The 57,671-nt window shown below is 43.6% G+C and carries 58 protein-coding genes, 1 tRNA gene and 1 other RNA gene (1 of these 60 running past the window's edge); 48 read left to right on the top strand and 12 right to left on the bottom strand.

The genetic code is table 11. The annotated features are described in order from the left end of the window. The 8 genes from H7J92_RS10380 to yhaM form a co-directional block, all read left to right on the top strand. Positions 1 to 58, top strand: partial view of a helix-turn-helix transcriptional regulator gene (locus H7J92_RS10380; RefSeq protein ID WP_143759401.1) — the final stretch only. It extends 146 nt beyond the left edge of the window; only the last 58 of its 204 coding nucleotides appear in the window; the start codon falls outside the window, past its left edge; it ends in the stop codon at positions 56 to 58. A gap of 2 nt (positions 59 to 60) precedes the next feature. Beyond that, positions 61 to 372, top strand: coding sequence for a hypothetical protein (locus H7J92_RS10375; RefSeq protein ID WP_078817883.1), 312 nt, complete (start codon positions 61 to 63; stop codon positions 370 to 372). An 18-nt stretch (positions 373 to 390) separates the two neighbouring features. Next, complete coding sequence (locus tag H7J92_RS10370; RefSeq protein WP_221836876.1) at positions 391 to 693, top strand: DUF2178 domain-containing protein; 303 nt, start codon at positions 391 to 393, stop codon at positions 691 to 693. Positions 694 to 755: 62 nt separating this feature from the next. Next, positions 756 to 1,655 carry an ABC transporter ATP-binding protein gene (locus tag H7J92_RS10365; RefSeq protein ID WP_078817884.1) on the top strand — a complete coding sequence of 300 codons (900 nt, stop codon included), beginning with the start codon at positions 756 to 758 and terminating at the stop codon, positions 1,653 to 1,655. Continuing rightward, positions 1,648 to 2,907: an ABC transporter permease gene (locus H7J92_RS10360; RefSeq protein ID WP_078817885.1), complete on the top strand. Its 1,260-nt coding sequence runs from the start codon at positions 1,648 to 1,650 to the stop codon at positions 2,905 to 2,907. The genes H7J92_RS10365 and H7J92_RS10360 overlap by 8 nt, the downstream gene beginning before the upstream one ends. Positions 2,908 to 3,198: 291 nt before the next feature. Then, the gene (locus tag H7J92_RS10355) at positions 3,199 to 4,410 is read left to right on the top strand and encodes a metallophosphoesterase family protein (protein WP_078817886.1); all 1,212 of its coding nucleotides are present in this window, start codon (positions 3,199 to 3,201) and stop codon (positions 4,408 to 4,410) included. 4 nt (positions 4,411 to 4,414) lie between these two features. After that, entirely contained in the window at positions 4,415 to 7,276 is a 2,862-nt protein-coding gene (locus H7J92_RS10350) for an ATP-binding protein (RefSeq protein WP_221836874.1), read from the top strand. Then, a complete protein-coding gene (gene yhaM, locus H7J92_RS10345) occupies positions 7,273 to 8,211 on the top strand; it encodes a 3'-5' exoribonuclease YhaM (RefSeq protein WP_009498293.1) in 939 nt (312 codons plus the stop codon). Before H7J92_RS10350 ends, yhaM begins: the two co-directional genes overlap by 4 nt. A 60-nt stretch (positions 8,212 to 8,271) precedes the next feature. Here yhaM and H7J92_RS10340 read toward each other — a convergent pair whose 3' ends face one another. Next, on the bottom strand, positions 8,272 to 9,231 hold the full coding sequence (locus H7J92_RS10340; RefSeq protein ID WP_009498292.1) for a peptidylprolyl isomerase: 960 nt from the start codon (positions 9,229 to 9,231) through the stop codon (positions 8,272 to 8,274). A gap of 145 nt (positions 9,232 to 9,376) precedes the next feature. On the opposite strand from H7J92_RS10340, the gene H7J92_RS10335 reads away from it, so the two are divergent. Further along, complete coding sequence (locus H7J92_RS10335) at positions 9,377 to 9,478, top strand: YjcZ family sporulation protein (protein WP_139366000.1); 102 nt, start codon at positions 9,377 to 9,379, stop codon at positions 9,476 to 9,478. A 43-nt stretch (positions 9,479 to 9,521) separates the two neighbouring features. Here H7J92_RS10335 and H7J92_RS10330 read toward each other — a convergent pair whose 3' ends face one another. From H7J92_RS10330 to H7J92_RS10315, 4 genes are all read right to left on the bottom strand, one after another. Beyond that, positions 9,522 to 9,707 carry a hypothetical protein gene (locus tag H7J92_RS10330; protein WP_040759532.1) on the bottom strand — a complete coding sequence of 62 codons (186 nt, stop codon included), beginning with the start codon at positions 9,705 to 9,707 and terminating at the stop codon, positions 9,522 to 9,524. Between the two features lie 84 nt (positions 9,708 to 9,791). Next, entirely contained in the window at positions 9,792 to 10,355 is a 564-nt protein-coding gene (locus H7J92_RS10325) for an HTH-type transcriptional regulator Hpr (protein WP_009498290.1), read from the bottom strand. A gap of 206 nt (positions 10,356 to 10,561) precedes the next feature. Further along, the gene (locus H7J92_RS10320; protein WP_009498289.1) at positions 10,562 to 10,918 is read right to left on the bottom strand and encodes a YtxH domain-containing protein; all 357 of its coding nucleotides are present in this window, start codon (positions 10,916 to 10,918) and stop codon (positions 10,562 to 10,564) included. Between the two features lie 127 nt (positions 10,919 to 11,045). Next, complete coding sequence (locus H7J92_RS10315; protein ID WP_040759529.1) at positions 11,046 to 11,471, bottom strand: HIT family protein; 426 nt, start codon at positions 11,469 to 11,471, stop codon at positions 11,046 to 11,048. A 120-nt stretch (positions 11,472 to 11,591) separates the two neighbouring features. Between H7J92_RS10315 and H7J92_RS10310 the strand changes: the two genes are divergently transcribed. The 6 genes from H7J92_RS10310 to H7J92_RS10285 all read left to right on the top strand — a co-directional run bounded on the left by H7J92_RS10310 (position 11,592) and on the right by H7J92_RS10285 (position 20,953). Then, positions 11,592 to 12,338, top strand: coding sequence for an ABC transporter ATP-binding protein (locus tag H7J92_RS10310; RefSeq protein WP_078817889.1), 747 nt, complete (start codon positions 11,592 to 11,594; stop codon positions 12,336 to 12,338). Next, positions 12,322 to 13,533, top strand: coding sequence for an ABC transporter permease (locus tag H7J92_RS10305; protein ID WP_221836871.1), 1,212 nt, complete (start codon positions 12,322 to 12,324; stop codon positions 13,531 to 13,533). The genes H7J92_RS10310 and H7J92_RS10305 overlap by 17 nt, the downstream gene beginning before the upstream one ends. A 664-nt stretch (positions 13,534 to 14,197) precedes the next feature. Continuing rightward, the gene (locus H7J92_RS10300; RefSeq protein WP_009498285.1) at positions 14,198 to 14,455 is read left to right on the top strand and encodes an IDEAL domain-containing protein; all 258 of its coding nucleotides are present in this window, start codon (positions 14,198 to 14,200) and stop codon (positions 14,453 to 14,455) included. Positions 14,456 to 14,817: 362 nt separating this feature from the next. Further along, positions 14,818 to 16,800, top strand: a complete 1,983-nt coding sequence (uvrB, locus tag H7J92_RS10295; protein ID WP_009498284.1) for an excinuclease ABC subunit UvrB — start codon at positions 14,818 to 14,820, stop codon at positions 16,798 to 16,800. Positions 16,801 to 16,807: 7 nt separating this feature from the next. Beyond that, a complete protein-coding gene (gene uvrA, locus H7J92_RS10290; protein ID WP_221836868.1) occupies positions 16,808 to 19,672 on the top strand; it encodes an excinuclease ABC subunit UvrA in 2,865 nt (954 codons plus the stop codon). Between the two features lie 84 nt (positions 19,673 to 19,756). Continuing rightward, positions 19,757 to 20,953 (top strand): DUF4097 family beta strand repeat-containing protein, encoded by a 1,197-nt coding sequence (locus H7J92_RS10285; protein ID WP_078817892.1) that lies wholly within the window; start codon positions 19,757 to 19,759, stop codon positions 20,951 to 20,953. An 831-nt stretch (positions 20,954 to 21,784) separates the two neighbouring features. Here H7J92_RS10285 and H7J92_RS10280 read toward each other — a convergent pair. Further along, the gene (locus H7J92_RS10280; protein WP_342746528.1) at positions 21,785 to 22,336 is read right to left on the bottom strand and encodes an N-acetylmuramoyl-L-alanine amidase family protein; all 552 of its coding nucleotides are present in this window, start codon (positions 22,334 to 22,336) and stop codon (positions 21,785 to 21,787) included. Between the two features lie 157 nt (positions 22,337 to 22,493). Between H7J92_RS10280 and hprK the strand changes: the two genes are divergently transcribed. The 12 genes from hprK (at position 22,494) to H7J92_RS10220 (ending at position 32,873) form a co-directional block, all read left to right on the top strand. Beyond that, positions 22,494 to 23,444, top strand: coding sequence for an HPr(Ser) kinase/phosphatase (gene hprK, locus H7J92_RS10275; protein WP_078817894.1), 951 nt, complete (start codon positions 22,494 to 22,496; stop codon positions 23,442 to 23,444). Further along, positions 23,445 to 24,278: a prolipoprotein diacylglyceryl transferase gene (gene lgt / locus H7J92_RS10270; protein ID WP_078817895.1), complete on the top strand. Its 834-nt coding sequence runs from the start codon at positions 23,445 to 23,447 to the stop codon at positions 24,276 to 24,278. Beyond that, positions 24,250 to 25,224, top strand: a complete 975-nt coding sequence (locus H7J92_RS10265) for a nucleoside recognition domain-containing protein (protein WP_078817896.1) — start codon at positions 24,250 to 24,252, stop codon at positions 25,222 to 25,224. The genes lgt and H7J92_RS10265 overlap by 29 nt, the downstream gene beginning before the upstream one ends. Beyond that, positions 25,214 to 25,870 (top strand): pyrophosphatase PpaX, encoded by a 657-nt coding sequence (ppaX, locus tag H7J92_RS10260; RefSeq protein ID WP_078817897.1) that lies wholly within the window; start codon positions 25,214 to 25,216, stop codon positions 25,868 to 25,870. Before H7J92_RS10265 ends, ppaX begins: the two co-directional genes overlap by 11 nt. Further along, positions 25,867 to 26,388, top strand: coding sequence for an acyltransferase (locus H7J92_RS10255; protein ID WP_078817898.1), 522 nt, complete (start codon positions 25,867 to 25,869; stop codon positions 26,386 to 26,388). Before ppaX ends, H7J92_RS10255 begins: the two co-directional genes overlap by 4 nt. A 90-nt stretch (positions 26,389 to 26,478) precedes the next feature. Beyond that, a complete protein-coding gene (locus tag H7J92_RS10250; RefSeq protein ID WP_078817899.1) occupies positions 26,479 to 28,002 on the top strand; it encodes a tetratricopeptide repeat protein in 1,524 nt (507 codons plus the stop codon). 92 nt (positions 28,003 to 28,094) lie between these two features. After that, a complete protein-coding gene (gene trxB / locus H7J92_RS10245) occupies positions 28,095 to 29,045 on the top strand; it encodes a thioredoxin-disulfide reductase (protein ID WP_078817900.1) in 951 nt (316 codons plus the stop codon). 197 nt (positions 29,046 to 29,242) lie between these two features. Next, the gene (locus tag H7J92_RS10240; protein ID WP_221836865.1) at positions 29,243 to 29,719 is read left to right on the top strand and encodes an 8-oxo-dGTP diphosphatase; all 477 of its coding nucleotides are present in this window, start codon (positions 29,243 to 29,245) and stop codon (positions 29,717 to 29,719) included. A gap of 6 nt (positions 29,720 to 29,725) precedes the next feature. Further along, positions 29,726 to 30,613 (top strand): RNase adapter RapZ, encoded by an 888-nt coding sequence (gene rapZ / locus H7J92_RS10235; protein WP_009498272.1) that lies wholly within the window; start codon positions 29,726 to 29,728, stop codon positions 30,611 to 30,613. 7 nt (positions 30,614 to 30,620) lie between these two features. Further along, positions 30,621 to 31,586, top strand: coding sequence for a gluconeogenesis factor YvcK family protein (locus tag H7J92_RS10230; protein ID WP_040759750.1), 966 nt, complete (start codon positions 30,621 to 30,623; stop codon positions 31,584 to 31,586). A 42-nt stretch (positions 31,587 to 31,628) separates the two neighbouring features. After that, positions 31,629 to 32,561, top strand: coding sequence for a DNA-binding protein WhiA (gene whiA / locus H7J92_RS10225; RefSeq protein WP_009498270.1), 933 nt, complete (start codon positions 31,629 to 31,631; stop codon positions 32,559 to 32,561). Between the two features lie 51 nt (positions 32,562 to 32,612). After that, positions 32,613 to 32,873: an HPr family phosphocarrier protein gene (locus tag H7J92_RS10220; protein ID WP_009498269.1), complete on the top strand. Its 261-nt coding sequence runs from the start codon at positions 32,613 to 32,615 to the stop codon at positions 32,871 to 32,873. Positions 32,874 to 32,918: 45 nt separating this feature from the next. On the opposite strand, the gene clpP is transcribed toward H7J92_RS10220, so the two are convergent. Continuing rightward, the gene (gene clpP, locus H7J92_RS10215) at positions 32,919 to 33,512 is read right to left on the bottom strand and encodes an ATP-dependent Clp endopeptidase proteolytic subunit ClpP (RefSeq protein WP_078817902.1); all 594 of its coding nucleotides are present in this window, start codon (positions 33,510 to 33,512) and stop codon (positions 32,919 to 32,921) included. A 231-nt stretch (positions 33,513 to 33,743) separates the two neighbouring features. On the opposite strand from clpP, the gene H7J92_RS10210 reads away from it, so the two are divergent. From H7J92_RS10210 to ehuA, 5 genes are all read left to right on the top strand, one after another. Then, positions 33,744 to 33,815: transfer RNA gene (locus H7J92_RS10210), tRNA-Arg, on the top strand. A 708-nt stretch (positions 33,816 to 34,523) separates the two neighbouring features. Beyond that, complete coding sequence (ehuB, locus tag H7J92_RS10205) at positions 34,524 to 35,405, top strand: ectoine/hydroxyectoine ABC transporter substrate-binding protein EhuB (RefSeq protein ID WP_221836862.1); 882 nt, start codon at positions 34,524 to 34,526, stop codon at positions 35,403 to 35,405. Positions 35,406 to 35,521: 116 nt separating this feature from the next. Further along, positions 35,522 to 36,181, top strand: a complete 660-nt coding sequence (ehuC, locus tag H7J92_RS10200; protein WP_221836860.1) for an ectoine/hydroxyectoine ABC transporter permease subunit EhuC — start codon at positions 35,522 to 35,524, stop codon at positions 36,179 to 36,181. Next, positions 36,181 to 36,864 (top strand): ectoine/hydroxyectoine ABC transporter permease subunit EhuD, encoded by a 684-nt coding sequence (gene ehuD, locus H7J92_RS10195; protein WP_078817906.1) that lies wholly within the window; start codon positions 36,181 to 36,183, stop codon positions 36,862 to 36,864. The genes ehuC and ehuD overlap by 1 nt, the downstream gene beginning before the upstream one ends. 46 nt (positions 36,865 to 36,910) lie before the next feature. Further along, positions 36,911 to 37,684 carry an ectoine/hydroxyectoine ABC transporter ATP-binding protein EhuA gene (ehuA, locus tag H7J92_RS10190; RefSeq protein WP_078817907.1) on the top strand — a complete coding sequence of 258 codons (774 nt, stop codon included), beginning with the start codon at positions 36,911 to 36,913 and terminating at the stop codon, positions 37,682 to 37,684. A 280-nt stretch (positions 37,685 to 37,964) separates the two neighbouring features. Here the strand turns inward: ehuA and H7J92_RS10185 are convergent, their stop codons facing one another. The 5 genes from H7J92_RS10185 to H7J92_RS10165 form a co-directional block, all read right to left on the bottom strand. After that, positions 37,965 to 39,257 carry an arsenic transporter gene (locus H7J92_RS10185; RefSeq protein ID WP_078817908.1) on the bottom strand — a complete coding sequence of 431 codons (1,293 nt, stop codon included), beginning with the start codon at positions 39,255 to 39,257 and terminating at the stop codon, positions 37,965 to 37,967. Beyond that, entirely contained in the window at positions 39,248 to 39,562 is a 315-nt protein-coding gene (locus H7J92_RS10180; RefSeq protein WP_078817910.1) for an ArsR/SmtB family transcription factor, read from the bottom strand. The genes H7J92_RS10185 and H7J92_RS10180 overlap by 10 nt, the downstream gene beginning before the upstream one ends. 153 nt (positions 39,563 to 39,715) lie before the next feature. After that, positions 39,716 to 40,693, bottom strand: coding sequence for a metal ABC transporter solute-binding protein, Zn/Mn family (locus H7J92_RS10175; RefSeq protein WP_221836857.1), 978 nt, complete (start codon positions 40,691 to 40,693; stop codon positions 39,716 to 39,718). A gap of 62 nt (positions 40,694 to 40,755) precedes the next feature. Further along, entirely contained in the window at positions 40,756 to 41,616 is an 861-nt protein-coding gene (locus tag H7J92_RS10170; protein ID WP_078817912.1) for a metal ABC transporter permease, read from the bottom strand. Next, positions 41,616 to 42,356: a metal ABC transporter ATP-binding protein gene (locus tag H7J92_RS10165; protein ID WP_078817914.1), complete on the bottom strand. Its 741-nt coding sequence runs from the start codon at positions 42,354 to 42,356 to the stop codon at positions 41,616 to 41,618. Before H7J92_RS10165 ends, H7J92_RS10170 begins: the two co-directional genes overlap by 1 nt. A gap of 425 nt (positions 42,357 to 42,781) precedes the next feature. Between H7J92_RS10165 and H7J92_RS10160 the strand changes: the two genes are divergently transcribed. From H7J92_RS10160 to H7J92_RS17685, 16 genes are all read left to right on the top strand, one after another. Then, the gene (locus tag H7J92_RS10160; protein ID WP_078817916.1) at positions 42,782 to 43,360 is read left to right on the top strand and encodes a LemA family protein; all 579 of its coding nucleotides are present in this window, start codon (positions 42,782 to 42,784) and stop codon (positions 43,358 to 43,360) included. Further along, on the top strand, positions 43,357 to 44,139 hold the full coding sequence (locus H7J92_RS10155) for a TPM domain-containing protein (protein ID WP_221836855.1): 783 nt from the start codon (positions 43,357 to 43,359) through the stop codon (positions 44,137 to 44,139). Before H7J92_RS10160 ends, H7J92_RS10155 begins: the two co-directional genes overlap by 4 nt. A gap of 301 nt (positions 44,140 to 44,440) precedes the next feature. Further along, positions 44,441 to 44,671, top strand: a complete 231-nt coding sequence (locus H7J92_RS10150) for a glutaredoxin family protein (protein WP_221836852.1) — start codon at positions 44,441 to 44,443, stop codon at positions 44,669 to 44,671. Between the two features lie 132 nt (positions 44,672 to 44,803). Continuing rightward, entirely contained in the window at positions 44,804 to 45,829 is a 1,026-nt protein-coding gene (locus tag H7J92_RS10145) for a sugar-binding transcriptional regulator (RefSeq protein WP_078817919.1), read from the top strand. A gap of 66 nt (positions 45,830 to 45,895) precedes the next feature. Beyond that, complete coding sequence (gene gap, locus H7J92_RS10140; RefSeq protein ID WP_221836850.1) at positions 45,896 to 46,903, top strand: type I glyceraldehyde-3-phosphate dehydrogenase; 1,008 nt, start codon at positions 45,896 to 45,898, stop codon at positions 46,901 to 46,903. A gap of 133 nt (positions 46,904 to 47,036) precedes the next feature. Further along, entirely contained in the window at positions 47,037 to 48,224 is a 1,188-nt protein-coding gene (locus H7J92_RS10135; protein WP_221836847.1) for a phosphoglycerate kinase, read from the top strand. An 11-nt stretch (positions 48,225 to 48,235) separates the two neighbouring features. Next, the gene (tpiA, locus tag H7J92_RS10130) at positions 48,236 to 49,000 is read left to right on the top strand and encodes a triose-phosphate isomerase (RefSeq protein ID WP_221836844.1); all 765 of its coding nucleotides are present in this window, start codon (positions 48,236 to 48,238) and stop codon (positions 48,998 to 49,000) included. After that, positions 48,990 to 50,516 (top strand): 2,3-bisphosphoglycerate-independent phosphoglycerate mutase, encoded by a 1,527-nt coding sequence (gpmI, locus tag H7J92_RS10125; RefSeq protein WP_221836842.1) that lies wholly within the window; start codon positions 48,990 to 48,992, stop codon positions 50,514 to 50,516. Before tpiA ends, gpmI begins: the two co-directional genes overlap by 11 nt. Before the next feature lie 12 nt (positions 50,517 to 50,528). Continuing rightward, a complete protein-coding gene (eno, locus tag H7J92_RS10120) occupies positions 50,529 to 51,824 on the top strand; it encodes a phosphopyruvate hydratase (protein ID WP_221836840.1) in 1,296 nt (431 codons plus the stop codon). A 120-nt stretch (positions 51,825 to 51,944) separates the two neighbouring features. Then, entirely contained in the window at positions 51,945 to 52,172 is a 228-nt protein-coding gene (gene secG / locus H7J92_RS10115) for a preprotein translocase subunit SecG (RefSeq protein ID WP_009498255.1), read from the top strand. Positions 52,173 to 52,233: 61 nt separating this feature from the next. Further along, the gene (locus tag H7J92_RS10110; RefSeq protein ID WP_221836838.1) at positions 52,234 to 52,980 is read left to right on the top strand and encodes an alpha/beta hydrolase; all 747 of its coding nucleotides are present in this window, start codon (positions 52,234 to 52,236) and stop codon (positions 52,978 to 52,980) included. 48 nt (positions 52,981 to 53,028) lie between these two features. Next, positions 53,029 to 55,374 (top strand): ribonuclease R, encoded by a 2,346-nt coding sequence (rnr, locus tag H7J92_RS10105; RefSeq protein ID WP_221836837.1) that lies wholly within the window; start codon positions 53,029 to 53,031, stop codon positions 55,372 to 55,374. A gap of 175 nt (positions 55,375 to 55,549) precedes the next feature. Next, complete coding sequence (smpB, locus tag H7J92_RS10100) at positions 55,550 to 56,017, top strand: SsrA-binding protein SmpB (protein ID WP_078817931.1); 468 nt, start codon at positions 55,550 to 55,552, stop codon at positions 56,015 to 56,017. A 93-nt stretch (positions 56,018 to 56,110) separates the two neighbouring features. Continuing rightward, positions 56,111 to 56,472, top strand: a transfer-messenger RNA (tmRNA) gene (gene ssrA, locus H7J92_RS10095). 162 nt (positions 56,473 to 56,634) lie between these two features. After that, positions 56,635 to 56,895: a hypothetical protein gene (locus H7J92_RS17690; protein WP_246602796.1), complete on the top strand. Its 261-nt coding sequence runs from the start codon at positions 56,635 to 56,637 to the stop codon at positions 56,893 to 56,895. A 6-nt stretch (positions 56,896 to 56,901) separates the two neighbouring features. Continuing rightward, on the top strand, positions 56,902 to 57,609 hold the full coding sequence (locus H7J92_RS17685) for a tyrosine-type recombinase/integrase (RefSeq protein WP_343228086.1): 708 nt from the start codon (positions 56,902 to 56,904) through the stop codon (positions 57,607 to 57,609). The last annotated feature ends 62 nt before the right edge of the window (positions 57,610 to 57,671 follow it).

The following is a 57,671-nucleotide window of genomic DNA, read 5'->3' as shown; positions in this document are numbered from 1 at the left end:
AATCGCTGCATTATTTGATTGTCGTATTGAGGACATTTTTATTTATGAGGAGGAATAAGTATGTACGATGGATTTAATACTTGGTCTTTTCTGCTGGGATTGCCGCTTGGCTTGGTCATTGCCGGAATTGTATGGTTCATCAATTGGAGAATAGGAAAAAAACAACGTCGTTATGATGAACGATACCGGAATATCCATAGGCAAGCACGATCTTATTCATGGCTTGCTACCACTGGGGCAATTTTGATTGGTTGGATGGTTGCCATGCTGTTGGAGGGACCAGGTTTAGCTTTCTTCATTTTAACTGCTATTTGGGTTATTCATATGACGTCCTATGGAGTTGGAGCGGCCATAGCGAATAGTAAAAATTAATTTAGAGGGGGATTTTATATGTTACCATCTAGCTCTGGACTCTTAGGTTTTTTAATGGGGTTTGGCACTGTGTTAGCAATTGCAGTGTATCTGCGCCGGAAAGGAAAAAAACAACGTCTCTTTGATGAACGCTATGAAAAAGTCCATGCTAAAGCTAGAACGATTTCTTGGGGGATAACGATAATTGTATTGGCTGCGATGTGGCTTGGAGCTTTGTTATATGAGGGAATTCAGCTTGCCTTTATTTTACTTTCCGTGGCATATGGAATCATGTTGATATCTTATGGAATCGCAAGCTTAGTGATAGATAAAAGAGAATAGTGAAACAATTTGTTGGTAGAATCCGTAGAACTAGAAAGAGAGAATGAAAGGAGACTGTGAGTATGGCTTTGCAGCTGGAACAGGTGACCAAAAGATTTGGAGACTTTACTGCGGTTGATCAATTATCGCTGATGGTAGAAGAAGGGACAATGTATGGTTTTTTAGGGGCGAATGGAGCAGGTAAGACGACGACATTCCGGATGATTCTTGGATTGCTGAACACGACAGAAGGGTCCATTGCATGGAATGGGCGGACGATCTCATATGAAACGAGCCCTCAAATTGGATATTTGCCTGAAGAGCGAGGTTTGTATCCGAAGATGAAGGTGCTGGAGCAATTAATGTTTCTTGGTCAATTACGCGGTATGGATAAAGTCAGTGCAAAAAGTGCATCATTCCAATGGTTGGAACGTTTTGAAGTCCCTCACTATACGAATAAGAAAGTGGAAGAATTATCAAAAGGGAATCAGCAGAAAATCCAAGTGATTGCGTCATTAATGCATAACCCGAAGTTGCTTATTCTCGATGAACCATTTTCAGGACTTGACCCAGTGAATGTGGAAATGTTGAAGAAGGCGATTGTTGATTTCCGCAACAATGGAGCGACGATTTTATTTTCCAGTCACCGAATGGACCACGTAGAAGAGTTATGCGAGCAACTTAGCATCATTCATCATGGCCAGCAACTCGTCAGCGGAAAACTGCGTGATGTTAAGCGTTCATTTGGTAAACAAAATGTTCGAATTCGTTCGGATTTTCCATTGGAAGGAATGGAGTCAATGGATGGCGTCATCACTTCCCATCACTCATTAGAAGGTGCAGTGTTTCAGGTGGAGGATGAAAAAGTTGCGAATGACTTATTACAGGCGGCCTTACTAAAAGGACCAATTCGTCATTTTGAAATAGAAGAACCTTCTTTGCAAGACATTTTCATTGCGAAAGTGGGGGAAGAGCATGCGTGAGTTTTGGATTATTTTCAAACAGAGTTTTATGACGAAAGCAAAAACTAAATCATTTTTTATTACGACGCTTATCATGGTTGCAGGAATTTTCCTTTTTGCGAATTTGCCGAGTATTATTGATAAGGCGGGTAAATTGATAGGAGACAGCAAAGAAGATAAAGTACTTGTTTTAGATCAAAGCGGTATGTTGGCTGAGCGTTTGCAACAACAGCTCAAGCAAAGTGATGAGGAGATTAAAGTCGAGCTTGCGGATGAACCGAAAGAACAGTTGTTAAAACAAGTGAAAGAGGAGGACATCGAAGCATTCATTGAATTGGATTTGGACGCAACGCAGACCATTCAAGCAACGTATACGACAGCAAGCTTGGTGGATAACTATTTGCCTTCTGCCTTACAAGATGCATTGCAATCGATTCAGACAGAAGTAAAAGCAGAGCAATTATCGCTGTCCGGTGAACAAGTAGCTACTTTGTTTGCGCCGATCCAATTTGAAAAACAAAATATTTCTGATTCAGCTAAGTCAGAGGACGAACTGAATCAGGCGCGAGTGCTAGTTTATGTGCTGATGTTCGTCATTTATTTTGCGGTCATTATTTACTCTTCCATGATTGCTACAGAAGTGGCGACGGAGAAGTCTTCGCGTGTAATGGAAATCTTGATATCGAGTGTATCGCCGGTTAAGCATATGTTTGCGAAAGTGCTGGGTATCGGATCATTAGGGATTGTTCAGATTGTGGTTTATGGATTGGCGGGATTCATTGCGTACAAACTTTCTTCGATGGGAGAAGAAAATGAACTTTCCGCATTCTTCAGTCTAGAAAATTTACAAGTCAGCACGTTAGTCTATGCGGTGATTTTCTTCTTGTTGGGGTACTTTTTATATGCCACACTGGCAGCGTTGCTTGGTTCGCTTGTCAGCCGTACAGAGGATGTCCAGCAAATGATCATGCCAATGTCATTGCTCGTGGTAGCGGCATTCATCATTGCGGCAACAGGTCTTGGGAATCCTGAGCTAGGCTATTTGAAGATTGCTTCGTTCATTCCATTCTTCACACCGCTCGTTATGTTCTTGCGTGTCGGTATGTTGGATTTGCCGTTATGGGAACCCTTGCTTTCGATTGCCATTATGGTTGCGACGATTATCATGCTCGGCTGGTTTGGAGCGAAGGTCTATCGTGGCGGGGTGTTGATGTACGGTCCATCGCGCTCATTGAAAGACTTGAAAAAAGCAATTCAATTAGGGAAAGAATAATATACTCTTAGATGTCAATGGTTTTTGCCGAAAGAGATACGGTTTTGATAAAGGCTTTGTCATCTAAGAGAGAGAAACTGCGTTATGAGCGCTAGTGATACTGTTATGATCGAGTACAGGCAGTTAATGATCACAGGCAAACGCATGATACAATAAAAAGAACAAGGGCTGTTCCGAAGAAGAAATCATTTTTAAATGACTTTCGGGGCAGTCCTTGTTTTTCATGCTCTTTTCAGTTGGAGATGGCTTATGGTAAAATAGAGAACGAGTATTCGTGGGAGAGGTGCATTTATGGAGACGATCCGATTTTTACATACAGCTGATCTGCACTTGGACAGCCCCTTTAAAGGCATGGCTGCCGCCGGGCCGGATGAATTGCTTAGATTGCAACAATCGACGTTCACGGCATTTGATCGCTTTATAGATTATGCAGTGAAAGAACAGCCAGACTTTATCTTAATCGTCGGCGATGTATATGATGGAGAAGACCGAGGCTTACGTGCGCAAATTCGTTTTCAGCAAGGAATGCAACGGCTTTTTGATGTTGGGATTCCTGTATTCGTAACGTATGGAAACCATGATCATTTGGCAGGTAATTGGACAAGAGTCTCATTGCCGGCTAATGTGCAGGTATTTTCAGAAGAAGTAGAACAGAAGCAGATGACTGTAAAGGGGAAAGATGTGTTCTTGCACGGCTTTAGTTATCCTCAGCGGCATGTGAGAGAACCGATGATCGAGAAATATCCTAGTGCGCACGGTGAAGGTATTCATATTGGTTTGCTGCATGGCAGTGTGGCGGGTGATTCCGCGCATGCTGTGTATGCACCGTTCACTATCCGTGAATTGCAGGAAAAGAACTATCACTATTGGGCGCTGGGACATATCCATAAGCGTCAGCAGTTAGTGGAATATCCTCCCATCGTTTATCCCGGAAATTTGCAGGGACGGCATCGGAAAGAACAAGGAATAAAAGGATTTTACGATATTTCGTTATCCAGTGAAAAAGCATCTTTAAAGTTTGTTGAGACTTCGGATATTGTCTTTACTGAATTGACTATTTCGTGTGAAGGGATTGAATTTGCGGATGCTTGGTTGACGAAGTGTCAGGAAGCGATCGACGGGCTGGTTGCCGAGTCAGGAAGTGTGGTAGTGGAACTGGTGATGGAGCACGTCGAGGGACTGGCTGATGATCTGCAGGGGGCATCTACTGAATCGGAATGGCTGGATGTATTAAGGGAACAATATAGCGGTATGGAGCCGTTTGTGTGGATTTCATCAATTGAATGGCCCTTGGTTACGAATAGGGAGTTGCCGAAAGCTTTGCTGGAACCTATAGAACAAACAATAGAAAAATGGGAGCAGGACGACTGGAACAATCTTGTGAAAGATGTATACAGTCATCGGGCAGGGCGTTATTTGGAACGTTTGGAACCACATGATATAGAACAATTGAAACAGCAAGCGGCTGCTTTATTGGCAAATGAATTGCTGAAGGAAGGATGATCAAATGAATATTCGAAAGATCGTCCTATATGGGTTTGGTCAGCATGAGAATGTAGAAATCAAATTTTCTAATGGCATGAATCTTCTATATGGTCCGAATGAAGCGGGCAAGACGACGATTCAGCAAGCGATTCTTCATATTTTATTCGGATTCCCGCAAAAGAATCAGCAAGAACTTCGCTATGAACCGAAAACAGGCGGAAAGTATGGCGGTTGTCTTTATGTAACGGACGCAGAATTTGGCAATTGGATGATTGAACGAGTGCGAGGTAAGTCCTCGGGTGACGTCAGAATACAGTTTGAAGATGGACGGACGGCAGGGGAAGAAGAGCTGAAACATTTATTGAGAGGCTATGACCGCCAGGCGTTTGAAGCGATCTTTTCTTTCTCGCTGTTTCAGCTGCAAGGTCTCGACAAGATGGACGAAGATGAACTGAGCCGCACCTTGCTGGCATCTGGCACTACAGGTCTCGACACGCTGTGGAAATTGGAAAAGAAATTAGAAAAAGAAACAGCCGGCTTATTTAAGAAGTCCGGAAAACTGCCGCTAATGAATCAAAAACTAACGGAAATAAAAGAACTTGAACACGCAATCCAAAACGAACAGCAGAAACTTGCAGCCTACGAACCGTTAACGCAACGGCAACACCAATTGACAGAGCAAGTGAAAGCCTTGCGACTGGAAGAACAGCAGCTGCATGTACAAGCGGATGAACAGATGACCGCGATGCAGATCGTCCCGCTGCAACAACGACAGCAACAACTTTTAGAGCAATTGGCCGAGTATCCAAGCGGGGACTTCCCGGCAGACGGTATTCGAAGGTATGAAGAGCTAGCCAGCAAACAGGCGGAATTGGAAATAAAAAAGGCTCGTTTAGAAAAAGAACAGCAACAATGGCAAACTGAACTAGTCGGGTTGCGACCAGAAAGTGAACGGCAGCAGTTGGAACGTTGGGTGGCTCAAGAAGCAGAATGGCATCGCTTGCGAACGGACACGCTCTCTGCTGAACAGGAAATCCGATTGCTCGCGACGAAAAAACAACAGCTGACACATCGTCTGGCTCTGACAGAGGCTCAGTTATCAGCTATCGAACAGATGGATATTTCAATTCAGAGAGAGCGTCAATTAGAACCGCTAGTGCAGGAACAGGCTGAGGCGGAGCAACAATTGACAACACTGAATCGTATGCTTGCAGAAGCGGAAAGTGAGCGCCAGGAAGCAGAGCAGCGGAAAGAACAGCTTGAACGCCAAATTATCACAGAACAGGAAATGAAGAAGCTGGCGAAATGGCCTGAGTTGAAACGGCAACTTTCAGAAGCGAAACTTATGCTGTCTGTAGCGAATCAGCAGCAATCATCGGAGCGCCTGGTTCCATTATTCTTACTCGTCATTGGTCTCATTATTGGAGTATATGGTATATGGCAACAGCAGTGGTTCATCGCGATTTTAGGCGTGATCAGTTTGGCTGTCGGAATGTTTCTAAGGAAAAAGCAACCAGCTACATTGGAAGAACAACGAACTTTTATTCAAGAACATGAATCATTGGCCGCTGAGATGGAGAGCCTGGAGGAGCGCTTTGAAACACAGCAGCGAACCCAACAGCAAGTATATACAGAGATTGAAAGGCTGGACCGTAAATTACAGAAACTAGCTACTGAGATGGAGCAATCACATCGGCAAAAGCAGCAAGCAATCGGTGCGTTGAAAAAAGCCGTACAAGATGATCCGATCGATCTGACATTCAACATCCAAGAGAGCTTCCGTTTGTTGCGTGAGCTGCAGGACACGTTAGCAGAGCAACACACATGGCAGCAACGTTTGGAGGCAGGAAAACAACAACTGCAAAACCAAATGGACGAGGTCGAATCTTTGATTGGACCTGTAGCGGAAAGTGCATTGTATGAACATTTGCGCCAAGAACTGATGGATCAGAAGGAACTGCTTGGAAAGTACTACAACCAACAGCAAACCCTTGAAGATCTTGATGGTCAGTTGCAGGAAACGAATGCACTTTTGAAGGCAGTACAACAAGAAATCCAGGAGTTGTTCGACCGGACGGCTGTGTCAGAGAAAGAGCAATTTTATACTGCTTATCAAAATGATCAAAATGCGCAATTACTGAAGCGGCATCTAGCGGAGATTAATTCACAACTCTCGATGTATACAAAAGAACCTCTGAAAGTCGACTGGACGTTACCTGAGCTTGAACGAAGCCGTGAACAGACAGCGCACCGTCTGCAAGCTATCCGCAAAGAAGTGACCGTGTTAGTGGATGAGCAAGTGAAAGTAGATCATGAGCTTGCACAGATGGGAACGAGTAAGACTTTCAGCGAGCTCCAGCAAGTGTTCGAAGTAAGAAAAGCGGAACTCGAGGAACTGGCAAAACAATGGACGGTTCGAAAAGCAGTAACGGAAGCCATCAGGCAAACGATGAGTGAGTGGAAAGAACATCAATTGCCGGCTGTTTTGGAACTGGCAAATGAATGGTTTAGCCGTTTAACTGCATATCGATATCGCACACTTGGTTTAACTTCAGAAGGATATTTCCAAGCTGCGGCGCAGAACGGTCAGAAATTTATGATCAATGAACTGAGTCAAGCGACAAAAGAGCAGGCTTATCTTTCATTGCGGCTCGCATTAGCTTCCGCTCTGTCGGATCGTGCACCATTTCCTATTATTATGGATGATCCATTTGTTCACTTTGATAATGAGAGACTTTCGCGTATGATAGAAATTATTAAAGAGTTGCAACCATCTCATCAATTTTTATATTTCACCTGCCATGAAGAAATGAAATTGAAATGGACGAGTGACGTACATAAAGTCGAGATTGGAACAAGGGTAAAAGGAGAGATCCAGTTATGAAAAAATTATTGGAACATCAAGTAGGAGAGCCTGTTGATCTATTTCTCTTGATTAAACAGGCTACAAAAGGCATCACCCAACAAGGAAGCCCATTCATGACACTGATTCTGCAAGATAAAAGCGGAGATCTCGAAGCAAAACTATGGGATACTGGTGAAGAACAGGCACAGTTGTATCAGGCAGCGACCATCGTCAAAGTAGGCGGCGAAATCCATGAATATCGTGGCAAAAACCAATTACGTATTAAAGCGATTCGTCCGATGAAGGAAGAAGAAGGCGTTACGATCGCGGATCTGGTCCCATCTGCTGAAAAAAGCAAAGAAGTGCTCTTTGAAGAGTTAATGCAATATTTCTTTGAGATGAAAAATCCAGATATCCAGCGCGTCACTCGTCATTTATTGAAAAAACACCAAGCGGATTTTATGTTGTATCCTGCTGCGACAAGAAACCATCATGACTATGTAACTGGTCTGCTGGATCACGTTGTGTCCATGCTAAAGCTCGGTAAGGCGATTGCAGAGCTGTATCCAACACTGAATAAAGATTTATTGTATGCGGGAATTATTTTGCACGATATCGGAAAAGTTATTGAGCTTTCCGGCCCAATCGGTACACAATATACGATCGAAGGAAATCTTCTCGGCCATATTACCATCATGGTGAATGAAATTTCGAAGGCGGCTGAGGAACTCGAGATCGATGGTGAAGAGATCATGCTGCTGCAGCATATGGTATTGTCTCATCACGGCAAAGAAGAATGGGGCAGCCCGAAGCGGCCTATGCTGAAGGAAGCTGAAATCCTGCATTATATTGATAATATTGATGCGAAGATGAATATGTTGAATCGCGTCATGTCCAAAACAAACCCAGGTGAATTTTCTGAGCGTGTATTCCCGCTCGACAATCGATCGTTTTATAAGCCGACATTTGAGTAATCCGGTAAATAGATTAAAGAAAACTCCCGTGATAATAATATCATGGGAGTTTTTATCATCTTATTTACTTTCTTCTTTTCCTTCAGCTTCTGCGTCTTTTGAATCTTTTTGTTCTTCTTCGACGTCAGGAGTTTCTTCAGAATCTGCTGGTTGTTCTTCCATCTTGAACAAATCGAGTGCAGATTTTAGATCGCTGTCTTTAATTTTAACGTCAGCCGCTTTCACCAAATCGGATACTTTTGTTAACAATTCATTCTCATCTGCTTTTTCCATCAAAAGTTCCTGACGAATCTCATCTTTCTTTTCATCAGTGATCTTCTCATCTTCTTTTTTACGCTTTTCTTTTACTTCGATAATGTGGAAGCCGTGTTCAGATTGAACAGGTTCACTGATTGTACCTGGTTCAAGGTCGTAAGCTGCATTCCAGAATTCAGGAACCATAACTCCGTAACCGAACCAGTCTAGATTTCCGCCTTCTTCTTTAGAACCTGGATCTGTAGAGTATTCTTTTGCGACTTTCGCAAAGTCCTCACCTTTGTCCAGTTTTTCTTTTACTTCTTTAGCTGTTTCTTCGTCTTCCACAAGAATATGGCGAGCGTTGATCTCGGATTGAGACTCCTCGATGCGCTTATTCAGTTCTTCATCAGATACTTCAATTCCATCAGTCAATGCAGCCTCTTGTAACATATTCAGGCGAATCATTTTCTTGAAGCTATCAGGTGTTTGTCCTTGTTGTGCCAAGAAGGCTTCGAAGTTATCGCCAAGCTGTTCTTTATTCTTGTCGAACTCTTCGTCAACTTTTTTCTCATCGACTTTATACTTATCTTCAAGAACTTTTTCGAGAACAATCATCTGCAATGCTTGTTCACCAACGGAATCTTTCATCTCTTTATAGAATTCTTCTTTCGTCACATCTCCTGCTTTAGATGTCATGACGACTTCGCTATCCCCATTGCCTGAACATGCAGACAATGCTGCAACGGATGCTGCAAGTGTAAAAGCTAAAATTTTCTTTTTCATCAAATAACTCCCCTAATCTAAATGTCATTTCAAGATATCACTATAGCATAAAACGTTTGAAAAACAAAAAGGTTCCTTCTTTTTACAACGCCCAACCGCTTTTTTCCACTTTCGCATAAGATACAGTGTGAAAGGGGGTGCCTTCATGAGCGGTTATAATCACGGCGGGGCAGGTACATCCGGCTTTGCTTTAATTGTTGTTTTGTTCATCTTGTTGATTATTGTTGGTGCAGCGTACTTGTATTAAAAAAAGCCCTGCCCCGTGAGCGGGGCGGGCATACATAATCATTTTAAGCGTGAAAGAAAACTTCCACATATAAAGACAAGATAAGGATTGTGATGAGAATATTAACAGTCCGATAGATTTTCGGCTGCTTCTCTTCTGGAATCTCTCTAGATTGGCAAAGAGCAAATGTCATTTTATTAATTTGAAATAAGTAGAACAGTGAAAATAGAATGGTAATTGTGAGAACCATTTTAAACCTCCTCATTATGCGTCTATATTATCATATCAGAGTATGCGAGTAAAAGAAAAAAACCGAATTGATTAACGGTGGTTCTTATGTTTCCACTTCTGTTTTCTGAAGATAATCTTCTTGATCTTCATAAGTCTTCTCGATATTCTGAAAACCGCGTTCGAAAATATCCATGAAATCATCCCCGTAAATATTGCGAAGAACGGACATTACCTCTAAGAACTCTGGGAATTTTCCATAAATATCTCTTATCGGCAAGGAACCTTGGAGGATACTGTAATCTTCATTATGGTAATTGGCGTTCATTTTAATCAGCAGGTCCTTTCCTTCTTCCGTTACAGTCACATATGTATTGCGTCGATCGTCATTTTTTTTGGAGAAGTAGAGGAGTTCTCGCTGTTCTAGTTTTTTAGAGAAGTTGAACGCGGTAGAAACATGCATCACACCAAATTTAGCGATATCGGAAATTGTGGCGCCTTCTAGATGATAGGCAATCCATAAAATATGGTGCTCATTAATATTTAGATCATAAGGTTTGATCCATTGCTGCCAGTCTTTTTCAACAGCCTTCCATAATGCTTTGGACATTTGGGCGACGCGCTGATTGAAGATCATGGCATCTTTACGTGTAATATTCTGCTCTGCCATCGGGGCACCTGCTTTCTTGTCAGTCTTTTTATTTATTATAGCAAAAAAGCAACAAATAAAAAAGACGGAATAATAAAATAACTAATGCTAGGTGTAAGTGCCTACAGAATATGGTCGACATTCACGACGATATTCTGCAGCCTCTCCTTACACTTTGATCAGCCAGGTGGTTGAACTGATACACAGAGGCGATTTATCCAGCCAAATTAACGATTGCTAATGGACTTTTCAAGGTCCTCTAAAGCAATTTGGATTGCAGAGATCTCTTTTTCCAAACGCTTTTTATTGTGTTCAGTTGAACGCTTCCAGTCGGCTACGGAGTCTTTCATTTCCTCTACAGTTTCTGGAACCAGTTCTTTTGTTTCCTTTGTCAAATCTGTGACAGAATCCTTTAGATCCGCTACTTTACCTCTGACATCTTTCAACTTATCTTTCATCTCTAGCGAAGCTGTTTTTACACTGGATCGCAACTCGCTGCCAGGTTTTGGAGTTGAGTATAGTACTGTAATGGCGGAAGTGACAGCACCTGCCGCTAAGCCGATAAAGAATGTAGACGCTTTCATGTAGAAAACACTCCTTTTGAAGGTTATTATTTTATTAAAGCATGCAAGCCACGGATGGGCAAGAAAAGATCGTACATTTATTATGCAGGAGAAAGCTTTCCTAAGGAAAAGCTTTCATCAAAACATCTTATGCTTGTAATCTCAATTTAATATTATTTGCTAACTCAGAAACGACTTCCATTGGGAATTGTTCCACTTTCGAATTGAATTCAGGTTGGAAACCATCCGATTTATCATAGCGAGGAATAAAATGCATATGAAAATGAAATACAGATTGCCCGGCAAAAGAACCGTTATTCTGTAACAGATTCAACCCGACAGGCTGAAATTCTTCTTTCAATGCGTTTGCGATTTTAGGAGCGACTTTAAATAGGTTGGAAGCCTCTTCTTCTGTCAATTCATACAAGTTTTCACGGTGTGTTTTAGGTATGAGAAGCACATGACCTTTAGTGACGGGCATGATATCCATAAACGCGATGACATGCTCATCTTCATAAACTTTTTCACCCGGGATGGAGCCTTCAACAATTTTGCAGAAAATACATGAGGTCATTTCTACACTTCCTTTCATGTTTGGATGTATTGTAGCATATTTTCTGATAGTTAACGAAGGCAGACAGAGCAATTTTATATTTTCTTTGCTAAAATGAAAATGAAGATTGGAGGAACTATAATGGCAATTCTAGAACTAGAACACGTAACAGGCGGTTACACGCGCAAGCCGGTTTTGCACGACCTTTCATTCCAGATAGAAGAAGGGGAATTGGTTGGTTTGATCGGTCTGAACGGCGCGGGCAAAAGTACAACAATCAAACATATTATCGGTGTGATGAATCCTCTACAAGGTCAAATCAAAATTGACGGAGCAACATTTAGCGATAAAGCACATTATCGGCAGTCATTCAGCTATATTCCCGAAACGCCGGTTCTATACGAAGAGCTCACTTTACAGGAGCATCTTGAGCTGACTGCGATGGCGTATGGATTGGACAAGCAACAATTTGAAATACGTACGGAACAGTTATTGAGGGAATTTCGAATGGAGAAACGTTTGAAATGGTTTCCTGCCCACTTTTCTAAAGGTATGCGGCAAAAGGTCATGATCATGTGTGCCTTCTTAGTGGAGCCAAAACTATATATCATCGATGAGCCATTTGTCGGTTTAGACCCGCTGGCGATTCGAGCGTTGCTGGATCAAATTATTGAGCGCAAAAAAGCGGGTGCATCCATTTTGATGTCCACACATGTCCTTGCGACAGCGGAAAAATATTGCGACCGAATCATCTTGCTCCATGAAGGCCGAGTCCGTGCGAACGGTACAATGGACGATTTGCGTAAAGCGTTCGGGCGCCCCAATGCAACGTTGGATGATTTATATATTGCGATGACCGAGGAATCTGATTATGAACAGCATGCATGATATTTGGGGACAGCGATTCTTTCATTATGTCAATGAATTGCAGAAATATATGCGCTATGTATTCACCGGACACCTTGCAATCGTCTTCATGTTTGCAATCGGAGCGGGCGGATATGCCTACAGCGAATGGTTGAAAGAAGTGCCGGTCAGTTTTCCATCTGCATTGATCGTATCCTTCATTATCGCATTGATCTTAATGAAATCTGCACCCACGACATTGCTGAAGCCTGCTGATATCGTCTATTTCTTGCCGTTAGAACATCAATTGCCAGGTTACATGAAACGCTCACTGTCATGGTCTACATTTTCGCAGTTACCTTTGCCGCTCATTGCTGTGGTCGTGTCTCTTCCTTTATTGAAAGCTACGGAAGTAGGGACAGGTATTGACTATATACTAGCTGTGTTATTGATTATTGCATTGAAAGGGCTATTTGTTGGTACAGAATACAATGTTCGAATTGCCAACAATGAATTTGTCTGGCCAGATCGTATGATTCGCTTCGTGTTGGCGTTTTTGGCGATTTATTTCGGATTGACTTGGAGTCCCATTGCGTTCATCGCAGGCATCTTAGTGGCGATCCTCTATACAAAGTGGTGGGAAAAACAAGCTGTTCAAAAGCCATTTCCATATGAGCAGTTCATAGAGTTGGAACAAAATCGAATGATGCGTTTTTATCGATTTGCCAATTACTTCACGGAAGTACCGCATCTAGTCGGTTCCGTCAGTAAACGGAATTGGCTAAAGTTCGCAATGAAAAGTGCGACATTCGAACGCCGAGATGTACAAGCTTATCTTGTCGGGCGCACGTTCATCCGGACCGACGACACATTCTGGCTATGGCTCAGGCTGACTGTATTGTCGGCGCTTGGTGCATTTCTGATTCCTATACCTATCGTCTCTTTCATCTTCGTCGGCGCATTAGCATTCGCGACAGCGGTACAGCTAATCTTAGCGCTTGAAGGCGGAGTTGAGTTTACGATGGATCAGCTTTTTCCGGAAGAAGAGGAAAAGTCCCAGAGTAAGGCTGTTCGCGCGCTTGTAAGAAAGTTAATCATGCTGCAAGCCATCCTCCTCCTGTTGGCAGCGTTGCCATTGTACGGATTAAGTCCGATTCCGGTCCTTATTGCAGTAGTTGCAGTTATAATCGGTGAGGCTACTATTCGTTTGACGAAAGAGCAGGAAGTAGAAATTTAGTTTATGCTGCTGGGTTAGAAAAGGTGCAAGGCACAGTGTGTGGCGGGAGTATGGTCACTGAAAACACTTCGGCGCTTGCGGATGGCTCTACAATGAGCCAGTCAGGAAGATCGCCTGTCTGTCCCATTTCTCCGCCTACCGCTTGTAAGGCGCCTGCGTTTAGTAAGCGAAAGCACTGGGTATCTAATTGTATATTGTCCTCCGACTAAGAAGCCGGATTCTGAGGCTATCTCAATTTTAAACACTACACTCATTATTTTGACGATTCTAGCGAAGCCGCAACTGCGGGGTCGGCCGAAGCCATGAGACAGCTAGCGTTCTTTGCTAGTTGGCTCTTGGCGGGAGGCAATCCCCCAGCGGCGAAGCGGTGCCAAAGCACAACGCATAACACATACTCTGTCCCGAACCCATTGTCAGTCGAGCGACGAGAAAAAAATAAATGTCAGCTGTGAATTCGCCATTCAAAAATGGTGCAGTCGAATTGTCGGTCTAGTAGCTTCGTTATAAGTCACCTTCATAGAGTTGAATTATCTGAATATATATACCTATTAAATTGTTAACTGACTATATAGAAATCATTCAAAAGTTCGAATAGTTCATAATCTGGTTGCAATTCTGGTTTATTTGCATATATAATTACTAAAAGGTATCAGGGGTGAGAGAGATGAACAATAACAACTCATATGCTGAATTTTTAAAAGCCGTAGGGAACAACAGCACTTCTCTCCAGGCGGAAAAGCTGCTGAATGAAATTTATTGGGATCTGTTTCTGCAACACATTCACTGGGAACAAACGCAAGCCCGCATTATGAACCTGATCGATGACGCGTTGGATCGTCGCGATGAAGAAGCATTTGAAATGTATACACAACAACTCCAAGAGTTCACTCAAGAACAAGGATATGAATATCAGCCTAAATAACATAAGACAGAGCTGTCCGGAAAGTCATCTTCATCTGACCTTTCGAACAGCTCTTTTTGTATGAAGATAATTAATCATCCTCTTAGGTATATTTCATGTGCGGTATATGGCTAGTCTGAAGAGGTGCAGCTTAACTAACATGCATTCACAAAAAAATGAAACGGTCAGGCGGCGCCTTGATACGTCCGTCTGTTTTATTTGCTTCGCTATTCCTTCTCGACAAGAGTTTCTTTAACGACTTAAAGGGTACAATAAAATACATACATAGTTAGCTTAAAACGTACGTTCGTTATTTCTTTAGAAAAAACTGTAGCTGTGGTAAAATAGAAGGACTAGGTGTTTTAGAATAGGAGTGGAACCTTTTGAACGAAACATTTCAATTGCAAGCCCCATATACACCTCAAGGAGATCAGCCGTCAGCGATCGCGAGCCTTGTTGGTGGTATAAAAGAAGGCAAAAAGCATCAAACGCTGTTAGGTGCAACGGGGACCGGGAAAACTTTCACCGTATCCAACGTCCTAACCGAAATCAATAAACCAACACTGGTCATTGCCCATAATAAAACATTGGCTGGCCAATTATATAGTGAATTTAAAGAGTTTTTTCCTGACAATGCTGTCGAGTATTTTGTCAGCTTCTATGACTTTTATCAGCCGGAAGCGTACGTACCGCAGACGGATACGTATATTGAGAAAGATTCCTCTATCAATGATGAAATTGATAAACTGCGGCACTCTGCGACCAGTTCCTTATTTGAACGTAATGATGTGCTGATTGTCGCATCCGTATCTTGTATCTACGGTCTCGGTTCTCCTGAAGAGTATAACGAGATGGTTCTGTCACTGCGAAGAGACATGGAAATTCCGCGCAATGAATTATTGCGCAAACTGGTAGACATTCAATATGAGCGCAATGACATCAACTTTACCCGCGGAACATTCCGAGTCAGAGGAGATGTAGTGGAAGTATTTCCGGTTTCACGCGACGAACGCTGTATTCGTCTTGAATTCTTCGGGGATGAAATTGAACGCATTCGGGAAGTAGACGCCTTGACAGGTGAAGTGATTGGCGATCGGGATCATGTAGCGATCTTCCCAGGTTCCCACTTCGTAACGCGGGAAGCGAAATTGTTGAAGGCGATTGAAAATATAGAAATTGAATTGGAGCAACAGCTCAAATATTTGCGTGAAAATGATAAATTGCTGGAAGCGCAACGGTTGGAGCAACGGACACGCTATGATTTGGAAATGATGCGTGAAATGGGTTTCTGTTCGGGTATCGAAAACTACTCAAGACATTTGACGTTACGGGAAGCGGGAGCGACACCTTATACGCTGCTTGACTACTTCCCGGATGATTTCTTGATTGTGGTAGATGAAAGTCACGTGTCGCTGCCGCAAATCCGAGGCATGTACAATGGCGACCAAGCTCGTAAGAAGGTATTGGTAGAACACGGTTTCCGTTTACCGTCCGCTCTTGATAACCGTCCGTTGATGTTCGAGGAATTTGAGAAGCATATCAGTCAGGCGATGTATATTTCCGCTACGCCGGGTCCTTATGAAATTGAGCATACAGATAAGATGATTGAGCAGATCATCCGTCCGACGGGTCTGCTTGATCCGATCATCGAAGTGCGTCCGATTGAGGGGCAGATCGATGATTTATTGGATGAAATTCAGTTGCGCATTGAACGTGATGAACGCGTATTGATTACGACACTGACGAAGAAAATGTCGGAGGATCTGACGGATTACTTGAAGGATATCGGTATAAAGGTGCAGTACCTTCATTCGGAAGTGAAGACGCTTGAACGTACTGAAATCATACGAGAATTGCGTCTTGGCACATACGATGTACTGATTGGTATCAACTTGCTGCGGGAAGGGATCGACATACCGGAAGTTTCGTTAGTGGCTATTTTGGATGCCGACAAAGAAGGATTCCTGCGCTCTGAACGTGCTCTAATCCAGACGATTGGGCGGGCGGCGCGTAATTCTGAAGGACGCGTAATTATGTACGCAGACAAAATGACGGATTCAATGGAAAAAGCGATTGGGGAAACAGAACGACGCCGGGAAATACAGCTTGCGTACAATAAAGAGCATGGCATTACACCACAAACAATTATAAAGCCGATACGCGAAGTAATCCGTGCGACTCAAGTGGCGGAAGAAACGGAATCTTACTTACAGCGCAGAATAGAAGGCAAGAAACTGTCTAAGGAGGAAAGAGGCTTGCTGCTCGTAAAATTGGAAAAAGAGATGAAGGACGCAGCAAAGGCTTTGGACTTCGAAAGAGCAGCCGAGTTACGGGACAGTATTATAGAACTGAAGGCAGAAAGGTAGAGGCTGGATGAAAAATAAAGAACTAGTGATCCAAGGTGCAAGAGCGCATAATTTAAAAGATATTACCGTTAAAATCCCTCGTGATCAGTTAGTAGTCATCACTGGATTATCGGGTTCCGGTAAGTCTTCGCTTGCTTTTGATACGATCTACGCAGAAGGGCAGCGGCGTTATGTGGAATCCTTGTCTGCATACGCCCGGCAATTCCTAGGGCAAATGGACAAACCTGACGTCGATTCTATAGAGGGACTGTCTCCTGCTATTTCGATCGATCAAAAGACGACTAGCCGAAATCCTCGTTCGACGGTCGGTACAGTTACTGAAATTTACGACTATTTACGTTTGCTCTATGCAAGGGTAGGAAAGCCTGTCTGTCCATTGCACGGCACGGAAATTTCCACGCAAACCGTTGAGCAAATGGTCGATCGGATAATGGTACTGCCGGAACGAACGCGCATTCAAGTCCTTGCTCCAATCGTTTCGGAGCGAAAAGGAACGCATGCGAAATTAATTGAAGACATTAAAAAACAAGGGTATGTCCGAGTGCGGGTCAACGGAGAAACCATGGATCTAGATGATAATATCGAATTAAATAAAAACAAAAAACATACGATTGAAATTGTCATTGACCGAATTGTCATAAAAGAGGGCATTGAAACACGTCTTAGTGACTCGCTGGAATCGGCATTACGTCTTGCTGACGGAAATGTCATCGTAGATGTAATTGGCGAAGAAGAGTTGTTTTTTAGTGAGCATCACGCGTGTCCGATTTGCGGTTTTTCCATTGGTGAGCTGGAGCCGCGTATGTTTTCATTCAACAGTCCATTTGGTGCTTGTCCAGAATGTGATGGATTAGGCATGAAACTGGAAGTGGACCCCGACTTGATCATTCCCAATAAGGAACTGACGTTGAAAGAGCATGCGATTGCTCCTTGGGAACCGACAAGTTCACAATACTATCCGGAATTGCTGAAAACCGTTGCGAAGCATCATGGTATTGCCATGGATGTGCCGGTCGGTGAGCTGGCGGATGAAGACCTGGAAAAACTCTTGAAAGGTTCTAACAAAGAGAAAATCCACTTCCGTTATACAAATGAATTCGGCAGTACCCGCGACAGCAATATTTATTTTGAAGGAGTCTTACGCAATGTTGAGCGGCGTTATCATGAGACGTCGTCCGATTACATTCGTGAGCAGATGGGAAAATATATGACGGAGCGGCCATGTCCTGCTTGTCTCGGCTATCGCTTGAAGCCTGAATCGCTTGCTGTATTGATTGACGGTCAGCATATCGGTCTAATCACGGAACGTTCTATTGTAGATACCGTGAGTTTTTTCAACCAGCTTCAGCTATCAGAAAAAGACGCACAAATTGCCGATATGATTCTGCGTGAGATCCAAGAGCGATTAGGTTTTCTAATTAACGTTGGCTTGGATTATTTGAACTTATCACGCTCTGCAGGCACATTATCCGGTGGTGAAGCACAGCGGATTCGCCTCGCAACTCAAATTGGTTCCCGTCTGACAGGTGTCCTCTATATCTTGGACGAGCCATCCATCGGTTTGCATCAGAGGGATAATGACCGGCTTATCTCCACCTTGCAAAATATGCGAGATATCGGCAATACATTAATCGTTGTCGAGCATGATGAGGACACGATGATGGCTGCCGATTACTTAATCGATATCGGTCCTGGAGCCGGTGTAGCAGGCGGAGAAATTGTGGCAGCCGGGACACCTGCTAAAGTCATGAAAAACAAAAAATCACTGACTGGAAAATATCTAAGCGGTGAATTATTTATTCCGCTGCCTATAAAGCGCAGACCTAGGGATGAACGCAGTATTGTCATTAAAGGAGCGGCTGAAAACAATCTAAAACATTTGGATGTTGAGTTCCCTTTAGGCCAGTTCATCGCTGTTACGGGTGTCTCGGGTTCAGGTAAAAGTACGCTCGTAAATGAAATCCTGCATAAGACATTGGCTCAGAAATTGAACCGTTCAAAACAAAAGCCGGGAAAATTTGACGAAATCAGCGGAATTGAACATCTCGAGAAGGTCATTGATATTGATCAGTCACCGATCGGACGTACTCCGCGGTCCAATCCGGCAACATATACAGGAGTATTCGATGATATACGAGATGTCTTTGCAATGACCAATGAAGCGAAAGTGCGCGGATATAAAAAAGGGCGATTCAGCTTCAATGTCAAAGGCGGTCGTTGTGAAGCTTGTCGCGGAGATGGAATTATTAAAATCGAAATGCACTTTTTGCCGGATGTCTATGTACCGTGTGAAGTGTGTCACGGCAAACGGTATAATAGAGAGACGTTGGAAGTGACATACAAAGGAAAGAATATCGCAGATGTATTGGCGATGACAGTTGAAGGTGGAATGATGTTTTTTGAGAATATACCGAAAATCCACCGGAAGCTGCAGACGATTGTAGACGTTGGTCTCGGCTATATTCAGCTGGGTCAGCCCGCAACCACATTGTCGGGTGGGGAAGCTCAACGTGTTAAATTAGCTTCCGAACTGCACAAGCGATCGAATGGAAAATCTTTTTATATTTTAGATGAACCAACGACTGGCTTGCACGTTCATGACATTGCGAAATTGCTAGACGTTCTTCAGCGCTTGGTTGAGAGCGGTAATACGGTACTCGTTATTGAACATAATCTGGACGTTATCAAAACCGTCGATTATATTATCGATATCGGCCCGGAAGGCGGAGACAAAGGTGGAGAAATTGTCGCAACAGGAACACCGGAAGAAGTAGCAGAAGTTGAGGCATCATACACTGGAAAGTATTTGCGTTCAATCTTGGAACGTGACCGAAATCGTATGAAAGAGCTAATCGGAAAAACAGGGAAATAACTTCCTAATGAAACTTTTATGAAGCGCAGCCGTATAAATAGATAGGAAATGAAAAGCATGTTCAAAACAAGGAGGAGTCTAGAGATGCAAAACGAACGCAGACGAATATTAACTTTGCTGGAAGAAGGCAAAATCACAGCAGACGAAGCGTTGAAATTGTTGGAAGCACTTGGGAAACAAACGGAATCCACCGTGCAAGACGAAAAGCCGTCCACTGCGCAACATTCCGATCTCCATACTGAACAGGATCATCGTTGGTTTGATGAGCAACAGAAAAAGAAAGAATCGACGAATCCGCAAGACACGACAGATGAATCTTCAGCGGATGACTTTTTTGAAGATATTCGCAAAGAATTCATGACGGCGGGAGATCGTTTCATGCAATTTATGGATACGGCTGTCCAAAGAGTGAAAACATTCGATTTTGAAGCGCCATTTGGCAAGTCCGTCTCTTTTACCCATACTGAAAACAAAACAGCAGAAGATGTAGAGGAAATCATTATCCATATAGATCACGGAAAAGTGGAAGTCCTTCCGTCTGATGGTGATGAAATCACTGCGAAGTTCTCTGTTAAGCATTTCAACCACGACTCAGAGACGGAAGCGCGCGCACAGTTCCTCGATAAATTGTTGTTTGTGAAAGATGGCAATAAACTCCGAATCGGCAGTGATTTGAAGATGGTGCAAGTGAATGTCCAATTATACGTGCCTAGCCAGCAGCCTTACCGTAAACTTTCCGTCCGTCTTTTGAATGGCGGTTGTACAGTGGAGAAAGTAGATTTTGATAATCTGCGCATCAAAACTGCCAATGGCAAAATCGAATGTGCGCATATTCGATTTGACGAAGCGGAATTGGAAACCGCTAATGGAATGGTCCGTCTGTTGAAGGTGCGAGGCAATAAACTCGAAGCCGAAACATTGAACGGCCGTGTGTATGTGGATGGAGAATTGATAGACATAGATGCTAAGTCATTGAACGGCAACGTAAGTCTGACAACGACTTCAACGGAAGCTACACGTCTCGATGCGAAGTCCATCAGCGGAACAGTGGAGCTTTATATTCCTTCTACTCTAGGTCTAAGGGGAGAAATTACGTCGAATATGGGAAAACTGGATTTGCAGCTAAAAGACGTTTCGCGAGTGGAAGAGCAAGAGCAATTCCTGCACCGCACGATTCGTTTCAGCAAAGCCGGCGACGACGAAACGAAAGCCTCTTTACAAGTTAACGGCGAATCCAGAACTGGATCTGTCTTAGTTCACTATAACTCCATCGAACTGTAAACATACTTGAAAATGAAAACACCCGCCCTGTCACTTATCTTGTGATAGGGCGGGTGTTTGAGCTGAAGAAACAAGAATAGGGGGTGGTAAGGGCAACGTTGATCTACGTTCCAGGCGAACGCTTTCCGCGGGGCGCGGATGAGCCGCTTCCTTCGCTACGCTCAGTCCAGGGTCTCATCATTCGCGCTAAATCCCACAGGAAAAGCCGTCACGAAGTAAGGCTTTTGCGAGCATAAGCGAAGCGTTGGGAGCATATTTTTGCATTTCGCCCGTCTTTCGCTCGAATCCCTACTTTGTGACGGTAACTTTAAAGTGTAGTTCATCGTAATTTTCAAGTGGCAATGTTTTGTTCTCCAACAATAGTGATAATAGTTCAAATGCTAAATGGCATGGAGCATTGCCTGTGAGCTTGTTGATGTTAAAATCACTTCTGCCCTTTAACAAAGTCAATGAAAAGTGCCGGTTTTGTACTCTGACTGTGGGAGCACTTTCTAGATTTATAAAAATTACAAGGAATTTGCCATATGACTTTACACTCTAATTTGCGATTGGAGCGGAAGACGGTCGACTCCTGGAGGCTCAAGGCCACGCCCCCCGGAAAGCGTACCGTCTGGAGCGGAAATCCCGGAGTGCTCACTAGCTGTGGTTTCACACGCCTATTCGGATAGTAAATCATAATACTTATCTTTTATTCTAACAAAACCTTTGACTAGAGGTAAGAAAGCGTCCGACTAGAACGTAGAGCAACGATGCCATTATTAATCACCAATTCTCTAATTTTAGCTTTAACCCCTGCCCAATCACAAAATAAGTGATTGGACAGGGGCTTTTTTATTTGGTATAAACCCAACAAAGAATCCCAAACGTAATCGCTCTTGCGCATTGCAGTTGATACGCTTTGCTCTGCAGCAACAGAGCCTCTGTGCGATTCGACATGAAGCCGCATTCTACCAGGATGGCTGGCATCTGAGTATCTCGTAAGACAGCGAAGTTCGCCTTCTTTACACCGCGATCGGTTCGTTGACAGGCGGTGATTATGTTCTTTTGGACTAGCGACGCCAGTACGGAGGAACTTTTGCTTGCCTGTGGATAAATATACGTCTCAATCCCGTGTGCTTCGCTCCATCCATTACCATGCGCATTTGCGTGGATTGATACATACGCATCTGCCCGTAATCGATTGGCAAGCGCCGTCCGTTCGTTTAAGGGCACATCACGTGAAGCCTCATGCACGTATCGAACTTTGATACCTTCCCGGCTTAAACGATCTCCAACAAGTGCAGCAACCGCCGAATTAAACTGGAACTCACGCAGCTTTCCATCAGGGGACCTCTTTCCTGGCGTGTTTGGCCCATGTCCAGCGTCAAGAATGATTAGTGTCATTTTCATCCACTCTCCTTTACTCTGTAGATAGTTGTCTTGTTGAAAAAGGAGACAGCCCATATGAAGTATCACAAGGATAAATCCATTTCATTTCTTTTTCTTCATGTTAAAATAAGATTTGGATAGCTATGACACGAGTTGGAAAGCGGGGAGCTTTATGGGGGAACTAACAGTAGAAGATATTATGAATCGATTCGGCCTTGAATTGATTGCAGGACACGAAGGTATTCATCGGCATATCAATATGAGCGATATTTCACGGCCAGGTCTTGAGATGGCTGGTTATTTTGATTATTATCCATCGGAGCGCGTGCAATTGATCGGCCGCAAGGAAATGTCGTTCTTGGAAACATTGCCGTCGATTACGAGAAGAAAACGTTTGGAACGTCTTTGCTCGGAGGATACGCCTGCATTCATTATTGCACATGGTGAAGAAGGACCGAGAGAACTAAGTCAGCTGGCGGATGAAAAAAATGTTCCGGTTTTGCGCACTGATTACAAAACGACGCAATTTTCCGGCATGCTGACGAATTACTTAGTCGGTCAGCTTGCCCCTATGACTACAGTCCACGGTGTATTAGTGGACGTCTATGGTGTCGGTGTCTTGATCACTGGAGGAAGCGGCGTTGGAAAGAGTGAGACCGCGTTGGAACTAATTAAAAAAGGTCACCGACTTGTCGCGGATGACTCGGTGGAAATTCGCCAAGTATCGGAAAACGTTTTGATCGGTACGTCACCGAAGTTGCTTAAGCATATGTTGGAAATCCGTGGCATTGGCATTATTGATATGATGACGTTATTCGGTGCGAGTGCAGTGAAGGATGATAAGCGGGTGCTGTTGGCGGTCGACTTGGAAATTTGGGATGAGGATAAGCATTATGATCGTTTGGGAATCGATGAGGAAAAGATTGAAATCCTTGATTCACAAATTACACGCTTGTCCGTTCCGGTCAGACCAGGTCGGAATATCGCGGTCATCATTGAAGTCGCTGCTATGGATTACCGTATGAAGCGTCTAGGATTCAATGCAGCGGATGAATTTACAAAGCGTTTGGACCAAGCAATCGCAGAGAATGCGGAAATTTTGAAAGCAGAGGAGAGCGACTAAGTGAATTTATTTTTACTTGCGATTAATCCTGTCGCGATTAGAATCGGCACTTCGGATACAGCTTTAGAAGTACGCTGGTATGGTATTCTCATTGCATTAGGGATTGTATTAGGATTCATCATCGTGCAACGTGAAATGTTGAGAAGGGGCATGCACCCTGACTTTTTGACGGATATGCTCATTTGGGCGATTCCGATTTCAATCATCAGTGCGCGTATTTATTACGTCATTTTCACTTGGGATTATTATCGTGACCATCCCGGCCAGATTATCCAGATCTGGAACGGCGGAATTGCCATTCATGGTGCGCTGATCGGTGCCGTGATTACGGCCATTATTTTTACGAGAAAGCGCGGCGTGTCGTTTTGGAAAGTCGCGGATATTACAGCGCCCGGCTTATTGATCGGTCAGATTATCGGCCGGTGGGGGAATTTCATGAACCAGGAAGCGCATGGTGGTCCTGTTTCAGATGCGTTTAAAGAAAACACGATCATTCCAGACTGGATTATGAACCAGATGACCATCGAAGGAGTGACCTACCATCCGACATTTCTGTATGAGTCGATGTGGAATGTTGTAGGGCTAATTTTAATTCTAGTCATTCGAAGAGTATTGAAGATGAAGCGCGGAGAAATCTTTTTATTTTATGTCATCTGGTATTCGATCGGTCGTTTCTTCATTGAAGGAATGCGGACGGACAGTCTGTATGTAATCGGCAGCTTGAGAGCGGCACAGATGGTATCTGTTGCCGGCGTTATTATTGGGATCGCGATCTTGTTATACCGAAGATTTGTGATGAAGGTGAATGAAAATTATGAAGACAAACAAAAATAATATCTCATTGTCCAGTACGTTGCAAAGCGGTTTGCAGGCTGGGCTGAAAACCACTTGGTCACTGGGGAAAATCATTTTTCCTATTACATTGTTCGTCACCATCTTGCAATTTACGCCTATCCTGCCTTGGTTAGTGGAACTCATTTCTCCGCTCATGCATATCTTTGGCTTGCGCGGTGAAGCAGCCGTTCCACTTGTGCTTGGGAATGCATTGAATTTGTATGCGGGGATTGCAGGGATCATCTCCCTGGAGTTGACGGTGAAGGAAGTATTCATCATAGCCGTTATGATCAGTTTCGCACATAATCTTTTTATCGAAACAGCCGTGGCCCTGAAAGTTGGTGTGAAGCTTTGGCTTGTCCTTGTGGTCCGTCTTGGACTGGCAGCGCTTGCTGGCATACTATTGAACCTTTTCTGGACAGGCGGTTCGGAAACCGCACAATACGGTTTGACTCCGAAAGCGGAAGTTATTCCTGACGGCATTTGGCAGATTATCCTTTTGGGTACAGAAAAAGCAACGTTCGGAGTGTTACAGCTTGCTCTGATCGTTATCCCGCTGATGCTATTTGTTCAGTTCGTGAAAGACCGAAATTATTTGGAACGTTTTTCAAATGGAGTCGCCCCATTTACAAAGTTGATTGGCGTGAAACCAAATGCTTCCATGACACTTGTCGCGGGTCTGTTAATTGGCCTAGCGTATGGGGCAGGTGTCATGATTCAAGCTGTTCAGGAAGATGGAGTTTCCAAACGTGATATTACTTTGGCATTTATTTTCTTAATGGCGTGCCATGCGGTGATTGAAGACACATTGCTCTTCTTACCGTTAGGCATTCCGATTTGGCCATTATTCTTAATACGGCTTGTGACTGCCATATTGCTGACTGTTACGGTCAGCGTGCTGTGGAAACAGCCGAGAGAGAAGGAGGAGTCTGTTGTTGACTGTTAAACCGATCACTACCTTATTGTTTGATTTTGATGGGACTTTGGGAGATACGAACGAATTAATTATCGCTACCTTTCAACATGTACTGAATGACCATTTTCCAGGCCGTTTTCAAAGAGAGGAAATATTGCCCTTCATCGGTCCTTCATTGCATGACACCTTTTCTTCAATTGCACCCGAAATGACAGACCAATTAATCGATGAATATAGAGTTTGGAATTTAGCGAATCATGATGAACTGGTCAGTGCCTTTGATGGAGTGGAGGATACGCTCCGCAGATTGTATGAAATGGGCATGAAAATGGCTGTTGTTTCAACGAAAAAGCGTGACATGGTGGAAAGAGGCTTGCGTCTGATTGGAATAGATTCTTATTTTGAGACAGTTATCGGTCTGGATGATGTGACGAATGCCAAGCCAGACCCTGAGCCCCTTATTCTGGCATTAGAGCGCTTAGACCGTACGCCTGAAGAAGCCCTGATGATAGGGGATAATTTCCATGATATATTAGGAGGGCAAAATGCGGGTGTACGCACTGCCGCTGTTGCCTGGGCGTTAAAAGGGGAAGACTATTTGCAGACATTTAAACCGGATTTCATGTTGCATCATATGTCGGATCTATACGACGTGCTAAAGGGAGAGCGGCCGTGAGACGCACCGAACGCTATCCTTCCAAAGGAGAAGCGAATTCACTTTGGCATATTTATCGGACTGTTTCGATCTTTAAAGTAGCAAAGAATTTCATTATCATCCAAATCGCTCGATATACTCCGTTCGTATCCTGGAAAAATGTTTTGTATCGTCTATTTCTTCGGATGAAGGTAGGGAAACAGACGGCATTTGCGTTAATGGTCGTACCAGATGTCATGTTTCCTGAACGCATTTCGGTCGGCGATAACTCAATCATTGGTTTCAATACGACCATTTTGGCGCATGAATATTTGATCGATGAGTATCGTATAGGAGATGTGGAAATTGGCAGCAACGTCTTAATTGGTGCCAATACGACGATTTTACCTGGAGTCAAAATTGGCGATGGTGCCATCGTTTCAGCGGCATCATTAGTCAACCGTGATATTCCTGCCGGTGTTTTTGCGGGCGGAAATCCAGTCAAAGTCATTTATTCAGCTGAGGAAATGAAGGCACGGGCTGCCCGGGAAGACAAATGAATGACGAGTGAATAAGTTGTGCTATAATAGAAGGTAGATTGCAGAGAGGGACGTTTTGAACGTTCCTCTTACTTTTTCGGAGGAGTTCGATTGGATAAAAAACAAAGGTTCAAAAAGGATAAAATTGTGTCATTTCTGCCGGATGGAGATTTCTATCGTAAGCGTGCGATGCAGGCTATGCAGCGTGAGCAGTTTTCAGACGCTGAAAAATATTATAAACGCGCATTGGAGCTGAATCCTGAGGATGCACTGACCCAGATGGAGTATGGTGTTTTCATCATGGAGGTCGGCCGTTTTGAGGATGCTTATGAATTGCTGAGAGCAGCGGATGAGTTAGAGCCGAACAACGAAGAGACAACATTTTATTTGGCTGAAGTTCATGCGCATCTTGGGTTGTTGCGTGAGGCGAAACAGTATGCGAACAAGTATATCGGATTGTCTCCAGATGGAATATTTGTCGAGGAAGCGCACGAAATCGTTGAGTTTGCCGATCAAGAAGAAACATATCTCGAAGATGGGGAAGTCCCGGACGGAGAAGTCTTGTTCATGCAAGAAAAGGCCCGAAGGATGATGGAAGAAGGCAACTTCGAGCAAGCGATTGATGTACTGGAAGATCTTTTGGCAGACTACCCAAAAACTTGGGCTGTCCACAATAACTTGGCGCTGGCGTACTTTTATATAGGCAAAGAAAAACATGCGGAAGAGATTTTATATGATGTACTTCGTGAGGAGAAAGGCAATATTCATGCACTCTGTAATTTAGCCGTGTTTTTCTATTACGGACGAGATGAAGAGCGACTTGGCAGCATGATGGAATTATTGTCTAAGATCAAACCATATCAAGTCGAACATCGATACAAACTGGGAGCGACATTTGCGCTGACAGGTCGCTATGAAGAAGCGTATTATTGGCTGCGCAGTTTGCAGAAGCGTGGCTTCCAGGGTGATGTCGGTTATTACTTCTGGCTTTCGAATGCAGCCTATTTTACCGGACACCGCCAAGTAGCAGAGCAGGCTTATGAGAAACTATTGCAAATGGATCCGTCAAAAGCTGGATTTGAGCCTTGGAAATCGTTAGAAGATGAGTTGGATCCGGATTCGTATGAGGAAGATGTCTCGTTTTTAATCGAGAAGATTTCCAATCCTTATCGCAGTGAGCGGATGTTTGGCTTGTATTTATTAGGCAAGTCCTCACATTTGCAAGAAATTTTGTCGCATCCCGGCTATATTAATGTGGAAGAGTTAAGTGCGTCGGAACAGTTGTTTTTGGCACATAGCTTAGATTACGAATTTGTAGCAGAGAACGATTTTGAAAAATCATTGAAAAAAGCGTTAACGACGTGTGATTTACTGTATGAACAGTACATGCCACTGGATCAGCAAGGGACACATTTGTTTCAGATGTGGTTCACATTATGTGAGAATGCTTTGGTCGGAGAGTATGCTTTTGCAAATCCTAAAGCAATTGCCGCAGCTGTAGACTATATGTTCCAATCATCGCGCTATGATCAAGTGACGAAGAAGTCGCTGGCAGAGAAATATGACGTAGCTGTTGCCACCTTAACAAAGTATGTTCAGGAATTGATCCAATTTTTGCCTTACACGACGGATTGACAGCAAATTGGATGTTGCATTTAAGTTGAATTCATGCGGCAATTCCACTACGATTTTATGTAGAGCTTATATATTTAAGGAGGACAACTACGATGTCAATAGATAAAGTATATGATGTGATTATTATCGGCGCAGGTCCAGCGGGTATGACAGCAGCTGTTTATACAGCTCGCGGGAATATGTCTACGCTCATGCTGGAGAGAGGCGTGCCGGGAGGTCAAATGGCGAATACCGAGGAAATTGAAAACTATCCTGGCTTCGAGAGCATTTTAGGTCCTGATCTCTCTACGAAGATGTTTGACCATGCGAAACGTTTTGGAGCAGAATATGCTTACGGGGACGTTACGGAGATTAAAGACGGCCGCGAATTTAAAACGATTCATGTGGGCGACAAGAGCTATAAGGCACGTGCTATTATTATTACGACAGGCGCGGAATACCGTAAAATGGGCATCCCGGGCGAAGCGGAGTTGACGGGTCGCGGTGTCAGTTATTGTGCGGTATGTGATGGAGCATTTTTCCGTGGCAAAGATATCGTCGTAATTGGCGGCGGAGATTCTGCGGTTGAAGAAGGTTCATATTTGACGCGTTTCGCGAACAAGGTAACGATCATTCATCGCCGTGATGAACTGCGGGCACAAAAGATTTTGCAAGAACGTGCATTTGCGAATGAAAAGATTGATTTCATTTGGAATACGACAGTGAAGCAAGTGAACGAGAAAGATGGCAAGATCGGATCTGTGACATTAGTGTCAACTGAAGATGGATCAGAGCGCGAGATGGAAACGGAAGGGATGTTCGTCTATATTGGATTGGATCCTCTTACGGGGCCATTCAAGGAACTTGGTATCTTGGACGAGAATGGATACATCGAAACGAATGACATCATGGAAACGAAAATTCCTGGAATCTACGCTGCAGGCGATGTTCGTGAAAAACTGTTGCGTCAAGTAGTTACAGCAACGGGGGACGGAAGTATCGCTGCACAAGCGGCTCAGAAGTATATTGAAGAATTGATGGAAGAACAAGAAGCAAAAGCTTAATCGATTCGTAACTTCAATGTAACAGGTTTGCAATGTAGAAAGGTTATTGTATAGGTAGTCAAGACCCCCTTTTTACAATATAGCAACTTTGTGGCTATTTGCGGTAACAAACTTCCGTGAATAGCCTCCTTTTTTTGTCGTTTTTCCGGAAAGCATTGTATACTAGTACTACATACTTGAAAAGTGGGGAACTACATATGCAAAAAATTGCTAATTTACTCGTAGTCAAAGATGGGCAAGTCCTTTTGCTGAAGAAACCGAGACGCGGATGGTATGTGGCTCCGGGAGGGAAAATTGATGAGGGGGAATCCATCTATGAAGCCGCTATACGCGAATTCGTAGAGGAAACTGGAGCGTGTCCCATCAATCCGCATCTTAAAGGGGTCTATACAATGATGATCATGGATGATGAGGGCGAGGCATTATTGAATGAATGGCTCCTTTTCACATTCATTGCACATGATTATTCGGGTGAACTGTTGGAAACAACAGTAGAAGGAGAGCTGGAATGGCATCCTATAGAGAGTCTGCATACATTACCGATGGCGGAAGGAGATCGTTCCAATTTATTGTTTGCGATTCATCATGAAGGTACGCAATATGGAACGTTTTATTATACAGAGCAATTTCGTTTATTGCGTGAGTCGCTACAACAATCGATGGAAGGTGAATAGAATAGTATGGATCAACCACATGTTTCAAATGAATATGAAGTTGTAATTATTAGCGGAATGTCAGGTGCTGGAAAAACGGTTGCTATGCAATGTTTTGAGGATATGGGCTTCTATTGTATCGACAATCTGCCACCCGAATTATTTGTGACATTCTTGGAATTGATGATGAAATCCGATAATCAGATGAGACGCATTGCCGCGGTGATGGATACACGCGGTGGCAGCCTGTTTGATTCATTGGTCACTGCTTTGGATGAGTTGTTCAAAATGGATGGCGTTAAGGCGAGTTTGTTATTTCTTGATGCGAATGATGAAACGCTTGTTAAACGCTATAAGGAAACGCGTCGCTCTCATCCTTTATCCGAAGGTGGCGTGTTGCTCGAAGGCATACGGAAAGAACGTATTTTACTGACGGAATTAAAAGGCTTGTCGCGATCGATTTATGACACGTCCCAGTTAAAGCCGAAACAATTACGTGAAAAGATTATGCGGGAATTTTCCAAGGCAGGCGAGCCGACGTTTACGTTGAATTTTGTTTCATTCGGATTTAAGCATGGAATGCCGATCGATGCAGATGTCGTATTTGACGTCCGATTTTTACCGAATCCATATTATTTGGAAGAATTACGTCCAATGACTGGATTGGATACGGAAGTCTCTGAATACGTTTTAAAGTGGAATGACACAAAAGTATTGATTGATAAATTGACGGATCTTTTCAGATTCCTGATCCCGCAGTATAAGCAAGAAGGAAAAGGGCAGGCAGTCATCGCATTTGGCTGTACAGGTGGTCAACATCGCTCCGTCACACTTGCCGAATACTTCATGAAAGAATTCAAAGAGGATTACCCAACGTTTGTTTCTCACCGGGATGTCGAAAAAAGAAAGGTGTGACATTGCTATGCCATCCACTACTATAAAAAGAGTTGTTGTGTTCGGCGGTGGAACAGGCCTTTCAAACATTTTGCGTGGATTGAAACGCTATCCTATTGATTTGACAGCGATTGTCACAGTAGCAGATGACGGAGGTAGTTCGGGCCGATTGTTCGATCAGTATGACATCCCGCCGCCAGGGGACATCCGACAGGTTATGGCAGCGCTTTCAGACGTAGAACCGTTGATCGAAAAGATGTTCCAATACCGTTTTGAAGGGTCCGATGATCTGAAAGGCCACTCACTCGGAAATCTCATGCTGACCGCGTTAACAACAATTACTGGAGATTTTGCGCGGGCGGTTGAGCAGATGGGGCTCGTGCTGAATATAAAAGGAAAAGTCTTGCCGGCAGCAAATCAACGTATAACCTTGCATGCTGAGCTTGAAGATGGTTCAATAATTACAGGTGAATCCAAAATACCTCTCTATGGTAGAAAAATCCGAAACGTATTTATTTCACCGGAAGATGTCAAGCCGTTGCCGGAGACCGCGGCGACGATCAAAAAGGCGGATTTGATCGTGTTTGGGCCTGGCAGCTTGTATACTAGTATTTTGCCGACCATACTTGTGCAAGATATTCGGGACGCAGTTCTCCAAAGTACCGCGAAGAAGGTCTATGTCGGTAATTTGACGACACAAAGAGGAGAGACTTTCCGCTATACTGCTTCTGAGCACGTTCAGGCGCTGTATGACCACGCGGGAGAGCCTTTCCTGGATGCTGTCCTCGTTAATAATGTAGAAGCCTTCAGACGCGCTTACAAAAGTGTTGGAGAAGAAACGGAGCCGTGGTTGGTCGAAAACGATCTAGATAAGCTTCAAGCGCTCGTGCCTGAAGTATTTGTACAAGAAATTGCTACTGTATATAATGGAACGATAATGCATAAATCGGCAGACGTGGCGGATGTGTTGATGCGCTATATAGAGAGAACGTAGAAGGCGGATAGATATGAAGATCGCCGAAAAAGGGGGAATATCATGTCTTTTGCATCCAAAACGAAAAAGGAATTGACGCAAATTGAAGCGGAGGACTGCTGTACGAAAGCAGAAATTGCAGCTTTTATTCGAATGAATGGCGTGATGTCTTTTTCCAATAAACAATTAAGTCTTGATGTTCAAACAGAAAATGCAGCGATAGCAAGACGACTTTATTCTAACTTGAAAAAGTTGTATCCTTATAAAGTAGAGATGCTTGTACGGAAGAAAATGCGTTTGAAGAAAAATAATATTTATATTTGCCGTATTCGGGAAGGCGCTAAGGATTTATTGGAAACACTGTCCATTATGACGTATGATTTTCAAATGGTGAACCGAATCGACCCGCAGCTCATTGAAGACGACTGCTGCGCGCGTGCATACTTACGCGGAGCTTTCCTGGCAGGAGGTTCCGTCAATAACCCTGAGACGTCTTCCTATCACTTGGAGGTGTTCTCAAGTTATCAAGAACATAGCGAATCACTAGTCGAGTTAATGAATCGATTCCAATTAAATGCGAAATCTATAGAGCGAAAAAAAGGATTTATCGCGTATTTGAAGGAAGCTGAAAAGATATCCGATTTCCTAGGTATAATCGGTGCGCATGTATCTCTCATGAAATTTGAGGATGTCCGAATTATGCGGGATATGAGGAATAGCGTAAATCGGCTAGTGAATTGCGAAACCGCCAATCTGAATAAAACGATTGGTGCGGCCCAGCGGCAAGTAGAGAATATTAAGTTGATTGAACAGACGATCGGGCTCGATCAATTGCCGGAACGTCTGCAAGAAATTGCTCAATTACGCGTAGCTCATCAAGATGTTACGTTAAAAGAATTGGGCGAACTGGTGACAGGGACGCCTGTCAGTAAATCGGGTGTCAATCATCGCTTGCGGAAGATTGAAGAGATCGCTGAAAGATTGCGCGGAAATTAACGAAAGAACGAGTAGATCCTTCTTAAAAAAGGAAGAAAAGGAGCATACGATATGGTAGAAAAAACTGTGAAAGTGGGAATCAAACCTGGATTACAGGCGAGACAAGCCGCACTATTTGTCCAGGAAGCAAATAAATACACTGCAGATATTTATTTGAAGAAAGAAAGACGCCAGGTGAATGCGAAAAGCATCATGGGGATTATGAGTCTGGCGATTGCCAAAGGCACTGAGATCATCTTGATGGCAGACGGCATTGATGAAGACTTGGCACTTCAGAATCTTACGGATTTTGTAGAAGCTGAACAGCAATAAAAAGAACCGATTCTCCTTTTTGGGAAGAATCGGTTCTTTTTTGTCTTATTTTTTCATGTCGCTGCGTTGAACGATATGATCGATTAAGCCATATTCTTTTGCACGTTCCGCTGTCATGAAATTATCACGATCCGTATCTTGTGCGATGACTTCAATCGGCTGACCTGTACGATCGGCCAAAATTTGATTCAACTTCTCACGTAAGTGCAAGATGCGCTTCGCTGCGATTTCAATTTCAGTCGCTTGACCTTGTGCACCACCAAGTGGTTGGTGAATCATTACTTCTGCGTTAGGCAATGCGTAACGTTTGCCTGGTGCTCCCGCTGTCAGTAAGAAGGCACCCATGGATGCAGCCATACCGATACAGATTGTCTGGATGTCCGGTTTAATAAATTGCATCGTGTCGTAGATCGCCATACCCGCTGTAATACTTCCACCCGGGCTGTTAATATAAATGGAGATGTCTTTTTCCGGATCTTCTGCTTCCAGGAATAAGAGCTGCGCAACGATCGAATTCGCAACATTGTCATCGATGCCGCTGCCGAGCATGATAATCCGGTCTTTCAACAAGCGGGAATAGATGTCATACGCCCGTTCACCACGGTTGGTTTGTTCAATAACTGTAGGAATAAGATTCAATGGTACTTCCTCCTTTTAATGCTTCATAATAATCGTTCGGTTGAAATTAGTTGGTATTTCAACTATAATTGTATTTTACCTATGATGGTCAACAAAGGTCAAATCATTTGCCTTAAAAAATTAGATTGCTTTTCATTCTATTCCACGGTATAATGGAAGATGTCTGTTAGAGAAGCTTTTATAATTTTTGCAGCAGACGAGATCACTGAGTATAGGTAATGTTTTTATTTTGCCCTCGTGGTGCAACGGATAGCACGTAAGATTCCGGTTCTTAAAATGTGGGTTCGATTCCTGCCGAGGGCGTTACCAGGTTAAATCGTTATACGATATGTACTGAATAAAGATCCTGTAAATGTTGATTTATCATCATTTGCAGGGTTTTTTCATTTTTTGTACAATACAGTGAAACGAATTTGTGTTTCACGTGTGCTATTTCTGTTCCCATGTCCACTTTCTTGAGTATCGACAACACACAGCTCTTTTATAACATGTGTTAACAGCAAGGAAGTTAAGCAATTTTTCAATTGGTACAATTACTCTGTTGCTTGGAGTGTTAAAGGTTTAGTTGCAATAGAGAGTTGTTAGACCGTCCGAAAAGTCATTTCTACCTGACTTATCAGATGGTTCTTTTTTGTATACGGAGATTTGGTACTTTCTTCTGCTTTTTACGCTTGGTCATACAAAAAATAGCTGTATCTGAAATATATTATTCAATTTCTTTATGAATTAAATAATGGGAAAATAAGTATGGGATCAGGGCTTGAAATCGAAAAAGAAAGTTTGTATGAAGCAAAATTAAATTAGCGCCTTTTCACCTATTAAAAAATAAAATTTAAATATATTACTAGCGAATCTTGTCTCTTGAAAACGCTGTCATAATCATGTTTGTAGATGGTATCCACTTAATTGGATATTTAGAAAATAACGAAAACGATTTGAACTCGAATTTTAACTATGGTAATCTAGCAACTAAGTAAAAAATGTTTGATGAAAAAGTCAAGGGGGAGAATTATGAAGAAGTCGGCGATAAGTGTTTTGGCGATGATGATGCTTTTACTACTGGCAGCATGCGGCAATGGAGATTCCGGTAGCAGTAGTAGTGGAAGTAAGTTGGATGATTTGAAAGAGAAAGGCGTTGTCAGAGTCGGCTTTGCCAATGAGAAACCGTATGCATATGAAGAAGATGGGGAATTGCAAGGTGCTGCGGTCGCTATTGCCAAAGCGGTCTTTGAAAACTTGGGCGTTGAGGAAGTGGATGGCAAACTATCCGAATTCGGTCAATTGATCCCAGGCTTAGGCGCAGGGAAATTTGATGTAGTTACAGCAGGTATGGCAATTACGCCGGACCGTTGTGCAACTGTCTCGTTTGGTGAGCCTGAAATCAAATATGGGGAAGGCTTGATCGTAGAAAAAGGCAACCCGATGAATTTGAAGAGCTATAAAGATATTGCCGCGAACCCAGATATCAAAGTGGCGGTGATGAGTGGTGCTACAGAAAAGGATTTCATGCTCCGTGAAGGCATTGCAGAAAGTCAAATTATGATGGTTCCCGATATTCCGGCTTCATTCTCAGCTGTTGAATCGGGGCGTGCTGCTGTCACAACGGGTACTGAAATGACCATTAAAATGGCGCTGGAATCAGCAAATAATGACAAGCTCGAGTTTGTCACGGATTTCGAACAACCTGATATCGAAGGCGTACCAAGCTATGGCGCAGCTGCTTTCCTAGACAGTGATGATGAACTGCGTGAAGCGTACAATGAAGAATTGCAAAAGCTGAAAGACAGCGGGAAAATTGCAGAGTTGATCGAACCATTCGGTTTCACAGAAGAGATGAATATTGTTGAAAATGAAATAACAACGGAAAGTGTCTGCAGCGGAGAGAACTATTAAAAGAGTGGCCGGGTCATGCCCAACAGCGGCATGGCCTTTTTCTTACCTTCCGTAAGCTGCTCATGGCACTAGATTAAGAAGGATGAAATGAAAACGTAAATAATGGAGTGGTTTTTGTGAGTTCCTTACCCGATATATTTTCCACCGTCGTACAAGGGTTAGGCGTAACGTTACAGGTGCTGGTCCTGTCGATTATTTGTGCGAGTATTATCGCTTTCGTCGCAGGTCTGTCGCGTGTCAACACGAATCCTTTGCTGAGAGGGTTCACTGGTTTCTATGTAGAAATTTTTCGTGGGACATCGCTGATTGTACAATTGTTCTGGTTTTCCTATGCACTGCCCGGCCTATTCAATATCCATCTGGGGAGCGATATATGGGTGGCTGTACTGGCGATTTCGCTAAATTATGGGGCCTATATGTCTGAGATTGTGCGCGGATCGATTCAAGCAGTGGCGGTCGGACAGACTGAAGCATCCGTCGCGCTGAATTTATCGAAGTTTCAACGGATGCGGCATGTTATTCTACCTCAGGCGCTGCGTATGATGCTTCCTGAATACGGCAACTACTTGATTCAAATTTTGAAAGCAACGTCGTTGGTGTCATTGATTGGACTGACGGACTTATTGTATTACGGAAATATTTACCGAAGCACGCACTTGGCGGAATCCCCGACGGTTTATGTACTTCTCCTCGTGATGTACTTTGTGATTGCGCTGCCGTTGATTGCTTTCACAAGAAAGATGGAGAGTGTATCGAAGAAAGGGGTGGCTAGCTGATGACTTGGAGTTGGGAAGTGTTTTTTTCAGTAATTCCTATGATTTTTAAGGGCTTATGGATCACCCTAGGACTGACGCTGGCATGCTATTTATTTGCCGCTGTCTTCGGATTCTTCTGGGTGTTTATCAGCAGACTTCCTTGGCGGCCTGTGCGATGGCTGTTTGGATGGCTTGCGGAATTCATTCGTTCTACGCCTCCGCTCGTGCAATTGTTTTTTATTTATTATGCATGGCCTATGATGCCGGTTGTAGGGGTGTCGCTAAATCCTTTTGTAGCTGCAATTCTCGGTCTTGGCATACATTTTAGCACGTACATGTCTGAAGTATATCGTTCAGGCATTGAATCAGTGGATAAAGGTCAGTGGGAAGCATCGACTGCACTGAATTTATCCACACGTCAAAAATGGATGAAAATCATTTTGCCTCAAGCAATTCCGCCGACGATCCCAATGCTCGGGAATTACTTGATCATCATGTTTAAGGAAGTTCCACTTGCGTCTACAATCGGTGTGGTGGCGATGCTTCATATCGCGAATGACTATGGAGCTCAATATTATAAATACGTGGAGCCTCTTACTGTGGTGGCGCTGTTCTTCTTATTATTGAGTTATCCTTCGGCGTTGTTGATAAATAAATTAGAGAAAAAATACAATCGCCGGTTCGACAAGAAGACGCTGGCATAATGCATCCTGAATAAAAACGCAACTGAATGAAGGAGAGGGGAAGAGAATGGAACCGATAGTGCAATATAAAGACGTTCATAAATCATTTGGACAAACCGAAGTATTAAAGGGGATTGACCTGGATATCAAACCATCTGAAAAAGTGGCGCTGATCGGTCCGAGTGGTTCTGGTAAAACGACGATCATCCGGATGTTGATGACACTGGAAGAACCGACAGCTGGCATCATTGAAGTGAACGGCGAGAACTTATGGCAGATGGAGAAGAAAGGCGAGTGGGTGACAGCAGATGAAAACCATCTGCGTTCCATTCGTGGAGATATCGGTATGGTATTCCAACATTTTAACCTTTTCCCGCATATGACGATTTTGGAGAACTGCATGTTGGCACCAGTTCTCGTGAAAAATGAAAGCAAGTCGGAAGTGAAAGCGACGGCCGTTGAGATGCTTGAAAAGGTGGGGCTGGGTGACAAAATCGAACTTTATCCTGCACAATTGTCAGGCGGACAAAAACAACGTGTCGCCATGGCTCGCGCCTTGATGATGCGTCCGAAAGTCATGCTGTTCGATGAAGTGACGTCCGCCCTTGACCCAGAGTTAGTCGGAGAAGTGCTGGAAGTCATCCGTGATTTGGCGAAAGAAGGGGAGATGGCAATGATCCTCGTTACACATGAAATGGATTTCGCCCTCGACATCGCTGATCGTGTCGTCTTCCTGAATGAAGGCGTCATCGAAGAACAGGGTGCGCCTTCAGAAATTCTGATGAATCCGGAAAGTGAGCGTCTGCAAGATTTCTTAGGACGTTTTACAAGCAGTAGATGAAAAAGGAGCTGACCGGGAAATTTCGGCCGGCTCCTTTTTAACGCGGGAAGAAGTTGTCGGGAAGGGTAGACGAAAATGTTCGTTTCGTTGGCTGTTTGGCTCGCTTGTTAAGTGATTTGGTTCGGGATGCCCCGACTTTGGTGCGGTCCGGAAAATTTTTCGCTTGGTTCGTTGGCATTTTGGCTCGGTGCAATGACACTTTCGTGCGTTTCGCCTCTACGCTTGCTGGAACACGGAAAAAAAGACTGTCACTGAAAACTTCCAGGACAGCCTTTTATCTTCATACGATGGTCAGCCACCACCATAATCCGGTTAACGTAATAAATAAAGTAGGAACAGTTAATACGATACCTACTTTGAAATAATACCCCCAAGAAATTCGGACGCCTTTTAATGAAAGAACATGCAACCAAAGCAAAGTAGCCAATGATCCGATCGGTGTCATTTTCGGTCCAAGATCAGACCCAATGACATTAGCGTATATAAGAGCTTCGCGAATTTCAGGTGATACAGCTGCATCTTGGATGGCCAATGCATCGATCATGACGGTAGGCAAATTATTCATGAAAGAGGAAAGAATAGCAGCAATGAAGCCCATACTGATCGTGGCGGCATACAATCCGTGGCTGGACGTCCATTCGATCAAACTAGTCAGCGTAGCGGTCATGCCTGCGTTTCGTAAGCCGTATACAACAACATACATGCCGATTGAAAAGAAGACGATTGCCCAAGGCGCACCTTTTATCACTTTATTTATTTCTACAGCGGGACTGCGTTTGGCTGTCAGCAAGAAGAGAAGTGCTACCGCCCCTGCAACAAATGAAACAGGCAGAGTGAGGGATTCGCTGGCAAAGTAGCCGATCAACAAAATGCCGAGTACAATCCATGAAATCCGAAACATTCTCTGATCCTGAATGGCAGCGGCAGGTTGACGCAGCCGCGATTCATCGAAATGCTTCGGAATGGATTTAGCAAAATAAAGATAGAGTACCAGGATGCTCGCGATCAAACTGAAGAAGTTCGGGATGATCATTCGGCTCGCATATTCCGCGAAACCTATGCCGAAGAAATCAGCGGATACAATATTCACCAGATTGCTTACGACGAAGGGAAGAGATGTCGTATCCGCGATGAAGCCGGATGCCATAACGAAAGGCAAAATCATCTTTTCTTTAAAATCGAGAGCTCTCACCATTGCCAAAACAATCGGAGTCAAAATCAGAGCAGCCCCATCATTCGCGAAAAGAGCCGACACGGCAGCACCGAGAAGAATGATGAGCAAAAACATCCGCAAGCCGCTGCCTCTGGCAAACCTCGCCATATGCAATGCCGCCCATTCGAAAAATCCGATTTCATCCAAAATCAATGAAATGATGATCAGTGCTACGAAGGTCAGCGTAGCATTCCAAACGATGGATGTTACATCCAGAACATCTGAGAAGCTGACAACTCCAACGAGCAATGCCAGAATTGCACCTGCCACCGCAGACCAACCAATGGATAACCCTTTTGGCTGCCAGATAACAAATACAAGTGTCAGTAAAAAGATTAGGAAAGCCAGAATTATTTGCATCGATTATTCTCCTCTCTGCAGGTGGTCGTCTGTCTTGGTAATAATTTGAGTAGATCAAGTAATAAAGAGTATTGAGGATGATGAGCGTTAATCGACCAATAAATCCATCTGCCGCGTCTTTCATCCAGCACGATTCCTTCTTTCTTCAATCTGTGCATATGTTGGCTGACGGCAGGCTGCGATACGTCCAGCAAAACAGTCAGGTCGCAAATACACAAAGGTCCTTCTTCTAACGCTTTCAGCAACCGTAATCTTGATTTATCGCCTAGCGTTTTCATATAGCGTTCCAATGTTTCAATATCCATAAAAGGCTCCTTTAATGTTTGTTAAAACTATTATATAAGTAGTTGCTTATATGTACAATGCTATTAACGAAAAAGATTATCAAAATAAAAAGAAGCCACTCAATAAAGTGACTTCTTTCCATTGTTTCCATTGTATAGTTGGTTGACCTACGTTTACCGTTCTTTGCTTAACTCATCATGTATGAGATTCATATTGTATTCCAAGTATTTGATGTACGTATCCACTTCATCACCAGGGTTACCGATTTCATCAGAGTAGATTGGCTTTTCCGCGATTGGAACGCCGGTTTCTTTAGATACGGTTTCCATTGGACGTGTATCGACATTAGATTCTACAAAAAGAACAGGTACTTTATGTTCTTCTATATAGTGGATCAAGTCTTTAATTTGCTTAGGTGAACCGTTTTCCTCTGTATCGATTTCCCATATGAAGGCTTCTTTCAAACCATAGTGATCATTCAAGTATTGGAAAGCACGTTCACTCGTTACCAGCACGCGATTTTCTTCAGGTATGGTTTCAATACGCTCTTGGAATTCTGCATCCAAGTCTTTCAGACGTTGTACATATTCGTCACCTTGCTCTTTAATCTTATCGCTGTCTGACGGATGCTGTTCAATCAATGCATCACGCAAATCTTCAGCCATCTTCACTCCTACAGCTGGATCGATGAACGCATGCGGGTTGATTTCTTCATCGCGGCCATCTTCTCCACCCAAATACTTAGGTTCCACACGCTCCGTTAAACTATAGATGTTCTCTTCTTTTTGATTCACAGAATCCATCATTTTAAAGAACCAGCCGTTTTTCCCGCCTTCAAGGTTTAAGCCATTATAAAATAGAACATCGGCGTCTGTTGCGGCTTTAATATCATCGGGTAACGGCTCGTATTCGTGAGGGTCCGTTCCAGTTGGCACTAAGTTATACACTTCTACCAAGTCCCCGCCGATTTCACGTGCCATATCCGCGATGATTGTAAAAGACGTCACAACTTTCAATTTTTCATTGGACTCAGTTGGTTTTTTACCTACATCCGAGTTTCCTTCCTTAGGGCCGTTGTCGTCTTTACCGCATGCTGCTAACATGAACACAGCAAGTAAAGACAAACCTAACCATTTTACAAAACTTTTCATTTGATTCATTCTACTCCTTTGTGAATAATTATATTTATTTTTCCGCATCGGCGGTTGATCCTTTAATTTACCATCGGCTTGCGTTTAGACTTGGAGCGAAACTTACTGACTACAATCCCTTGCTTAGGTGAGAATAAAAGTGCCACTACGAATAGGGCAGTCGCTGCCAAAGCGATGACGGGACCGGACGGCATGTTGTATAAAAAGCTGAAATAGAGACCGATAATGGAAGACATCGCACCGAAGAATGAAGCGAGCACGACCATGATCGATAGGCGGTTCGTTAAGAGATAGGCTGTGGAAGCAGGTGTAATCAATAAAGATACTACCAAAATCACTCCAACCGTCTGTAACGAAGCAACTGTCACCAAAGTCAGTAAGAACATGATGCCGTAGTGAATCAGCCGAGTTTTTAAACCATAGGCTGCAGCCATCGTTTCATCAAAACTGGAAACGAGCAATTCTTTGAAGAACAGAATAACAACTAGAATCACGATGGCTCCGATTACCAATGTCAGCCACATATCAGAAGTTCGGACAGATAACACATTACCGAATAAAATTTGTGTCAGGTCCGTCGCACTTTTTGCTTGTGTGATCAAAATGATACCAAGGGCAAAAAACGCTGAAAATACGATCCCGATAGATGAATCATTTTTAATTCGGCTGTTTTGAGAGATTGCCCCGATTCCAAAAGCGGTTAATACTCCCGTTGCGACAGCTCCATAGAAATAGTTGATGCCAAGCATATACGAAATAGCAACGCCTGGCAGAATGGCGTGAGAGATCGCATCCCCCATTAATGCCATGCCGCGAAGTACGATAAAGCTTCCGATCACACCGCAGATAACCCCGACCATAATGGAAGTGATAAACGCTTTCTGCAAAAATCCATATGTCATTAAATCTTGAATAAACTCCATTACATCGAAACCTCCAAGCCATCGAACATGAATTGTCGGTTGTATGCTTTCGTCATATTTTCCGCCTGGAACACTTTGTTCACAGGCCCGGCATCGATTAATTCCTTATTGATTAATACCAGGTCGTCAAAATAATTTTTTACTTTTGACAGGTCGTGGTGAACAACGAAGACAATTTTGCCGGCTTCCTTCAATTTTCGTAATATATCAATGATGACTTCTTCACTAGACACATCAATACCGACAAACGGTTCATCTAAGAAGAAATAATCCGCTTTTTGAGCCAATGCCCGTGCTAAAAACACGCGTTGTTGTTGCCCGCCTGAAAGTTCGCTGATCTGTCGGTTCGCAAATTCCTCCATGCCAACTTGCTTCAGACATTCCATCGCCCATTCTTTGTCGGCTTTTTTCGGACGCCGCAATAAGCCGACTTTAGGGTAAGTTCCGAGAAGAACTGTATCTTTTACAACAATTGGAAAGCTCCAGTCGATATTCGAACGTTGTGGAACATACGCAATTTGTTTGCGCATTTCATCTATAGACTTGCTGCCAAGTTTGACGGAACCGCAATCTTTGTGGATTAATCCCAGCATGGCTTTCATTAATGTTGATTTCCCGGCACCGTTTGGACCGAGGACCCCAATTAAACTTGAGGCTTTAAATGAAAAGGATATATCCTTTACAACTTCATTTCCGTCATACGATACACTGATGTGTTCGACTGTTATCGGATCAACCATCTTGTTTCCTCCTTCAATTATCTTTCCCTCGTGCAACTTTTAGTTAAATAAAAAACTAATGAAAATTTTATTCAGGCAATCGTTCAATTTTGAAAGTTATAAAATACTATAAAACATTAGTTTCCCTCATGCAACTCTAGTGCATGATTTGTACTAGATTCTTTCCCTCGTGCAACTTTTTACAGTATAGCTTACTCAAAATAATCTGTAAAGGTATAAATGAAAAAAGTTCACAAAAAGGTTTAGTATTTTACACAATATCTCCGTCATATAGTAGTTAATATATTCACGGATTGAAATGGGATATTGGACGAATACCCAAGGAAAGTTGTGTAATTTCCAAAAGGTGAAATCAACTGGACGTTTGGCGGGATAAAGAATAAGGGTAAGTAAATACTAACCAGACAAGAAAGGAGCAATTGTGAATGAAGAAAATTACAGGACCACTTATAGTCGTCATCATTTTAGTTGTCATAGCAGCTGTTATGATTGTCCCGAGCTATAATAAATTAGTGAATTTAGAAGAAGATGTCGATCAGTCGTATGCACAAATTGAAACTCAATTACAGCGCAGAGTGGACTTAATTCCAAACTTAGTCAGTACAGTAAAAGGTTACGCGTCTCATGAGAAAGAGGTTTTGGAGAACATCGCGAACGCCCGCAGTAAAATGGCGGGAGCGCAAGGACCGGAAGAGCAGGCAGCAGCGGATTCAGAGCTCTCAAGTGCACTGAGCCGGCTACTGGTAGTCGTGGAAAATTATCCGGATTTAAAAGCCAATCAAAACTTTCAACAACTAATGGATGAATTGGCGGGTACAGAGAACCGAATTGCGGTCGCACGAAAAGATTACAATGATGTAGTGTCTGTCTTTAATCGAAAAGTAAAACGTTTCCCTGGTAAAGTCATTGCATCCACTTTTGGCTTTGACGAAAAAGAATATTTCAAAGCGGTTGAAGGGGCGCAACAACCGCCAGCAGTCGATTTTGGGGATGATACGAAGTGAGGAACCGTTTTTGCATGTTTGTTGCCGTGCTGCTACTCGCCCTGATTGGCACTGCAGCACCTGCTCATGCGATTACGGAAGTGATAGTGGATGACGCGGATGTTTTGTCACCTCAACAAGAAGCGGAATTACGGGAGTATGGCATTCGTTTACAGGGTGCTACGAAAGCAGAATTTGCGGTGCGTACAGTTTATTCGCTTGATGGGGTACCGGTGGAAGAGTATGCCGTAAAAAAGCTCCGAGAATTGCAACTTGGCGATAAAAGTATGGACAATGGAGCATTGCTGATCGTTTCCACCGAAAAGGATGAAGCGGCAGGTATAAAAAGAGAGTTTTATCTAACGACGGGCTATGGGTTGGAAGGTGCGCTACCGGACGGTAAAGTGGGACGCATCATCGATGAAGTGGCGATGCCTTATTTAAAAGCAAATCCGCCACAACCTGATTTGGCAATAATGGAAGCGTATAAAGCATTCTACAATGAAATCGCTGCGGAATATGGATTGGATGGAGAAGAGCTTCCGGTTGATTACCCTGAATCTTCGGAGGAACCTGGTCTTCCACCTATCATTGTCATCTTCATTATTTTATATATTCTCTATCGTATGTTTAGAGGCGGTGGAGGAAAAGGCGGTGGCGGTCCGCGCGGCCGATCTAGCGGAGGTCCGATTTTCTTCCCGGGTCCAATGGGAGGCGGGGGTTCCGGTGGTGGATTTGGAGGCGGCGGCTTTGGCGGAGGTGGTTCCGGCGGAGGTGGCGGTGCAGGAAGAAGTTGGTGAGCGAAAAACAATAGGGCTGTCGGGAAAATGATTTTCCCGACAGCCTTCTTTCATTATAAGTAGATGAAATGTTTGCTGGCCGATCATAAACCATCCTCCAGCGCTCATAAACATCAGTTGCCGCTCATATCGTGTCATCAGCCGCTCATACGTAACCTTCAAGCGCTCATAACATCACTGAACACGATCATAAAGCCGCTCTCAGCGCTCATAAGACAATTTTATATTCGTAAACAATGTCCTTGCGAAGACACGATCCATTCTATACGATAAAAGGAGAAAAACTTACGGGGTGAAGCACATGAAATTCTCATTTTACACAAGACCGAACTGCGGGTTATGCGAAGATGCTGAACGGATGCTTCGGCTGGTCGCGGAAGATCATCCGATTGAATGGCAGACGATCAATATTGAAGAAGACGAACAAGCCCATGAAAAATACATGCTCATGATTCCGGTCCTCGAACAAAATGGAAGCGTCTTAAAGTACGGCAATATCGGCTATATTGATATTTTAGAAATAATTGAATAATGAAAACGCTTTCTTTGTTGAATTGATTATTAAAAGATGTTATACTCTATGTATAATATTTTTTTAATCCAGGTGGGACAATATATTTTAGTTGGGATCAATAAAAACCCGCCACTGAAAAGAGTGATGTGATTGAGCTTATCATTTATCGATGCGCAACTAGCACTTGTACCTGAACTTCCATCGTTAATTGAACAAAGGTATCACTTGCTGAAACTCATCAAGCTTGCAGGACCGATTGGCAGACGACCATTGAGTTCGATGTCCGGCTATTCCGAACGTGAAACTAGAACGATGCTTGAATTATTGAAAGAACAAGGTGTAGTGGATGTGGCTAAAGAAGGTGTAACCATTACCCCAAAAGGTGTAGAAGTACTTTTCCTCTTGCATGAAACGATAGAAGAACGATCGGGCAGGCGACAACTTGCAAATGAACTTTCGCAGCGACTTTCCATTAAAGAAGTCCATATAGTGGAAGGTGACTCGGATCGCTCCGAGTTGACAAAAAAACTACTCGGTATGCATGCAGCCAAGCAATTTCGTACTCAAATCAATGACTTTAAAGTAGTAGCCGTGACAGGTGGCAGTTCAGTGGCGGCGATACCTCCTTTCATGCAAAACGATGAGTTGTCTGATTTACAATTCATTGCGGCACGGGGCGGAGTCGGAGAAGAAATTGGTTTGCAAGCGAATATGATTGCAGCATCTTTTGCAGAAGCTTGCGATGCTTCATACAAAGCGTTTTATTATCCAGACACACTTAGCGAAGAGGCACATGCAGTATTCCAACATGAGCCTGCCGCAAAAGAAATGTTGGATTTATATAGCAAGACGGAGTGTGTTATACACGGCGTCGGTAATGCTTCCAAGATGGCGTTGCTGCGCAATTCCTCAGAGAATGAACAGCAAATACTTATGGATAAACAGGCTGTCGGAGAAGCTTTTGGCTTTTACTTCAATCGGGACGGTGAAATTGTTCATCGGATCCGTACGGTCGGTATTCAAGTGGAACATTTACAAAATGTACCACTAATATTTGCGGTAGCTGGGGGAGAGAGTAAGGCAGATGCGTTATTGTCTTACCTAGCAAGCGCTCCGCCGCAAACGATTTTAGTAACAGATGAAGGGGCAGCACAAAAAATGCTGTCGCTTATGTAAACTATGGCTATTTAATGCCTGTAAAAGGGCAACTATAAAACAACTACTTAAATGGAGGGATTTAGTATGACAGTGAAATTAGCGATTAATGGGTTTGGACGAATTGGACGAGTGGTATTGCGCGAGACGTTGAAAACAGAAGACGTAGAAGTAGTGGCAATCAACGACCTTACGGATGCAGCGATGCTTGCACATTTATTGAAATATGATTCCGTCCATGGCGTATTAGATTCAGACGTACAATCCGATGAATCATCATTAGTGATCGATGGCAAAAAGGTTAAAGTATTTGCAGAAAAAGATCCAGCTAATTTACCATGGGGAGACCTTGGCGTAGATATTGTCATAGACTCAACTGGGGTGTTCCGCGATAAAGAAAAATTGCAAAAACACATCGATGCTGGTGCTAAAAAAGTCATCCTCTCCGCACCGGCAAAAGGTGAAATGACAACACTTGTAATGGGTGTAAACGAAGAAACATACAATCCTGCAACGGACCATATTGTTTCAAACGCATCTTGTACGACGAACTGCCTGGCGCCTGTCGTGAAAGTATTGAATGATACATTCGGTATTAAACGTGGAATGATGACAACGGTCCACTCTTATACAAATGATCAGCGCATCTTGGACTTGCCGCATGAAGACTACCGTCGCGCACGTGCAGCAGCAGAATCCATGATTCCGACATCAACTGGCGCAGCTTCAGCTGTAACAAAAGTAATTCCAGAACTAAAGGGTAAACTAGATGGAATGGCAGTACGTGTACCAACACCGAACGTTTCCCTTGTGGACTTTGTTGCGGAAGTCGGTCAAGACGTCACGACTGAACAAGTGAACGCTGCGTTAAAGCAAGCTTCAGAAAATGAATTAAAAGGGCTTCTATACTTCAATGAACTGCCACTTGTTTCTATTGATTATAATGGCAACACGGCTTCTTCTACAGTTGACGCGTTATCGACTATGGTGCTTGACGGAAATATGGTAAAAGTTATTTCTTGGTACGATAATGAATCCGGCTACTCTGCGCGCTGTATTGATTTGGCTCGCTATATGGAAAAACAAGGACTTTAAGCCAAGAAATCGAGTGATTCTTTTATAAATCATAGCCAATTTATTGTTGATTGATTATAATGAATGAATATGGGTGGGAGGAACGGATAAACCCGTTCTTCCCTTTTTTATTATGGCAAGGAGGACAAGATCTATGAAGTTAAAGAAAACGGTTAGAGATGTCGAGTTGAATGGAAAACGCGTCTTTTGCCGCGTAGATTTCAATGTACCGATGGAAGAAGGAAAAGTGACCGATGACACACGGATTCGGGCCGCACTCCCAACAATTGAGTATATGACAGGCAAAGGTGCGAAAGTCATTTTAGCGAGTCACTTGGGACGTCCAAAAGGCGAAGTAAAGGAAGATATGCGCTTGACGGCTGCTGGAGAGCAATTGTCTGAACTTCTTGGCAAACCTGTACGGAAATTGGATGCTTCTGTAGGTGAAGAAGTTGAACAAGCGATCGCTGCAATGAAAGATGGCGATATCCTTCTGCTCGAAAACGTCCGTTTCAATCCGGGTGAAGAGAAGAATGATGCAGAACTAGCAAAACAGTTTGCTGAACTTGCAGATGTGTTTGTTAACGATGCATTTGGAACCGCGCACCGTGCACACGCTTCCACTGCCGGGATTGCTCAATACATACCCGGAGTTCTTGGCTTCTTGCTGGAAAAAGAATTAGATGTCCTCGGCAAAGCGTTGTCTGATCCTGAACGGCCTTTCACTGCTATAATTGGAGGGGCGAAGGTAAAAGATAAAATCGGTGTCATCGATAATTTATTGGACAAAGTGGATAATTTACTTATTGGCGGCGGTCTTTCGTATACGTTTACACGTGCGCAAGGTCACCAAACTGGAGATTCGTTAGTGGAAGAGGATAAAGTAGAGCTGGCGAAGTCGTTCATCCAAAAAGCAAAGGACAAAGATGTCAACTTATATTTGCCTACGGACGCAGCAGTGGCGAATGCTTTTTCAGTGGATGCAGAGACAAAAACCGTCTCAGTCGGAGAGATTTCAGAAGGCTGGATGGGACTGGATATCGGACCGGAAACAGCCGAGCGGTATAAGCAAGTAATTCTAGACTCCAAGTTCGTCATTTGGAACGGACCGATGGGCGTATTTGAAATGGAACCGTTTGCGAACGGTACGAAAACCGTTGCAGATGCGATGGCTGAAACGGCTGCGTACACGGTGATCGGCGGTGGAGATTCGGCGGCTGCTGTTGAAAAGTTCGAGGTGGCGGATAAAATGGATCACGTCTCCACAGGTGGCGGTGCTTCATTGGAATTCATGGAAGGTAAGGAATTGCCGGGAGTTGCGGTACTAGAAGATCGAGAATAGGAGGAATTCTTTTGAGAAAACGTATTATTGCAGGGAATTGGAAGATGTATAAACTATCCAATCAAGCTGCAGATTTTGCTGAACAAATCAAAGAACGAATCACTACATCTGATAAAGTGGAAGCGGTCATTTGCCCACCTGCACTTTATGTAACAGATTTGCTGCAGCGTTTTGAAACGAGTGCTGTCAAAGTAGGCGCGCAAACGATGCACGATACGGATGAAGGAGCATTTACCGGGGAAATCAGCCCGGCCATGCTTGCAGATCTCGGTGTGCAGTATGTCATACTTGGACACTCAGAACGTCGTCAGTATTTCAATGAAACAGATGAAACGGTCAACAAAAAAGTAGTGGCTGCACACAAGCATCAACTTGTGCCAATTGTATGTGTCGGAGAAACGTTGGAACAACGAGAAGCGAAGGAAACGGTCTCGATCGTTTCCGCTCAAGTGGAAAAAGCATTTGCCGATGTCACGGCAGAACAAGCAAAAAAATCCGTCATAGCCTACGAACCGATCTGGGCTATCGGAACAGGAAAGACCGCTACTGCCGAAGATGCCAATGAAGTGTGCGGCGCGATCCGCCATAAAGTAGAAACCATCTACTCGAAAGAGGTGGCGGATGCTATACGTATCCAATACGGCGGCAGTGTCAAACCGGAAAACATTTCGGAGTTACTCAGCAAAGAACATATTGACGGCGCACTGGTCGGGGGAGCGAGCCTAGATCCGGAAGCATTTGTTCAATTAGTGGAGGCTGGAACTCATGTCGAATAATCCAGTCGCGCTCATTATTTTGGACGGCTTTGGATTGCGTGACGAGAAATACGGAAACGCTGTTGCGCATGCCAACATTCCAAACTTTGATTTGCTGTGGAAAAACTTCCCTCACGCTACGTTGACTGCGTGCGGGGAAGCGGTTGGTCTGCCGGAAGGACAAATGGGAAACTCCGAAGTGGGTCATTTGAATATCGGGGCAGGGCGCATCGTCTACCAAAGTTTGACGCGCATTGATAAGTCCATTCGCGAAGGCGAGTTTTTCGAAAATGCGGCATTGCTTGAAACAATGGAACACGTCAAGACCAATAATTCCGCGCTTCACGTGATGGGATTGCTGTCCGACGGGGGCGTACACAGCCACTATGAGCATTTATTCGCGTTATTGAAACTAGCTAAACAACAAGGTGTCGAACGAGTTTACTTGCATGCGTTCCTCGACGGACGAGACGTTGGGCCGACGACAGCCATCCCTTATATCAAACGGACAGAAACAGAGATGAAAGAAATCGGTGTCGGACAAATCGCGACAGTTTCCGGCAGATACTATGCTATGGACCGTGATAAGAGATGGGATCGTGTTCAAAAAACGTATGATGCGATCGTTTACGGCATCGGAAAACATGTGGATTCTGCTGAAGAAGGAATTAGCGCGTCGTATACCGAAGAAATACATGATGAATTTATTGAGCCGTTTGTGGTACAACAAGATGGTAAGCCAATAGCTACTGTCGAGAATGGCGATGCAATGATTTTCTTCAATTTCCGTCCAGACCGTGCGATTCAACTGTCGCGTGCTTTCACACAGCCAGGTTTCGACGGTTTTGATACGGGTGTCAAGAAGTTCACCGACTTACATTTCACCGGCTTCACTCATTATAGTGAGGATGTGGTGGCGGATGTCGTTTTCCATAGTGTCAATTTAACGAAAACAGTCGGTGAAGTGTTGGCGGACCGCGGTAAACGGCAATTACGAATCGCGGAAACGGAAAAATATCCACATGTGACATTTTTCATGAGTGGCGGCCGTGAGGAAGAGTTTGAAGGGGAGACCCGGATCCTCATTAATTCCCCGAAAGTAGCGACTTACGATTTGAAGCCGGAAATGAGCGCGTATGATGTAACATCCGCGTTGATTAAAGAAATCGAAGCAGAGCGGCAAGATGCGATCATTCTAAACTTTGCCAATCCGGATATGGTCGGGCATAGCGGAATGCTTGAGCCGACTGTCAAAGCGATTGAGACGGTGGATGAATGTCTAGGAAGAATCATCGATGCACTATTTGCAAAAGGCGGATCAGCAATCATCACAGCGGATCATGGAAATGCGGATGAAGTCACTACGATCGGTGGACAACCTATGACGGCACATACGAAAAATCCTGTGCCTGTCATCGTGACACAGCCGGACGTGACATTGCGGACAGACGGTATTCTCGCAGACTTAGCGCCTACCTTACTCAAAATGCTAGGAATTCCTCAACCGGTTGAAATGACCGGCAAACCATTATTCTAAGGAGAGATCATCATGCCAATCATTACACATATTCAAGCTAGAGAAGTATTAGACTCACGAGGTAATCCAACTGTAGAAGTAGAAGTGTTCACAGAAAGCGGTGCGTTCGGACGTGCAATTGTTCCGTCCGGAGCTTCCACAGGTGAATACGAAGCGGTTGAATTACGCGATGGCGACGAAAATCGCTACAATGGAAAAGGTGTTTTGAAAGCTGTTGATCATGTGAATGAAGTGATCTCTTCAGAACTCGAAGATAACTATTCTGTTTTAGATCAAGTAGTGATCGATAAAGCATTGATCGAATTAGATGGTACATCAAATAAAGGCAAGCTCGGTGCAAATGCAATCCTGGGTGTATCCATGGCAGTCGCACATGCTGCTGCAGACTATTTAGATCTACCGCTTTATCAGTATTTAGGTGGTTTCAATGCGAAACAATTGCCGGTACCGATGATGAATATTTTGAACGGTGGAGAGCACGCAGACAATAACGTTGATATCCAAGAGTTTATGATCATGCCTGTCGGCGCAGAATCTTTCCGTCATGCTTTGCGCATGGGAACTGAAATTTTCCACAGCCTGAAAAGTGTATTGCATGAAAAAGGCTTGAACACAGCGGTTGGTGACGAAGGCGGATTTGCTCCGAACTTAGCTTCAAATGAAGAAGCTTTGACGACGATCATCGAAGCGATTGAAAAAGCGGGCTACAAAGCGGGCGAGGAAATCTTGCTTGCAATGGACGTAGCTTCATCTGAATTCTACGATAAAGACCAAAACAACTACTACCTGGCAGGAGAAGATGTTCGTAAAACATCTGAAGAAATGGTTGCTTGGTATGAAGAACTTTGCGAAAAATATCCGATCGTATCGATTGAAGACGGTTTGGATGAAAACGACTGGGCTGGCCATAAACTATTGACTGAGCGTATCGGTCAAAAAGTACAGTTGGTCGGGGATGATTTATTCGTAACAAATACGGATAAACTATCACGCGGAATCGAAGAAGGAATCGGTAACTCAATCCTCATCAAAGTGAACCAGATCGGTACATTGACAGAAACATTCGATGCGATTGAAATGGCGAAGCGCGCAGGTTATACAGCTGTGATTTCTCACCGTTCCGGTGAATCCGAAGATGTGACGATCGCAGACATCGCAGTCGCTACGAATGCTGGACAAATTAAAACAGGTGCTCCTTCACGTACAGACCGCGTAGCGAAGTACAATCAATTGCTGCGTATCGAAGATCAATTATTTGAAACAGCTCAATACTTAGGCAAAAAAACATTTTATAACCTCAACAAATAATCGAACTAGCAAGCGTCATCTGGCACAATTTGCATCTGGATTATGATAAAAGGTTGTGCCGATGACATAGCTTTGTTAAAATAGAAATGTTGTGACTTGCTATTTTGGGGGTGGAAAAACATGCATGCCGTTTTAACAGCATCGCTTGTAGTCGTAGCTATAGCATTAATTGTTGTCGTATTATTGCAATCCGGTAAAAGTGCGGGACTGTCAGGAGCCATCTCCGGAGGGGCAGAACAACTTTTCGGTAAACAAAAAGCACGCGGATTGGACTTAGTTCTTCAACGAACTACGATTGTCCTATCTGTATTATTTTTTGTCTTAACAATAGCGATAATGAAAATATAAAAAGCAAGCGCCTGACCAAGTTTGAACGGTCAGGCGCTTTTCGTAGAAAGGATCGAATGACATGCGAATCGCACAACCAAAACCGTTTTTCTTTGAACATGGGAAACGTGCTGTATTACTTTTGCACGGCTTTACGGGGACATCCGCAGATGTTCGGATGCTCGGCCGATTCCTGGAAAAGCATAATTATACTTCATTGGCACCACATTACCAAGGACACGGCGTACCGCCTGAAGAATTGATCAAGACCAATCCTGATCAATGGTGGGAAGACGTCCTCGCAGCTTACAATCAGCTAAAGGACGCAGGTTACGAAGAAATCGCAGTGGCTGGACTATCTCTTGGCGGCGTGTTTTCATTAAAGCTCGCGGCTGAATATCCGCTAAAAGGTGTCGTCACGATGTGCGCACCGATGACGATGAAAACGACAGATCTCCTGTATCAAGGCGTTTTGAAATATGCACGTGACTATAAAAAGTTCGCGGGACAAAGCGATGAACAAATAGAGCAAGAGGTAGCGGATTTGAAAACAAAGTCGATGCCGGGACTGAACGATATGCGCCCGTTGGTGGAAGGTGTTCGTAAAGAAGTCAATCAAATTTACACACCGCTCCTTGTTGTTCAAGCAACTCAGGACGAAGTGATCGATCCGAATTCGGCTCAAATTATTTATGATGAAGCAGAATCCACTGACAAAGAATTACAGTGGTATGAAGAATCAGGACATGTCATTACGCTCGGTCCGGAAAAAGAACAGCTTCACGAAAAAGTCCTGCAATTTCTGGAATCACTTGATTGGCAGGAGTAAAAACAGGGGAAGATACAAATAGTAGGTAAAGAAGGAGGAGATGTTTGTTTGGACGCATTTGAAAAAGAGTTACAAGATCGGATTTTGTCTTTAGTGAAAGCAGAATCCTACAAACCGCTCACAGTTCATGAAATTCAGGAAGTGCTCGGAATAGAGCAAGCAGCAGAATTTAAGGAACTTGTGAAAATGCTCGTACAGCTTGAACAAAACGGAATTATCGTTCGCTCACGCACGAATCGCTACGGCTTGCCGGAACAGATGAATTTACTTCGCGGTAAATTTATTGGTCATGCGAAAGGATTCGGATTCGTCGTACCGGAGGAAGTGGTAGGGGACGATGTCTTCATCCCGCCGCATGAAGTGAATGGTGCGATGAATGGCGATACGGTATTGGTCCGAGTTTCTGGAGATTCACATGGAGATCGCCGGGAAGGCGTTATTACGAGAATCGTTGAAAGAAAAACGACGACTGTGGTTGGTACGTATGTAGAAAGAGATGGATATGGCTTCGTATTGCTTGATGATAAAAAACTTCCAATGGACGTTTTTGTCGAAAAAGGAAATACGCTTGAAGCTGTCGATGGTCATAAAGTAATCGTTGAAATCACGCATTGGCCGGACAACACCCAGTCTGCAACGGGAATGATTGTGAAAATCCTCGGTCATAAAAATGATCCTGGAGTCGATATTTTATCCATCATCCATAAGCATGGAATCGCCGTAGAATTCCCTCAAGAAGTGATAGACCATGCAATGAGTGTACCGACGACTGTACAAGAAGAGGATTTCTTCAAACGTAAAGATTTACGCAACGATATGACGATCACGATTGACGGAGCAGACGCAAAAGACTTGGATGATGCCATCGCTTTAGTGAGAGACGACGATGGTTCGTATCGTTTATTCGTCCACATATCAGACGTAAGTTACTATGTAACCGAAAATTCCCCGATGGACGCTGAAGCGGCGGACCGCGGAACGAGCGTCTATTTGACGGACCGTGTCATCCCGATGCTTCCACACCGTTTATCGAATGGGATTTGCTCATTGAATCCAGGTGAAGACCGCCTGACGTTGACGTGTGAAATGAAAGTGGACCAGAACGGTAAAGTGGTTGAACATGAAATTTATCCGAGTGTCATTAATTCGAATTATCGAATGACGTACACGGATGTATATGAAATTATCGATAACCAAGATGAAGAGTTGTCGAAGAAGTATGAAGAAATCGTGCCGATGCTCAATGATATGGCGAAGCTTGCAGCAATCCTTCGTCAGAAACGGCAAGATCGCGGCGCAATTGACTTTGATTTCAAAGAATCTAAAATTCTCGTGGATGAAGAAGGCTGGCCGACAGATGTCGTCATCGTCGAACGTACCGTTTCTGAACGATTGATCGAAGAATTCATGCTGATTGCCAATGAAACGGTAGCCGAGCATTTCCACTGGCTGCAAGTGCCGTTCCTCTATCGGATTCACGAAGATCCGAAAGAAGAGAAATTACAACGCTTCTTCGAGTTTTTGACCAACTTTGGAATTGTAGTCAAAGGGACAGGCAACCAAGTCCATCCGCGCGCATTGCAGGAAATTGTCGAATCGATTGAAGGACTGCCTGAAGAATCGGTGATTTCTACGATGTTGTTACGTTCCATGCAGCAAGCGAAGTACTTTGAAGAGAGTCTAGGACACTTTGGTTTATCAACGGATTACTACACGCATTTCACCGCACCGATCCGAAGATATCCAGACTTGATCGTTCACCGCTTGATCCGGACGTATTTATTTGAGAAGGACTTGTCACAAACGACGATCAGCCACTGGTCCGCACGCTTGCCTGAAATCGCGCAGCACACGTCTGAACGTGAACGCCGTGCCGTTGACGCAGAACGTGATACGAATGCGTTGAAGAAAGCACAGTACATGATGGATAAGATCGGAGAAGAATTTGAAGGTGTCGTGTCATCTGTCACGAATTTTGGAATTTTCGTCGAGCTCGAGAATACGGTAGAAGGACTGGTCCATGTACAAAACATGAACGACGACTATTATCGCTTCGATGACCGTCAAATGATCATGATCGGCGAACGGTCAGGCAAACAGTTCCGTATCGGGGACGAAGTGGAAGTGCGTGTAATTTCGGTTAAGCCGGAAGAGCAGGCAGTCGACTTTGAAATCGTCGGCATGAAGCAAAATTTCCGCGGTTCACGTAAAGAGACGCCAAAAGTGATTCATTCTGGCGGCAGCAAAGGTAAGGGCCAAGGGCAGAAACAAGGTGCTGGCGGCAGTCGCGGCAAGAAAGACGGCGACAAACGCAATAAGAAGTACGAGAAGCCGAAGAAGAAATTTTACGAAGGCATTCCGAAGAAATCTAAGAAGAAACCAAAGAGAAAATAAGGCTGGAGACATCTACTCCAGCCTTCATCTGACGTCAGCCAAAACATGCTGACATTAGATGATGCCTCCGGCGGATGTCATGGATTTTGAAAGGACGCAATCGCGAATATGTGTGATCCAAAATCCAGACGCAATCACGCCGAGGCGTGATTGATAAATAGGGGAGGAATGGAACATGGCCAAAGGATCCGGTAAAGTACTGGCTATCAATAAAAAAGCGAATCATGATTATGCAATTGAAGAGACGATTGAAGCAGGAATCGTGTTAAAAGGAACGGAAATCAAGTCGATCCGCAAAGGGAAAGTGCAGTTGCGGGATGCATTTGTTTTAATCCGAAATAATGAAGCATGGATTTCCAATATGCACATCAGTCCTTACGAACAAGGGAATATTCACAATCACGATCCATTGCGTGCGCGGAAACTCTTGTTGCACAAAAAACAGATCAGTACATTGGTAGGGCAGATGAAACAAGATGGGTATTCAATCGTACCGCTGAAAATGTATGTGAAAGACGGTTTTGCCAAAGTATTGATCGGCGTCGGTAAAGGGAAGAAGCTCTACGACAAACGACAGGACTTGAAAGAGAAAGAACATAAGCGTGATATGGCGCGGGCATTCAAATCAAAGCAACAAGATTGATTGAGAGCGCGAATTATTGTATACTATAAATAGTTTCAAGTACGACCCGCCATTTGAAAGTGACAAATGGATGTGGGTTCCGGACTTTCCTTCGGGGACGTTACGGATTCGACAGGGGTGGTCTGGGCTTGAGCTGCGCGTCGGAGGGATCGTCTCCGTCAGAAACGACAGTTAATAATAACTGGCAAAACAAACAACAACTTAGCATTCGCAGCGTAAGCTGACTGAATCTACCTTTCGTTTCCATCGCTCATGTGGAGGCGTCAGGTTCACTTATTAGTGAGCTACGCTGACATCTGCCTCCTGAGGCTGTCAGAAGAGATTCCCAGGATAGCACACAAGACGCCTTGATTGACGGCATAATGCTGTGCGAACCGAAAGTAGTCAATCTACACGCGTAGACGCTGAAGTAGCAGAGCCTTTGGACGTGGGTTCGACTCCCACCGTCTCCATATGAGATTAAGGTGTAAGACAGTGGTATCAACGGTTTTGGAGTTTGGGGGTATTGAACGGGAGTTGAACTCTTGTTGAATATCCCTATTTTATTCCCTACATATTTTACATAGAACATTGTTCATCGACCTTCTAATTCAACTAATGAATCGGGAGGTTTTTTTGTGTTTAAAAATAGGAAGCATGGTGTCTTTACAGTGAGTAGTGATGTGGCGGTAGTCTCGTCAATAGTTAGTGAGAGAAAGCGTGATTGTTTAACAATAGCTTCTGCACTTGAAACAGTATTTCAACAAATGAAAGTTTCGGGAAATCGTCAAAGAACTATAGAAAGCTATAGGTACATATTTGACCAGTTTGTAGGTGTTAATCAATTACAGTACGTTGAAGATATTACTATAGATTCGTTATATCACTATTTAGATTAATTAGAGGTGAAGCCATCAACTAAGCTAATTCGTTTAAAATCAATTAAAGCGGTTTTGAGTAAGTTCTTTAATAACGGTTGGATCAAAGAGAAGTTTTGGAATAACATTCATATCAAAATTGATAAGGAAGTTAAGCAAGGTGCAAATGAATCGGATATAGATAAGCTACTTGGCTTGATTGACCAGACTTCCTTTATTGGCTTTAGAGATGCGGTAGCCATTAAGTTGATGTATAGGACAGGGATTCGTATTAAGACGCTTGCAGAGTTAAGGGAACGCCATATAGATGTTGAGAATCAATGTCTAAGTCTTGATGGGTCTACTCTTAAAAATCACAAGTTTTTAAAACTGCCCATTGATGAAGAGTTAGTAGCTATGTTGAAAATGTTAATCAACTTGAATGACGGAATCCGCCACCATTTTGGCACGGACAATAGCAATGTATTTATTACGCAAAATGGATTATATATGAACACCAGTAAATCATCTAACTGTGCTATTTCCAAGCAGCTAAATAAATACTCTAAACGATTTGGATTAGAGAATATCAATGCACACGCTATTAGAAGGGCGTATGCAAAGAACTTACTGAACAGAGGGGCGAGTATTGCACTAATAAGCAAAGCACTAGGTCATTCTGATTTAGCGGTTACAACGCAGTATCTTGATATTGATATTGAAGAAGTAGCCACCAACTTGAGAGATTTTTTATGATTCATGTCCTAAAACTTATTGAACATGTAAGTGGATAGGCTACACTTAGTTAGACAATAAAA

Origin of the sequence: Sporosarcina aquimarina (assembly GCF_019748715.1) — a bacterium.
Lineage (GTDB): Bacteria > Bacillota > Bacilli > Bacillales_A > Planococcaceae > Sporosarcina > Sporosarcina newyorkensis.
Note: the sequence above shows the minus strand (reverse complement) of the source record. Positions and strands in the feature narration are given on the sequence as shown.

Coding starts and splice junctions, on each gene's coding strand:
- H7J92_RS10375 (WP_078817883.1), top strand. CDS start 61: ATGTACGATGGATTTAATACTTGGTCTTTTCTGCTGGGATTGCCGCTT.
- H7J92_RS10370 (WP_221836876.1), top strand. CDS start 391: ATGTTACCATCTAGCTCTGGACTCTTAGGTTTTTTAATGGGGTTTGGC.
- H7J92_RS10365 (WP_078817884.1), top strand. CDS start 756: ATGGCTTTGCAGCTGGAACAGGTGACCAAAAGATTTGGAGACTTTACT.
- H7J92_RS10360 (WP_078817885.1), top strand. CDS start 1,648: ATGCGTGAGTTTTGGATTATTTTCAAACAGAGTTTTATGACGAAAGCA.
- H7J92_RS10355 (WP_078817886.1), top strand. CDS start 3,199: ATGGAGACGATCCGATTTTTACATACAGCTGATCTGCACTTGGACAGC.
- H7J92_RS10350 (WP_221836874.1), top strand. CDS start 4,415: ATGAATATTCGAAAGATCGTCCTATATGGGTTTGGTCAGCATGAGAAT.
- yhaM (WP_009498293.1), top strand. CDS start 7,273: ATGAAAAAATTATTGGAACATCAAGTAGGAGAGCCTGTTGATCTATTT.
- H7J92_RS10340 (WP_009498292.1), bottom strand. CDS start 9,231: ATGAAAAAGAAAATTTTAGCTTTTACACTTGCAGCATCCGTTGCAGCA.
- H7J92_RS10335 (WP_139366000.1), top strand. CDS start 9,377: ATGAGCGGTTATAATCACGGCGGGGCAGGTACATCCGGCTTTGCTTTA.
- H7J92_RS10330 (WP_040759532.1), bottom strand. CDS start 9,707: ATGGTTCTCACAATTACCATTCTATTTTCACTGTTCTACTTATTTCAA.
- H7J92_RS10325 (WP_009498290.1), bottom strand. CDS start 10,355: ATGGCAGAGCAGAATATTACACGTAAAGATGCCATGATCTTCAATCAG.
- H7J92_RS10320 (WP_009498289.1), bottom strand. CDS start 10,918: ATGAAAGCGTCTACATTCTTTATCGGCTTAGCGGCAGGTGCTGTCACT.
- H7J92_RS10315 (WP_040759529.1), bottom strand. CDS start 11,471: ATGACCTCATGTATTTTCTGCAAAATTGTTGAAGGCTCCATCCCGGGT.
- H7J92_RS10310 (WP_078817889.1), top strand. CDS start 11,592: ATGGCAATTCTAGAACTAGAACACGTAACAGGCGGTTACACGCGCAAG.
- H7J92_RS10305 (WP_221836871.1), top strand. CDS start 12,322: ATGAACAGCATGCATGATATTTGGGGACAGCGATTCTTTCATTATGTC.
- H7J92_RS10300 (WP_009498285.1), top strand. CDS start 14,198: ATGAACAATAACAACTCATATGCTGAATTTTTAAAAGCCGTAGGGAAC.
- uvrA (WP_221836868.1), top strand. CDS start 16,808: ATGAAAAATAAAGAACTAGTGATCCAAGGTGCAAGAGCGCATAATTTA.
- H7J92_RS10285 (WP_078817892.1), top strand. CDS start 19,757: ATGCAAAACGAACGCAGACGAATATTAACTTTGCTGGAAGAAGGCAAA.
- H7J92_RS10280 (WP_342746528.1), bottom strand. CDS start 22,336: ATGACACTAATCATTCTTGACGCTGGACATGGGCCAAACACGCCAGGA.
- hprK (WP_078817894.1), top strand. CDS start 22,494: ATGGGGGAACTAACAGTAGAAGATATTATGAATCGATTCGGCCTTGAA.
- H7J92_RS10265 (WP_078817896.1), top strand. CDS start 24,250: ATGAAAATTATGAAGACAAACAAAAATAATATCTCATTGTCCAGTACG.
- trxB (WP_078817900.1), top strand. CDS start 28,095: ATGTCAATAGATAAAGTATATGATGTGATTATTATCGGCGCAGGTCCA.
- H7J92_RS10240 (WP_221836865.1), top strand. CDS start 29,243: ATGCAAAAAATTGCTAATTTACTCGTAGTCAAAGATGGGCAAGTCCTT.
- rapZ (WP_009498272.1), top strand. CDS start 29,726: ATGGATCAACCACATGTTTCAAATGAATATGAAGTTGTAATTATTAGC.
- H7J92_RS10230 (WP_040759750.1), top strand. CDS start 30,621: ATGCCATCCACTACTATAAAAAGAGTTGTTGTGTTCGGCGGTGGAACA.
- whiA (WP_009498270.1), top strand. CDS start 31,629: ATGTCTTTTGCATCCAAAACGAAAAAGGAATTGACGCAAATTGAAGCG.
- H7J92_RS10220 (WP_009498269.1), top strand. CDS start 32,613: ATGGTAGAAAAAACTGTGAAAGTGGGAATCAAACCTGGATTACAGGCG.
- ehuB (WP_221836862.1), top strand. CDS start 34,524: ATGAAGAAGTCGGCGATAAGTGTTTTGGCGATGATGATGCTTTTACTA.
- ehuD (WP_078817906.1), top strand. CDS start 36,181: ATGACTTGGAGTTGGGAAGTGTTTTTTTCAGTAATTCCTATGATTTTT.
- ehuA (WP_078817907.1), top strand. CDS start 36,911: ATGGAACCGATAGTGCAATATAAAGACGTTCATAAATCATTTGGACAA.
- H7J92_RS10185 (WP_078817908.1), bottom strand. CDS start 39,257: ATGCAAATAATTCTGGCTTTCCTAATCTTTTTACTGACACTTGTATTT.
- H7J92_RS10180 (WP_078817910.1), bottom strand. CDS start 39,562: ATGGATATTGAAACATTGGAACGCTATATGAAAACGCTAGGCGATAAA.
- H7J92_RS10175 (WP_221836857.1), bottom strand. CDS start 40,693: ATGAAAAGTTTTGTAAAATGGTTAGGTTTGTCTTTACTTGCTGTGTTC.
- H7J92_RS10170 (WP_078817912.1), bottom strand. CDS start 41,616: ATGGAGTTTATTCAAGATTTAATGACATATGGATTTTTGCAGAAAGCG.
- H7J92_RS10165 (WP_078817914.1), bottom strand. CDS start 42,356: ATGGTTGATCCGATAACAGTCGAACACATCAGTGTATCGTATGACGGA.
- H7J92_RS10160 (WP_078817916.1), top strand. CDS start 42,782: ATGAAGAAAATTACAGGACCACTTATAGTCGTCATCATTTTAGTTGTC.
- H7J92_RS10150 (WP_221836852.1), top strand. CDS start 44,441: ATGAAATTCTCATTTTACACAAGACCGAACTGCGGGTTATGCGAAGAT.
- gap (WP_221836850.1), top strand. CDS start 45,896: ATGACAGTGAAATTAGCGATTAATGGGTTTGGACGAATTGGACGAGTG.
- H7J92_RS10135 (WP_221836847.1), top strand. CDS start 47,037: ATGAAGTTAAAGAAAACGGTTAGAGATGTCGAGTTGAATGGAAAACGC.
- gpmI (WP_221836842.1), top strand. CDS start 48,990: ATGTCGAATAATCCAGTCGCGCTCATTATTTTGGACGGCTTTGGATTG.
- eno (WP_221836840.1), top strand. CDS start 50,529: ATGCCAATCATTACACATATTCAAGCTAGAGAAGTATTAGACTCACGA.
- secG (WP_009498255.1), top strand. CDS start 51,945: ATGCATGCCGTTTTAACAGCATCGCTTGTAGTCGTAGCTATAGCATTA.
- H7J92_RS10110 (WP_221836838.1), top strand. CDS start 52,234: ATGCGAATCGCACAACCAAAACCGTTTTTCTTTGAACATGGGAAACGT.
- smpB (WP_078817931.1), top strand. CDS start 55,550: ATGGCCAAAGGATCCGGTAAAGTACTGGCTATCAATAAAAAAGCGAAT.